The 57,250-nt window shown below is 68.8% G+C and carries 49 protein-coding genes (1 of these 49 cut by a window edge); 22 read left to right on the forward strand and 27 right to left on the reverse strand.

Annotation, left to right across the window (positions count from 1 at the left end; translation table 11 throughout):
• A partial coding sequence (locus tag FQ142_RS00005; protein ID WP_149421714.1) for a GEVED domain-containing protein occupies positions 1 to 1,681 on the reverse strand: 1,681 nt, incomplete at its 3' end.
• Positions 1,682 to 3,153: 1,472 nt separating this feature from the next.
• Here FQ142_RS00005 and FQ142_RS00010 point away from each other — a divergent pair.
• Both FQ142_RS00010 and FQ142_RS00015 read left to right on the forward strand, forming a co-directional pair.
• Positions 3,154 to 4,311 (forward strand): VanZ family protein, encoded by a 1,158-nt coding sequence (locus FQ142_RS00010; RefSeq protein WP_149421715.1) that lies wholly within the window; start codon positions 3,154 to 3,156, stop codon positions 4,309 to 4,311.
• A 619-nt stretch (positions 4,312 to 4,930) separates the two neighbouring features.
• Entirely contained in the window at positions 4,931 to 5,908 is a 978-nt protein-coding gene (locus FQ142_RS00015; RefSeq protein WP_188042247.1) for a sensor histidine kinase, read from the forward strand.
• Between the two features lie 115 nt (positions 5,909 to 6,023).
• Here FQ142_RS00015 and FQ142_RS00020 read toward each other — a convergent pair whose 3' ends face one another.
• Complete coding sequence (locus FQ142_RS00020; protein WP_149421717.1) at positions 6,024 to 6,632, reverse strand: M15 family metallopeptidase; 609 nt, start codon at positions 6,630 to 6,632, stop codon at positions 6,024 to 6,026.
• Positions 6,633 to 6,735: 103 nt separating this feature from the next.
• On the opposite strand from FQ142_RS00020, the gene FQ142_RS00025 reads away from it, so the two are divergent.
• Entirely contained in the window at positions 6,736 to 7,407 is a 672-nt protein-coding gene (locus tag FQ142_RS00025; protein ID WP_149421718.1) for a response regulator transcription factor, read from the forward strand.
• Positions 7,400 to 8,509, forward strand: a complete 1,110-nt coding sequence (locus FQ142_RS00030) for a sensor histidine kinase (protein WP_149421719.1) — start codon at positions 7,400 to 7,402, stop codon at positions 8,507 to 8,509. The genes FQ142_RS00025 and FQ142_RS00030 overlap by 8 nt, the downstream gene beginning before the upstream one ends.
• A 118-nt stretch (positions 8,510 to 8,627) precedes the next feature.
• Here FQ142_RS00030 and FQ142_RS00035 read toward each other — a convergent pair whose 3' ends face one another.
• Entirely contained in the window at positions 8,628 to 9,281 is a 654-nt protein-coding gene (locus FQ142_RS00035; RefSeq protein ID WP_149421720.1) for an FMN-dependent NADH-azoreductase, read from the reverse strand.
• Between the two features lie 77 nt (positions 9,282 to 9,358).
• Here FQ142_RS00035 and FQ142_RS00040 point away from each other — a divergent pair, with 77 nt between their 5' ends.
• Together FQ142_RS00040 and FQ142_RS00045 are read left to right on the forward strand one after the other, a co-directional pair.
• Positions 9,359 to 9,697, forward strand: coding sequence for a winged helix-turn-helix transcriptional regulator (locus FQ142_RS00040; RefSeq protein ID WP_056413753.1), 339 nt, complete (start codon positions 9,359 to 9,361; stop codon positions 9,695 to 9,697).
• Positions 9,694 to 10,191: a hypothetical protein gene (locus FQ142_RS00045; protein WP_149421721.1), complete on the forward strand. Its 498-nt coding sequence runs from the start codon at positions 9,694 to 9,696 to the stop codon at positions 10,189 to 10,191. Before FQ142_RS00040 ends, FQ142_RS00045 begins: the two co-directional genes overlap by 4 nt.
• Before the next feature lie 144 nt (positions 10,192 to 10,335).
• Here FQ142_RS00045 and FQ142_RS00050 read toward each other — a convergent pair whose 3' ends face one another.
• Positions 10,336 to 11,853 carry an SDR family NAD(P)-dependent oxidoreductase gene (locus FQ142_RS00050; protein ID WP_149421722.1) on the reverse strand — a complete coding sequence of 506 codons (1,518 nt, stop codon included), beginning with the start codon at positions 11,851 to 11,853 and terminating at the stop codon, positions 10,336 to 10,338.
• A gap of 340 nt (positions 11,854 to 12,193) precedes the next feature.
• Here FQ142_RS00050 and FQ142_RS00055 point away from each other — a divergent pair, with 340 nt between their 5' ends.
• The 4 genes from FQ142_RS00055 to FQ142_RS00070 all read left to right on the forward strand — a co-directional run bounded on the left by FQ142_RS00055 (position 12,194) and on the right by FQ142_RS00070 (position 14,261).
• Positions 12,194 to 13,258, forward strand: a complete 1,065-nt coding sequence (locus tag FQ142_RS00055; RefSeq protein ID WP_149421723.1) for a M4 family metallopeptidase — start codon at positions 12,194 to 12,196, stop codon at positions 13,256 to 13,258.
• Complete coding sequence (locus FQ142_RS00060) at positions 13,233 to 13,544, forward strand: protealysin inhibitor emfourin (protein ID WP_149421724.1); 312 nt, start codon at positions 13,233 to 13,235, stop codon at positions 13,542 to 13,544. The genes FQ142_RS00055 and FQ142_RS00060 overlap by 26 nt, the downstream gene beginning before the upstream one ends.
• 70 nt (positions 13,545 to 13,614) lie before the next feature.
• A complete protein-coding gene (locus FQ142_RS00065; protein WP_149421725.1) occupies positions 13,615 to 13,953 on the forward strand; it encodes a hypothetical protein in 339 nt (112 codons plus the stop codon).
• Positions 13,954 to 14,012: 59 nt separating this feature from the next.
• The gene (locus FQ142_RS00070; protein ID WP_149421726.1) at positions 14,013 to 14,261 is read left to right on the forward strand and encodes a hypothetical protein; all 249 of its coding nucleotides are present in this window, start codon (positions 14,013 to 14,015) and stop codon (positions 14,259 to 14,261) included.
• Positions 14,262 to 14,282: 21 nt separating this feature from the next.
• Here the strand turns inward: FQ142_RS00070 and FQ142_RS00075 are convergent, their stop codons facing one another.
• On the reverse strand, positions 14,283 to 15,338 hold the full coding sequence (locus FQ142_RS00075; RefSeq protein ID WP_149421727.1) for a mechanosensitive ion channel family protein: 1,056 nt from the start codon (positions 15,336 to 15,338) through the stop codon (positions 14,283 to 14,285).
• Positions 15,339 to 15,419: 81 nt separating this feature from the next.
• On the opposite strand from FQ142_RS00075, the gene FQ142_RS00080 reads away from it, so the two are divergent.
• Positions 15,420 to 16,157 (forward strand): ribonuclease H, encoded by a 738-nt coding sequence (locus FQ142_RS00080; RefSeq protein WP_149421728.1) that lies wholly within the window; start codon positions 15,420 to 15,422, stop codon positions 16,155 to 16,157.
• 7 nt (positions 16,158 to 16,164) lie between these two features.
• Here the strand turns inward: FQ142_RS00080 and FQ142_RS00085 are convergent, their stop codons facing one another.
• Positions 16,165 to 17,349 (reverse strand): FAD-dependent oxidoreductase, encoded by a 1,185-nt coding sequence (locus tag FQ142_RS00085; RefSeq protein WP_149421729.1) that lies wholly within the window; start codon positions 17,347 to 17,349, stop codon positions 16,165 to 16,167.
• A gap of 39 nt (positions 17,350 to 17,388) precedes the next feature.
• Here FQ142_RS00085 and FQ142_RS00090 point away from each other — a divergent pair, with 39 nt between their 5' ends.
• The 4 genes from FQ142_RS00090 (at position 17,389) to FQ142_RS17630 (ending at position 26,089) form a co-directional block, all read left to right on the forward strand.
• The gene (locus FQ142_RS00090) at positions 17,389 to 17,946 is read left to right on the forward strand and encodes a TetR family transcriptional regulator (protein WP_149421730.1); all 558 of its coding nucleotides are present in this window, start codon (positions 17,389 to 17,391) and stop codon (positions 17,944 to 17,946) included.
• Positions 17,947 to 17,969: 23 nt separating this feature from the next.
• On the forward strand, positions 17,970 to 18,389 hold the full coding sequence (locus FQ142_RS00095) for a DoxX family membrane protein (protein WP_149421731.1): 420 nt from the start codon (positions 17,970 to 17,972) through the stop codon (positions 18,387 to 18,389).
• A gap of 342 nt (positions 18,390 to 18,731) precedes the next feature.
• Positions 18,732 to 24,404 (forward strand): DUF11 domain-containing protein, encoded by a 5,673-nt coding sequence (locus FQ142_RS00100; RefSeq protein ID WP_149421732.1) that lies wholly within the window; start codon positions 18,732 to 18,734, stop codon positions 24,402 to 24,404.
• A gap of 110 nt (positions 24,405 to 24,514) precedes the next feature.
• Complete coding sequence (locus FQ142_RS17630) at positions 24,515 to 26,089, forward strand: LuxR family transcriptional regulator (RefSeq protein ID WP_149421733.1); 1,575 nt, start codon at positions 24,515 to 24,517, stop codon at positions 26,087 to 26,089.
• A 134-nt stretch (positions 26,090 to 26,223) separates the two neighbouring features.
• On the opposite strand, the gene FQ142_RS00110 is transcribed toward FQ142_RS17630, so the two are convergent.
• The 4 genes from FQ142_RS00110 to FQ142_RS00125 form a co-directional block, all read right to left on the reverse strand.
• Positions 26,224 to 27,201, reverse strand: a complete 978-nt coding sequence (locus FQ142_RS00110; RefSeq protein ID WP_149421734.1) for an SRPBCC family protein — start codon at positions 27,199 to 27,201, stop codon at positions 26,224 to 26,226.
• A gap of 1 nt (position 27,202) precedes the next feature.
• Positions 27,203 to 27,595, reverse strand: a complete 393-nt coding sequence (locus tag FQ142_RS00115) for an ArsR/SmtB family transcription factor (RefSeq protein ID WP_149421735.1) — start codon at positions 27,593 to 27,595, stop codon at positions 27,203 to 27,205.
• Between the two features lie 11 nt (positions 27,596 to 27,606).
• Complete coding sequence (locus FQ142_RS00120; protein WP_149421736.1) at positions 27,607 to 28,770, reverse strand: Cmx/CmrA family chloramphenicol efflux MFS transporter; 1,164 nt, start codon at positions 28,768 to 28,770, stop codon at positions 27,607 to 27,609.
• Positions 28,771 to 29,091: 321 nt separating this feature from the next.
• Positions 29,092 to 29,538: a hypothetical protein gene (locus FQ142_RS00125; RefSeq protein ID WP_149421737.1), complete on the reverse strand. Its 447-nt coding sequence runs from the start codon at positions 29,536 to 29,538 to the stop codon at positions 29,092 to 29,094.
• Positions 29,539 to 29,664: 126 nt separating this feature from the next.
• Between FQ142_RS00125 and FQ142_RS00130 the strand changes: the two genes are divergently transcribed.
• Positions 29,665 to 30,693: a YdcF family protein gene (locus FQ142_RS00130; protein WP_149421738.1), complete on the forward strand. Its 1,029-nt coding sequence runs from the start codon at positions 29,665 to 29,667 to the stop codon at positions 30,691 to 30,693.
• Between the two features lie 61 nt (positions 30,694 to 30,754).
• Here the strand turns inward: FQ142_RS00130 and FQ142_RS00135 are convergent, their stop codons facing one another.
• Complete coding sequence (locus tag FQ142_RS00135; RefSeq protein ID WP_188042248.1) at positions 30,755 to 33,748, reverse strand: DUF5107 domain-containing protein; 2,994 nt, start codon at positions 33,746 to 33,748, stop codon at positions 30,755 to 30,757.
• 193 nt (positions 33,749 to 33,941) lie between these two features.
• Here FQ142_RS00135 and FQ142_RS00140 point away from each other — a divergent pair, with 193 nt between their 5' ends.
• Entirely contained in the window at positions 33,942 to 34,760 is an 819-nt protein-coding gene (locus FQ142_RS00140; RefSeq protein ID WP_262491994.1) for an AraC family transcriptional regulator, read from the forward strand.
• Between the two features lie 7 nt (positions 34,761 to 34,767).
• Here the strand turns inward: FQ142_RS00140 and FQ142_RS00145 are convergent, their stop codons facing one another.
• The 6 genes from FQ142_RS00145 to FQ142_RS00170 form a co-directional block, all read right to left on the reverse strand.
• Positions 34,768 to 37,161, reverse strand: coding sequence for a beta-galactosidase (locus FQ142_RS00145; protein WP_149421741.1), 2,394 nt, complete (start codon positions 37,159 to 37,161; stop codon positions 34,768 to 34,770).
• Between the two features lie 89 nt (positions 37,162 to 37,250).
• Positions 37,251 to 38,102, reverse strand: coding sequence for a siderophore-interacting protein (locus FQ142_RS00150; RefSeq protein WP_149421742.1), 852 nt, complete (start codon positions 38,100 to 38,102; stop codon positions 37,251 to 37,253).
• Positions 38,099 to 38,935 (reverse strand): ABC transporter ATP-binding protein, encoded by an 837-nt coding sequence (locus FQ142_RS00155; protein WP_188042249.1) that lies wholly within the window; start codon positions 38,933 to 38,935, stop codon positions 38,099 to 38,101. The genes FQ142_RS00150 and FQ142_RS00155 overlap by 4 nt, the downstream gene beginning before the upstream one ends.
• Positions 38,928 to 39,923, reverse strand: a complete 996-nt coding sequence (locus FQ142_RS00160) for a FecCD family ABC transporter permease (protein WP_262491995.1) — start codon at positions 39,921 to 39,923, stop codon at positions 38,928 to 38,930. Before FQ142_RS00160 ends, FQ142_RS00155 begins: the two co-directional genes overlap by 8 nt.
• A gap of 89 nt (positions 39,924 to 40,012) precedes the next feature.
• Entirely contained in the window at positions 40,013 to 41,056 is a 1,044-nt protein-coding gene (locus tag FQ142_RS00165; protein ID WP_262491996.1) for a FecCD family ABC transporter permease, read from the reverse strand.
• Entirely contained in the window at positions 41,053 to 41,994 is a 942-nt protein-coding gene (locus FQ142_RS00170; protein WP_188042250.1) for an ABC transporter substrate-binding protein, read from the reverse strand. The genes FQ142_RS00165 and FQ142_RS00170 overlap by 4 nt, the downstream gene beginning before the upstream one ends.
• Positions 41,995 to 42,199: 205 nt before the next feature.
• On the opposite strand from FQ142_RS00170, the gene FQ142_RS00175 reads away from it, so the two are divergent.
• Complete coding sequence (locus FQ142_RS00175; protein ID WP_149421744.1) at positions 42,200 to 42,952, forward strand: SDR family NAD(P)-dependent oxidoreductase; 753 nt, start codon at positions 42,200 to 42,202, stop codon at positions 42,950 to 42,952.
• Positions 42,953 to 43,103: 151 nt separating this feature from the next.
• Here FQ142_RS00175 and FQ142_RS00180 read toward each other — a convergent pair whose 3' ends face one another.
• From FQ142_RS00180 to FQ142_RS00190, 3 genes are all read right to left on the reverse strand, one after another.
• Positions 43,104 to 44,324: an MFS transporter gene (locus FQ142_RS00180; protein ID WP_149421745.1), complete on the reverse strand. Its 1,221-nt coding sequence runs from the start codon at positions 44,322 to 44,324 to the stop codon at positions 43,104 to 43,106.
• Positions 44,325 to 44,393: 69 nt separating this feature from the next.
• Positions 44,394 to 44,723, reverse strand: a complete 330-nt coding sequence (locus tag FQ142_RS00185; protein ID WP_149421746.1) for a hypothetical protein — start codon at positions 44,721 to 44,723, stop codon at positions 44,394 to 44,396.
• Positions 44,724 to 44,795: 72 nt separating this feature from the next.
• The gene (locus FQ142_RS00190; RefSeq protein WP_262491998.1) at positions 44,796 to 45,245 is read right to left on the reverse strand and encodes a MarR family winged helix-turn-helix transcriptional regulator; all 450 of its coding nucleotides are present in this window, start codon (positions 45,243 to 45,245) and stop codon (positions 44,796 to 44,798) included.
• A gap of 147 nt (positions 45,246 to 45,392) precedes the next feature.
• Between FQ142_RS00190 and FQ142_RS00195 the strand changes: the two genes are divergently transcribed.
• Positions 45,393 to 45,959 (forward strand): MarR family winged helix-turn-helix transcriptional regulator, encoded by a 567-nt coding sequence (locus tag FQ142_RS00195; protein WP_149421747.1) that lies wholly within the window; start codon positions 45,393 to 45,395, stop codon positions 45,957 to 45,959.
• Between the two features lie 31 nt (positions 45,960 to 45,990).
• Here the strand turns inward: FQ142_RS00195 and FQ142_RS00200 are convergent, their stop codons facing one another.
• The 3 genes from FQ142_RS00200 to FQ142_RS00210 all read right to left on the reverse strand — a co-directional run bounded on the left by FQ142_RS00200 (position 45,991) and on the right by FQ142_RS00210 (position 48,109).
• Complete coding sequence (locus tag FQ142_RS00200; protein ID WP_149421748.1) at positions 45,991 to 47,547, reverse strand: MFS transporter; 1,557 nt, start codon at positions 47,545 to 47,547, stop codon at positions 45,991 to 45,993.
• A 101-nt stretch (positions 47,548 to 47,648) separates the two neighbouring features.
• Entirely contained in the window at positions 47,649 to 47,819 is a 171-nt protein-coding gene (locus tag FQ142_RS00205; protein ID WP_082539236.1) for a CsbD family protein, read from the reverse strand.
• Positions 47,820 to 47,857: 38 nt separating this feature from the next.
• Positions 47,858 to 48,109 carry a hypothetical protein gene (locus FQ142_RS00210; RefSeq protein WP_149421749.1) on the reverse strand — a complete coding sequence of 84 codons (252 nt, stop codon included), beginning with the start codon at positions 48,107 to 48,109 and terminating at the stop codon, positions 47,858 to 47,860.
• 91 nt (positions 48,110 to 48,200) lie between these two features.
• On the opposite strand from FQ142_RS00210, the gene FQ142_RS00215 reads away from it, so the two are divergent.
• Positions 48,201 to 49,781: an SDR family oxidoreductase gene (locus tag FQ142_RS00215; RefSeq protein WP_149421750.1), complete on the forward strand. Its 1,581-nt coding sequence runs from the start codon at positions 48,201 to 48,203 to the stop codon at positions 49,779 to 49,781.
• A 356-nt stretch (positions 49,782 to 50,137) separates the two neighbouring features.
• Here FQ142_RS00215 and FQ142_RS00220 read toward each other — a convergent pair whose 3' ends face one another.
• The 3 genes from FQ142_RS00220 to FQ142_RS00230 form a co-directional block, all read right to left on the reverse strand.
• Positions 50,138 to 52,069 (reverse strand): BCCT family transporter, encoded by a 1,932-nt coding sequence (locus FQ142_RS00220; RefSeq protein WP_262491999.1) that lies wholly within the window; start codon positions 52,067 to 52,069, stop codon positions 50,138 to 50,140.
• Between the two features lie 141 nt (positions 52,070 to 52,210).
• Complete coding sequence (locus FQ142_RS00225; protein WP_149421751.1) at positions 52,211 to 53,908, reverse strand: ABC1 kinase family protein; 1,698 nt, start codon at positions 53,906 to 53,908, stop codon at positions 52,211 to 52,213.
• Between the two features lie 24 nt (positions 53,909 to 53,932).
• The gene (locus tag FQ142_RS00230) at positions 53,933 to 54,520 is read right to left on the reverse strand and encodes a PadR family transcriptional regulator (protein ID WP_149422628.1); all 588 of its coding nucleotides are present in this window, start codon (positions 54,518 to 54,520) and stop codon (positions 53,933 to 53,935) included.
• A 144-nt stretch (positions 54,521 to 54,664) separates the two neighbouring features.
• On the opposite strand from FQ142_RS00230, the gene FQ142_RS00235 reads away from it, so the two are divergent.
• On the forward strand, positions 54,665 to 56,239 hold the full coding sequence (locus FQ142_RS00235) for a glycosyltransferase family 2 protein (protein ID WP_149421752.1): 1,575 nt from the start codon (positions 54,665 to 54,667) through the stop codon (positions 56,237 to 56,239).
• Positions 56,240 to 56,301: 62 nt separating this feature from the next.
• On the opposite strand, the gene map is transcribed toward FQ142_RS00235, so the two are convergent.
• Complete coding sequence (gene map / locus FQ142_RS00240; protein WP_149421753.1) at positions 56,302 to 57,072, reverse strand: type I methionyl aminopeptidase; 771 nt, start codon at positions 57,070 to 57,072, stop codon at positions 56,302 to 56,304.
• A gap of 71 nt (positions 57,073 to 57,143) precedes the next feature.
• Between map and FQ142_RS00245 the strand changes: the two genes are divergently transcribed.
• On the forward strand, positions 57,144 to 57,250 hold the 5' end (the start) of the coding sequence (locus tag FQ142_RS00245; protein WP_056419046.1) for a helix-turn-helix domain-containing protein. It continues 184 nt past the right edge of the window; only the first 107 of its 291 coding nucleotides appear in the window; its start codon is at positions 57,144 to 57,146; its stop codon lies off the right edge, out of view.

A 57,250-nucleotide genomic window follows, 5' to 3' on the forward strand; every position in this document is an offset into this window, starting at 1 on the left:
CCGCAGCCGCCTCAGCAGTCGCATCCGCAGCCGCCGACGCCGTCCCCGACGCATCAGCTCTCGCCGCAGCAACCGCCGCAGCATTCGCATTCGAATCCGCAGCCGCAGACGCCGCCGCATTCACATTAGAAACCGGGTTACGTTCGATGACGACCGGGTAGTCCTCAGTCTCGCCGAAGCCATCATGCCCTCCCGTCGGAAGCGGGGCGAGCTCTACTCGGTCATATATACGCAAACGCAGGTAAGTTTCTTCCGTGCCGCTCGCCGCCGCAGAGGGAGATAGTCCCTCCGGGAAGTTCCACGAGAAGTTCACTGACTGTTCGCCGGAAGATGCTGGCACACGCGCGGTCGCGCGCTCGGAGTCCTCGAAAACCCCGTCTCCGTCGAGATCGAGCCACGCGGCGACCGTTACTTCCTGGGCCACTCCAACGTCCACAGTCGGGGCGATCGTAAGAGATGTGGCACTCTCATTCACTACCGGCTCAGTTCCGAGCGCGTCATCAGTGTCGCCGCGCCCGTTGTACTCACCTGACTCAGACCCGCCCGGCAGCAGCGGACGACGCGCGTCTGCCTCAGCTGTGATCCCTGTTCCCAGCGCCACAGCGCTGGGATCCACGAACGAATAGGGGCCGCCATCTTCGAGTGTGGTGCCGTAGGACCTCGGTGCATCACCGAAGTCGTACGAGACCACATAGCCCGCAGCATCTGTAATCGGCGCGCTGATGACCGAGATGAGTTCACCCGACACAGTCCGCGAGCGCTGCAAGGCCTGCAGGTCGTCTCTTTCCGAGACGCCGTCAGCGCGCGGGATCATATCACCCAGGCTGTACTTGTAAACCTCTGAACGACTCGAGCGCCAGTCGCGAGACGAGACGATATAGAGGTTTCCATCGATGTCGAAGAACATGCCCTTGTTGTAGTCATCATTACGGATGACCTGGTTGGTTGACAGTTGCCACCAATCGCCATCTTCCGAAGATGTGCCCTGCAGGTACACGTACCCGTTATCGACGTAGTACGTGCGCCCATCTCGGGGGTTGACCGCCCAGTCCCACTGGCCTCCTGCTCCAACACCATTCGGCGTTTCCGAAATGGAAGTGCCGGAGATAACCCCGTAGTTGTCAGCGCCGGTGGCGGGATTGACATCGATCCGCGACATGTCGATCGAGTACGCGCCGGTCCGACTCGAGGTTGATCCCACCACGTACTGTTGCGTCTCGACATTGTAGGATCCGAGGACGAAGTAGTTGTTACCCAAATAGGTTTCGTCCCATATGTCGGCAAGATTTGCCCTTTTGAACACCTCGCCCGTATTCGGATCGATGATCAGCAACGTATACTTGCCAGCGCTGCTGGACTCGAAGGCGTAAAGCACCTTTCGCTCCGGGTCGTACGCCAGAGCATCGTATCCGTTTGCATACACGTCCCCGACGGACTCCCGCAATCCAGTCAGTGGATTGATCCGATAAAGCTGGGTGTTGGTGTACTGACTCGAGGGGTCGACCGGCCCCGATCCGAAGAAGTACTCTTTCGCATCGAGTTGCGTCGCTCGGTCACCCGGCGGCAGATCCCACACGGCGGCAGATGCAGGCGGCACAACACCGAGCCCAAGAATAGGGACCGCAATCGCCACGCCAATCGCCTGCTTGAAATACTTCCCGCGTTTCGAAAAACTCATCATCGTTACTTTCTTGTTTAGTTCCCGTGGGCACAACCGCGCCTGACGCACCAGCCCAGGGCGGTCGTCATTGAGGAAGCGGGCATGCTCCAAAACGCCGCCACGCCGGTTTCACCGAGTCTTGGACGACGCCAAACAATCTCCCCAGACTGTTCGAGAAGTAAAAACGTATCGCGCCTCCAGCGCCCATAGTGGCCCCCGTGACGGAGCGAAAGTTGCTGCCTAGGGCGGGGGACCCAGAGGTGTAGTCACATTGGCCGGCCGGCCGGCCGCTCAAGACAGCGCGCGACAGCACGGCCTATATCGCGGTCCCGACGGGCCCTCCCGTGCTGCTGAGCCGTCGCGGCCTGGCGGCCTGACCGCGACCCACCGGGACCAATCGATTTATGATCTCATCCGGCGTAGTCCGGGTCGCGCAGTAATTCAGCTTCGGCGTCATTGTCCGCACGCCACGAAGATGGACGGCGCGAGTAGTCAGTGGGGAGATCTACCCGCGCCGTCCAGACGAACCGCCGTGAGGCGACTCGCGGGCCCGCTCGAAGGGGAAACGGCGGGCTCTGGGATGAGAACTCAACTCCAAGGTTGATCTCGTTTGTGTAATTTACACTTGCTTGCAGCAATGGCGGCTATCCCACTGCCGCCCGTACGACCAGAGGAACTCGGAGTCGTAGTCAGAGCACTAGCGATGGATTTGCATAAATGCGCGTCCGCGTACCCCTGCCTCTCACCCAAAGGCTGTTTCGAGAGAGTGGCGATGATTCACTATCTCCTCCGACGTAGACCCCATCTGGAGCGACAGCCCCTTGCGCTGGACTGGCGGGTCCAGACGAAGAATGACGGGTGACTGCGCGATGACACGAGCCGTCCACCTATGCACCGCCAATCTCCCGTATATCAACGCTCGGAGAATCTCGGCGTGTTTGCCGAGCACACGAGGTGCCCCCCGATTCCAGCACTCGATCTCGCGATGACCGTCGTACCGTCCAAAATCACGGAGCACTCGAGAGGCACTGGGGCCGCTTCAACCTCGACACGTGCCTCCATGCCCGCTCCGACTACAGTGGCCATCGTCCAAATCTGGCCCGAGAGCATCGCACGATCCGACTCAGTTCGCGGTGCGTGCTGCATCACGCTTTGCCTGAAAGTGCTGTGCCAGTACTGGAAAGAGATGGAACGAACACCAATTAGATTGACCGCCGAAGTCTCGACGCGGTATTGAACCTTCCAGCGATCAGAAAAAGTCTCGCGCATCACGCCACAGCCCGCGATCGAGAAGAGTACTGCGGCGAGCCCAATAACAGATGCCGCCAACCGCAGCATCAGGCGTCGCCTCGTGACGGCCCTCAATATACCAACTCCTTACGTAATTTTCACCCTGCTTTAGGATGATTCACCAGTTACCCCGTACTAGACACTCGGATATGACCATCGTTGCTGAGCGGACTGTCCAGAAGTGATGTTCTATCATCGATTCCATGAGCGTGTGGGCATGGCAGGGATGGGTGGGAATCTTCGGTGGTGCGTTGGTCTTTATTGCCACATTAGTGCCAATCTTGCTCCTGCAGATAAGGCAGTTCGGACGCGTATCTTTGCGGCGGGTGCTCGGGGCGGCAGCCGTCAGTGTCTATGCGGTTGCCCTTGCGGCCTACACACTGCTCCCTCTTCCTGCCCAACAGAGAGTTTGCTCACCAGGCGGGACCCCAATAGAGCTCACCCCGGGCCATTCGCTCAGCGACATTGCTCGAGAGACTTCCGGGCTGACGTTTATCGAGGCGCTTACGAGCTTTGCAGTGTTGCAAGTTGTGATGAACGTCATTCTGTTTGTGCCACTTGGTGCGATCGCCAGACGTTACTGGAATAGAGGGATTGTTACATCGATCATTATCGGCGCTCTCCTGTCTGTGCTGATCGAGGCCACGCAGTACACAGCAGTCTGGGGGATCTACAACTGCGCCTATCGGCTGGCGGACGTCGACGATGTGATTGCAAACACTGCCGGAGCCGCCATCGGCGCCCTGATTGCGCCCCTGCTACTATTCTGGATGCCAAGCGCGGGAACTCTGCGGGCTCGAAGAGATGCACCCCGTCCAGTCACTTCAGTACGGCGCTGGTTGGGAATGCTACTCGACGCCGTACTCGTGCAAATCTGCCTCGGTGTCATCAGCCTAGTTATCGCCGCCCTCGGCAAGATCACCGGGGACGCCATCGCTGACGGATGGGCAGCTATGGCGAGAGGCCTCATCACTCTCGCACTTGTCGTGCTCTTGCCAGCCTCTATCGGATCGGGCGCGTCTGTCGGTCAGCGCTTCCTCTGGCTGGAGCCGAGTTGGCCGAATCATAAGGCCAGCACGCTGAGGCGATGGACTCGCGCTTCCGTGATAGGGATCCCATACGTTCTCTTTGAATCACTACGAACACTTCCCGACGGCGCTCTGCAGTCAATTTCCTTCGCCTGGGGCATCATCTCACTGATCACGTTCTTCACGGTTCTTGCTGCGGTGATATCAGTTCCCCTCACCAGCGAGCGCCGCGGCCTCTCCTACCTCATTTCTCACGCGAACATCGTGGATGCTCGCTCCACATCCGGAGCGTCGAGTACCCGACGGGCCGCCTCGCCGCCCCGTGTCGATTAGCCGCAGGGACAGATGGGCCAGCGACACTCGCATCGCGCCGGGGCCACCGATCGCAGTGCACTCGTCATCCACGAGCACGGCCTTTGGCCGTGTCTGCCTGCACCGCGTGCCTTGTCCAAAGCGACGTCGGGGTCTAGCCTGCTGTTGGCGCCCGTGAAACACAGGTATTGCAAAGTCCTGCAAGATTCATATTGTTGTACATATCGCGAGAGCACTCGCCTTGCATTCCCCACGTCGCGACTACAGCGAGGTTGCGGGGCGTTGTTGAGAACATGCTGCCGGAGGGGGCACAATGTTTCGGTCGTTGCGGCTGTTGACTGACAGGTGGTATAAAGCTGATTGGAACAGTCACCGATCTGTCTCTTACGGCAGTCTCCAGTTACGACATAGAGCGGCACTTTTTCTGCTTTTCCTGGGTGCGTGGACTCTAGGACTCACAATCTCACTGAGATGGATGGCGACGTTACCTTCACCCTTGGCTTGGGGAACCCTCGCGGGCGCGCTTTTAATCACATTTTCAATTGCCACACTCGGGTTATCAAAACCCTTCTCCAGGGTCGATGGCGCGAATCGCGCTACCCTATGCCTCTGCCTCGTCGTCATATCCATACTGACGGTGGTGGTCAGCTACTCCTTCGTCTTGGTATTTTTTCCTGTGATGCTGATAATGCTCATCGAGCTACCCCGCCGATCGGCTCTCATCGTAAGCGGTTTTCTCATTGCCCTAGGCACAATACTGTATTGGCCGTATTGGGCATGGGCGCCCCCTTTGTTGCCGGTCGTGACTGCGCTGATTGTCGTTCTCACGATTCTGTTGGCAGACGCCACTATCACAACTACTCGAAGATCGAGGGATCGCTTGATGCGCGTGCTCCAGGATCTTCGAGTAGCAAATCAACGAGTCACGGATTCGGAGGCACAGGCTGCCGTTGCCTTGGAGCGCATCAGAATCGCCGCCGACATACACGATTCAATTGCTCAGCAATCCCTTGCTTTGTTAATGCTCCACAAACGTTATCGTGAGACCGGCTCTCCGGATGAGCAGCTTCTAAGAACCCTGATCACCGAATCGGAGTTGCTGACCACACAGACATTGCAGGATGCACGTCGTCTGGTCCGCGAGCTTGGGACGGCGGGTCCACCACGAACAACTATTTCCGACATGACGTCTGAAATGCACGAAACATGCACACTGTTCGAGAGGCGTGCAGAGCTACTCGGGATACCTCTGACTTGGACTGTGTCTGTCTGCGCCGAAGCGGGCGAGCTAGACTCCGAGGAATCTTCCGTGCTGCTTCGAGGTCTGCATGTTCTCCTCTCGAATGTCATGTACCACGCCGAGGCAACGAGTGTTTCGGTGATGTTCACTCTCGTTCACGGCCAGCCGACTCTCGTTGTTCAAGACGACGGTGTCGGCATTCGAAGTGATTCGAGTCTGGCACCCACGCGTATCGAATCGACAGGGTCGGGCCTACAACTGTTGCGGGCCCGACTTCGCACGGTGGGCGCGGATCTAGCCGTCAACTCTGAAGTCGGAGCTGGCACGACAGCGACTATTCATCTTCAGTCGCGTGTCCTGGACGAGCCGGCCAGTTGATTCTGGAGAGCGAGCGTGCCAGCGATACGAACACGCGGTCCCTATCGCGAGGGATGGACGACGGCCACTCGAAACTGTGAGTATCCATGCCCGGTCGGTGGTGCCGGCGACGCGGTCAGCCCTGGGTCCTCGGGTCGGCGGTGGGGTCGTCGTACATCAGCGGGCAGCCGTTGGCGACGGCGGCGGGGCGCAGCTCGAAGTGCCAGCGCTCGTTCGCGTAGATCTGGCAGAGGCCGAACTCGGCGCCTCGCCGCGCCAGCCAGTCCTGCGCAGGGAGTGGTCCTAGATCGACGGCGTCTCCCGACACGTGCTCGGAGTTCTCGGGCGGCGCCACCCACCGAGCCGCTTCCTCCTCGGAGCCGTACTCGACCACCGCGTCCTGTCGAAGCACCTGCTGATAGGCCGCCGAGCGCCAGCCGCTGTTGACCTGCATCCGCACCCCGTCGAGCTCGGCGGCACTCGCGGCTGTGCGCACCGCGGCGAGAAGGGCCGGGTCGAGGTTCGTCACGGCAGGCACCTCGTCGAACACCGACACCGCGTCCTCCTCGCGGATGACACCGTCGGCGTCGGTGAGCGAGTCGGCCGAGAGCTGCGGCGCGGCGGATGCCGAGTCCAGCGACTGCTGACCGATGAGGAAGACCGCGCCGACGAGGGCTGCGGCGACCAGTGCGACGCCGAGCAGCGCCGTGAGACGATGACGACCGAGGGTGGAGCGTGTGTTCATGCGACTCAGTCAATGAGCGCGGCTGTTGCGACACCGTATGCCGTTTTGCATACGCTCGCGATATCTCCGGATGCGTAAGCTCTGAGCACATGGGAGTCCTGCCGTGCGCGTGCTGATCGTCGAGGACGAGCCGTACCTCGCGGAGGCCGTGCGAGACGGGCTGCGCCTCGAGGCGATCGCCGCCGACATCGCCGGCGACGGCGACACGGCCCTCGAACTGCTCAACGTCAACTCCTACGACCTCGCGGTGCTCGACCGCGACATCCCCGGTCTCTCAGGAGACGACGTCGCCCGCTCGATCGTGGCGTCGGGCAGCGGCATCCCGATCCTCATGCTCACCGCGGCCGATCGCCTCGACGACAAGGCCACCGGGTTCGAGATCGGGGCCGACGACTATCTGACCAAGCCCTTCGAGTTGCGCGAGCTCGTGCTGCGGCTGCGCGCCCTCGACCGCCGTCGCCACCGGGCGCGACCGCCCGTGCTCGAGGTCGCCGGGCTGCGGCTCGACCCCTTCCGTCGCGAGGTCTTCCGCGACGGAAGGTACGTCGCCCTCACCCGCAAGCAGTTCGCCGTGCTCGAAGTGCTCGTCGATGCGGGCGGCGGCGTGGTCAGCGCCGAGCAGCTGCTCGAGCGCGCCTGGGACGAGAATGCCGACCCCTTCACCAACGCCGTGCGCATCACCGTCTCGTCGCTGCGCAAGCGTCTCGGCGAGCCCTGGCTGATCCTCACGGTGCCGGGCGTCGGCTACCGCATCGGGGCGGATGCCGATGGCTGACCGGATCCGCACGCCCAGGCGCCGCGGCCTCAGCGCGCGCTGGAAGCTCACCCTGAGCTACGCGGCCGTCGTCGTGGTGTCCGCGGTAGGACTGCTCGCGGCGGTCGCCGCCTATCTGCTGCGCTACGTGCCGGAAGTGGTGAGGACCGAGTCGTTCGTGCCCAACCGCTCCGATCTGATCCGCGCGTTCGTCCCGGCGGCGATCATCATGCTGCTCGTGCTGCTCGCCATCGGCCTGCTCGGGGGCTGGCTAATCGCGGGGCGGATGCTGGCACCCCTCGACCGCATCGGACGCGCGGCGCAGCTCGCCGCGCAGGGATCGCTCTCGCACCGCGTCGCGCTCGAGGGACGGCGGGACGAGTTCCGCGATCTCGCCGATGTCTTCGACTCGATGCTGGAGCAGCTCGAGGCCCACGTCGCCGAGCAGCAGCGGTTCGCGGCCAACGCCTCGCACGAGCTGCGCACGCCGCTCGCGATCTCGCAGACGATGCTCGAGGTCGCGCGCAACGACCCCGAGCGCGATGTCGATGCGCTGATCGACCGCCTGCACGAGGTCAACACGAGGGCGATCGAGTTGACCGAGGCCCTGCTGATGCTCAGCCGCGCCGAGCGGCGCATGTTCACCCGCGAGCCCCTGGAGCTGTCACTGCTCGCGGAGGAGTCCGCCGAGACGCTGCTCCCCCTCGCCGAACGGCGCGGGGTGACGATCGATACGGGCGGCGACACGGCGAACGTCCTCGGGTCGCCGGCCCTCCTGCAGCAGCTGATCACCAACCTCGTGCACAACGCGATCGTGCACAATCTGACCGCCGACGGCACCGTGACCGTGCGCACGCACGTGCTGCCGGAGGCCGTCGCGCTGGTGGTCGAGAACACCGGGCAGGTGCTTCCCGCCCATCGGGTCGCGATCCTGGCGGAGCCCTTTCAGCGGGGCTCCGAGCGCACCCGCGACGACGATCACGGAGGCGTCGGGCTCGGGCTGGCCATCGTGCACCGCATCGCGCAGGCGCACGACGGATCGCTCGTGCTCACGGCCCGCAGCGGCGGCGGGTTGAACGCGACGGTGTGGCTGCCGCATCCGTTCCCCGGTTCGCTCGCCTGATCCCGGCGGCCGAGAAGACGCCCGGCGGCCCGCACCGGATGGCTGACGTCCGCACGCCTGGCTGCCCGTTGACGCCTGCGGGGTCAGCCATCCGGGCGTCGGTCCGCCATCCGGCCGGTCAGGCGACCCGGTCCCGCAGAGCGGCGAGTTCGCGACCGTAGACGCGGGCCGATTCCTCGGCGTTCTCCTTGAGCTCCCGGGCGGTGTCGGCGAAGGCGTCGAGCGCCGGGTTGACGCCGACGAGGGTGAACGGACGCTCGACGACGCGCAGGTCGAGGCCCCAGACGTCTTCGAGCACGCGGCGGAGCCACCCGGTGGAGTGGTCCCAGCCCTCCTTGGGTGTTCCGGGCGCGTAGTTGCCGCCGAGAACCGTGACGAGGGTCGCCGGCTTGCCGCGGAGAGCCGTGCCCTGCGGATCGATGCGCGGGTCGGTGTAGGCCAGGTCGAACCAGGTCTTGAAGTGCTGCGACACGCCGTAGTTGTAGAGCGGCACGGCGAACAGCAGCGCATCGGCGCCGATCAGCTCGTCGGCGAAGGTGGTGGCGAGGGCACGGGCCTCGTTCTGAGCGGGAGTGCGCTGGGCCTCGTCGACGAAGCCTCCGGTCACGGCATCCGCCCAGGCCGTCGCCGGCACCGGGTCTGCGGCCAGGTCGCGGCGCGTGACCGTGGAGTCCGGGTGCGATGCGGTCCACTCGGCTTCGACGAGGTCGGCGAGCGAACGGCTGGCGGACGACGCGGGAAGGATGCTGGCATCCAGGCGGAACAGGGACATGAGACTGCCTTTCGTTTGCGTAGTCACTCTGTTTTTCTTAGCAACTTGCGTTAACCTAGCACAGGTAGGATGGTCACATGGCCGAGATCGACGAAGAGCGTCACGTGTGCGACGCCGCCGTCACCCTGGCCTTCAGCGTGCTCGGCAAACGCTGGAACGGCATGATCGTCTCCTCGCTCGGCGGCGGCCCGTCGACCTTCGTCTCACTGCGTCGCGGAGTCGCCGGCATCAGCGACACCGTGCTCTCCGACCGCCTCGCGGAGCTCGCCGATGCCGGCCTCGTCTCCCGCGCCGTCGACCCCGGACCGCCCGTCGCGGTCTCGTACGCCCTCACCGACAGCGGGCGCGGACTGCTGCCGATCCTCGATCAGCTCGGCACCTGGGCGTCGGAGAACCTCGAGATCCGCGAGCGATGACCGCCCCTCAGGCACGACGACCGCGCCGCGCCTGGTGGATCCTGCCGGTGGCCGGCGTGCTGGTCCTCCTCGGCGCTGCCGCGCTCGCGTTCAGCCCCGGTCTGCGCCTCGCGCCGCCCGTCGCCTTCGGTGAGGAGCTCACGGTCGATCTCAGCGAGGGCGATCATGCGATCTACGTGACCCCGTCGGACCGGTGGAGCGACATCGAGTGCACCGGCACATTCCCCGGCGGCGGCGAACTGATGCTGAGGCCGGACATGCTGCAGCAGGCGATCGCGGTCCCCGAGGCCTGGGATGCGCAGGGCAGCTTCTCGCTGGGCGTCGCCTCTCCCGGCACGATCACGTGCGACGGCCCCGTGGCCGACGGGCGGTTCACCGTCGGACCGGTGGTGTCGTTCTTCACGGTCGTCGGCGCGGTGCTGCTGGCCATCCCCGGCATCCTCCTGGTGATCGCCGGCGCAGTCGTGAGAGTCGTGCAGGCTCGGCGCCCGTAGGTCGCACCCCGCGCCTTCACATGGCTGGCCGATTCCCGCCCGGCTGACCGATGCGCCCCGTTCAGTCGGCCATCCGGGGAACCGTCAGCCAGACGGCCGCGCTCAGACGGCCGCGCTCACGCCGCCACCCTCACGCCGCCGCGCTCACCAGGGGCTGGGCTCGTAGTCCTTCAGGAAGACGCCGTGGATGTCGTCGCCCGCCTCGCCGCGCACGATCGGGTCGTACACGCGAGCCGCTCCGTCGACGAGGTCGAGCGGGGCGTGGAAGCCCTCCTCGGCGAGGCGCACCTTCGTGTAGTGCGGCCGCTCATCGGTGATCCAGCCGGTGTCGACGGCGGTCATCAGGATGCCGTCGGTCTCGAGCATCTCGCCGGCGCTCGTGCGCGTGAGCATGTTCAGGGCGGCCTTGGCCATGTTCGTGTGCGGATGCCCCGGGCCCTTGTACCGGCGCGAGAACTGGCCCTCCATGGCCGAGACGTTCACCACGTATTTGCGATGCGCCGACGACGCGGCCATCGATGCCCGCAGCCGGCTGATGAGCAGGAACGGCGCCGTCGTGTTCGCGAGCTGCACCTCGAGCATCTCGAGGGGATCGACCTGATCGATCGACTGCACCCAGCTGTTCGTGCGGTTGACGTCGGGCACGAGCCCGCCGGCGTCGATCGCGGTGCCGTCGGCGTGCTTCTCGAGCGACGACGACCCCGGGGCCATCGCGAGCCGGGCGAGGTCTTCGGCGGTCAGCGCCTGGCCGCCCTGCTCGGCGACGGTTCCGCCGAGGGCTGCGACCGACAGCAGCGGATGCGAGTCGACCGAGGCCTGCAGCGCCTGCGGGTGCGGGTCGACGGTGTGACCGAAGGTCTCCATCTCGGGCAGCGGTCCGTCGGGAAGCGGCTGCAGCTCGGCATCCGCCAGCAGTGAGTACGAGCCGGGCGAGCGGCGCACGGTCTGCGCGGCGTTGTTGATCAGGATGTCGAGGGGCCCCTGCGCGGCGACGGAGTCGGCGAGCCCGATGACCTGGGCGGGGTCGCGCAGGTCGATGCCGACCACGCGCAGCCGGTGCAGCCAGTCGGCCGAGTCAGGCAGAGCCGAGAACCGCCGCACGGCGTCGCGCGGGAAGCGCGTGGTGATCGTCGTATGCGCGCCGTCGCGCAGCAGCCGCAGCGCGATGTGCATGCCGATCTTGGCGCGGCCTCCGGTGAGCAGTGCCCGCTTGCCGGTGAGGTCGGTGCGCGCGTTGCGCTTGCCGTGGCTGAAGCGCGCGCAGTCGGGGCAGAGCTGGTGGTAGAACGCGTCGACCACCGTGTACGGCTGCTTGCAGATGTAGCAGTTGCGGGGCTTGAGCAGCTCGCCCGCGATCGGGGCGTCGACGACGCTGGTCGCCAGGTCATGGCCGCGGGTCTCGTCGTCGATGCGGTCGGGTGCACCGGTGGCGGTGCGGGCGACGACGGCCTTGTCGGCCTCGGCGATCGCATCGCGGATCTCCTTGCGGCGTACGCGCTTGACGGCCTTGAACATCGCGGCGGTCGCGTGGCGCACGGCGACGAAGTCCGGATGCTCGTCGTCGATCGCGTGAAGCTCCGAGAGAACCCGCAGCGTGGTGGCGAGGTCTTCAGGGTCGATGCCGGCACCCAGGTCGGAGGTGGCATCGGGTGCGTCGGTCATTGTGCTGATTTTACGCGAGATCCCGGGGTGCGTTCCTGGGAGCCCGGGGCGGCTCGGCCGGTCGCCGTTCAGGACTCAGCATGGATGCGCAGGCTCGTCGGCCAACACTGCGGAACGGCGGGGTCGACGAGCCCGGACCTGCCCGGTCGTGCTGAGTCCTGAACGGGGCGCTGCCGGGACTGTGCGGCCGTGGCGTGCGGTGAACGGCGCCTGCGGCGGCCGGATGCCGGGAATGCGGCCGCCGCAGGCGCATTCGACCTGCCGGCGCACGCGCGAGTCGACTTCGCGGAAGGCCCGGGATGCCCGCGCGAACGTCGGTTCCCCGGCGTAGGGTCTGACCATGAGCAGCCACATCGCATGCCCCGGAGTCGTCCCGTCCTACCTGCTCGCGCGTCTGGCCGAGTCGGGCCGCTACCCGCGAGCGGCCGCCGCCGCCCGTCAGACCCTGACCGCGGGCAGACCCCCGTTCCGCGCCCGCATCGATCTGTCGATCGACGAGAACGGCGACCTGGTCGCCGAGCTCTCCGACGCCCCGAACCGCACGATCAGCGATGCGGGCAACACGCAGACGCTCCCCGGCGCGATCGTGCGCGGCGAAGACGACGAACCGGTCGCCGATGCCTCCGTCAACGAGGCGTTCGACGGGCTCGGGGCCACGTTCGAGATGCTGCTCTCGGCCTTCGGCCGCAACTCCCTGAACGACGCCGGAGCTCCGCTCGACGCCACCGTGCATTACGGCGTCGACTACGACAACGCCTTCTGGGACGGCGAGCGCATGGTCTTCGGCGACGGTGACGGCGAGGTGTTCGTGGGTTTCACGGCCTCGACCACGGTCATCGGGCACGAGCTCGCGCACGGCGTCGTGCAGTACACCGCGAACCTCGAGTACCAGGGCCAGCCCGGCGCGCTGAACGAGTCGATCGCCGACGTCTTCGGCGCTCTCACCGAGCAGTTCCTTCTCGAGCAGAGCGCGGCGGAGGCCACGTGGCTCATCGGCGCAGAGATCTTCACCGATGCGGTCGAGGGCAGCGCTCTGCGCTCGATGATCCAGCCGGGCACCGCCTACGACGACGACGAGCTCGGCAAGGATCCGCAGCCGGATCACATGAGCGGGTTCGTGCGCACGACCGAAGACAACGGAGGGGTGCACATCAACTCCGGCATCCCGAATCGCGCCTTCGCCCTGTTCGCGATCGACCTCGGCGGCAATGCCTGGGAGACGGCGGGAACCGTCTGGTACCGAGCGCTCACCGGCGGTCTCTCGAGCACCGCGAACTTCGCGGAGTTCGCCGATGCGACGGTGGCCGCGGCATCCGCCATCGACGACGCCACCGGCACAGCCGCTCGACGCGCGTGGACGACCGTGGGAGTCTATGCAGATGAGCGAGTCCCCTCCACCGACTGATGCGCAGGTCGTGGTCGCGGTCGTACGCACGGGTGGCATCGCCGGCATCCGGCGGCAGTGGCGGGTCCAACCCGATCCTCCCGACACCCACGACTGGATCGCGATGATCGAGAGCTGTCCGTGGGATGCCGACGACGATGCCGCGTCGGGAGCAGACCGCTTCGTCTGGCTGATCCGCGCGCGCACGCCCGCAGACGAGCACGAGCGCGAGCGCGAGCTGTCCGACTCGCAGCTCGACGGCCCCTGGCGAGCGCTCGTCGATGCCGTGCGCGCGGCATCCGACTGAGCCCTCGGCGCGCGTCGACAGCGGCGACCCGCCGCGACGACGCTTCATGGAACGACACGAAAGGGACCCCATGCCGACGACCGAAGAGGCCACACGTCTGCTGCAGCTCTCACGCGACGCGTTCGACCGGGGCGATGCGCTGCTGCACCTGCAGACCGAGGTCAGCCGCCTCACCGGCCAGCCGTCGTCGTGGGGCTCCGCCGAGAACGACTTCGTGAGCGACGAGCACGTCGGCTACTTCCTCGGCGAAGTGGAACGCATCGGCTGGCGTCTCGAGCACACCGCCTACACCTTCGTGGAGTCGGGCGCGACGACCTCGGCGCGCATGCTGAGCACCGGCACGGGTGTCGTCAATCACGGCCACGTCGCGGGGTACTTCACCTTCCGCCGCATCACCCCGTCCGCCTGAACCGAGCAATCCGATGTGAATCGCCGCATCGCACCGCGGCACGGGTCAGAATGGGGCACATGGGACTTTTCCAGCAACGACCCGAAGAGCAGGAGAACGAGTGGGCTCTGCCCTCGGAGCCCCTCGAACGTCCGGAATCCGAGGTGCTGGACGCCGCTCCGACCGTCGATCCCCTGTCGATCGGTCTGGGCCTGGGACCCGGCGCCTCCGTGAGCTCCGTCGCCTTCCCCGTGGCACCGCCCGCAGCGGAGGCCTCATCGATCGAGAACCGCGAGCCGGAGCCCGAACCCGACTCCGACGAGGACTGACTCCGCGGCCCGCGCGTCGAGTCAGTCGGCGTCGCCCGCAGCGCCCATGTCGACGCGCGTGCGAGGCAGCGCCTCGGGATGCTCGCGCTGCAGCCAGCCGATCATCTTCTCCCGCACCTCGCAGCGCAGTGACCACTGGTCACCCGAGTCCTTGGCCGACATCACCAGACGCACGGTGACGACACCGCCCTGCGCGTCGGTCACCACCGCGTCGAGCGAACGGCCGTCCCAGGCCGACGACGCCTCGACGATGCGCGCGAACTCGGCACGCAGTTCATCCATGGGCACCCGCCAGTCGAGATCCAGGTACACGGTGCCCAGGATCTTGTCGGATCTCCGCGTCCAGGTCTCGATCGGCGTCGTCGTGAAGTAGCTGCACGGCACGACGAGCCGCCGCTCATCCCAGATGTAGACGACGACGTACGAGAGGTTGATCTCGCCGATCCGTCCCCACTCCCCCTGGATGACCACGACGTCGCCGACCTTGATGGCATCGGTGAAGGCGACCTGCACGCCGGCGATCAGGTTGCCGAGGATCGACTGCGCGGCAAGGCCCGCGATGATGCTGACGATCCCGGCGGACGCGAGCAGGCTCGTGCCGACCGCGCGCATCTCGGGGAATGTGAACAGCACCGCGCCCAGTGCGAGAACGGCGATCGTGACGAGCACGAGGCGATGGATGACGAGCAGCTGCGTGCGCCGACGACGCGCCTCGGGTCCGACGAGCGCGCTCTCCTCGCGGTCGATGAGCCTCTCGAAGCCGAACGAGGCCGAGGCGGCGACGAGCCAGGACCCGGTGAGGATCGTGGCGATCAGGAAGAGCCTCGAGACGGCCGGCCACCAGTCCTGCGCTGCGGGCTCGGTGACGGACAGGGCGATCCAGACCGCCGACACCGCCGCCGTCACGATCATCGCGTTGCGGATCCGTCGGGCGAGATCACGCACCCACGGCACGCGACGACCGATCAGGCCGGCGACCAGCGCCAGCACCACGAGCGCGGCCGCGGCGACGACGATCGCGACGCCGAGGGCCGCCGTCGTGCCGATCCAGGATTCCCAGGTGAAGTCGGAAGGCATCCGACCACACTATGCCGCGGCCCCGCAGCCCACGAAAAGAGCGCGACGGGCGGTGTCGCCCGTCGCGGCTACGGTGGAGGGATGACGATCACCGCCGCCGCAGACGGCTCCGCCCTGGGCAATCCCGGCCCCAACGGCTGGGCCTGGTACATCGACGACGACAACTGGGCGGCGGGCGGGTCCCCGCACGGCACGAACAACCAGGGCGAGCTGCGGGCCGTGCTCGAACTGCTGCAGGCCACGGCCGGCATCTCCGAGAAGCTGATGATCGAGTGCGACAGCCGCTACGTGATCGATTCGGTGACCAAGTGGATGCCGGGGTGGAAGCGCAAGGGCTGGCGTAAGTCCGACGGCGGTCCGGTGCTCAACCGCGACCTGCTCGAGGGCATCGACGAGGCGATCCGCGGACGCGATGTCGAGTTCTCCTGGGTCAAGGGCCACGCCGGTCACCCGCTCAACGAGGCGGCCGACGAGCGGGCGAATGCCGCCGCCAAGGCCTACCAGGCGAAGCAGGAGCCGCGCCGCGGACCGGGCTTCACGATGGCGACGGATGCCGGCGCGGCCGCGGCGGCATCCGCTCCGATCGCGGCCGCCGCGACCCGCGACGCGGATGCTTCCGTGGCGTCGCCGACCGTGACCACGACGAGCGCCGAGCCGCTCTGGGCCGAGGCATCCGATCTGCTCGACAGTCTGTACGCCCCCGTCGACGATCCCATCGAGGTGCGGCTGGCACTCTCGAGCGACGAGCATGCCCGCCTGCGCGACCGCGCCGAGGCACAGGGCATCACACTCGAAGAGGCGCTCCGCCGCCTGATCTGACGGCTCGTCAGCCCAGCCGCTCGGGTCGGGCACCGAGTCCGACGAACCTGCCGGTCAGGCGGGACAGCGTGGGATGACGGCGCAGCATCCGCAGGGGCCGAGGCAGAGGCGCGCCCGCGTCGCTCGTCGACAGCAGCGGTCCCTGCAGTGCGCGCTGCACCGCCTGCGTCACGACGGTCGGCCAGGTGCGGCGGCGCTGGACGCGTCGGAGATCCGCCCGCCCTGGCCGGCCCTGCGTCAGCGCAGGCCCCAGGATGCGGGCTGCGGCGACGGCATCCTGGACGGCGAGGTTGATGCCGACCCCTCCTGCCGGCGACATCGCGTGGGCGGCGTCGCCGATGCACAGCATCCCGTCGACGTACCACCGGCGCAGTCGCTCGAGCCGCACACGCAACAGATGCACCTCGTCGCCCCGGATCCCCGACGCCGCGGCGCCGAGGCGGGGCGAGATCGATACGAGACGGCGCGTCATGCGCTCGACGTCGCCGTCCGTCCCGGCCCAGGAGCCGGCCGGGATCACGTGGGCGATCTGCAGGAAGTCGCCGCGGTCGATGGTGATGATCATCCCCGCTCCGGCCTGGATGAACGGGTAGTCCTCTCCCGGCTCCTTCGGCAATCGGAACCACAGCACGTCCATCGCGGCCGCCACCCCGCGCGGGGCGAGTCCCCCCGCACCCCGGATCGTCGAGTCCCGCCCGGAGGCGTCGACGACCACCCGCGCCCTGATTTCGACCACTCCCTCGGCGTCGGCTCCGGTGACTCCGACGATCCGCCCTGCCTCGCGCACGACGTCGTCGATCCTGGTCGACCGCAGCAGTCGGAACCCCGGATGTCGGGCCGCCGCCTCGGCGAGCAGGTCGAGGAAGTCCCATTGCGGCATGAACGACATGACTCGACGCGGGGTGGGCAGGTGCGAGAAGTCCGCGAGGGTGAGCTCGGTGCCGTGCCAGCTGAGGGTGACGCGATCCATGTCGGCGTGCGGCCGGGCGAGGAACTCGTCGAGCAGTCCGAGGTCACCGAGCAGCTGCTGGGTCGACGGATGGATGGTGTCCCCTCGGAAGTCGCGGAGGAAGTCGGCGTGCTTCTCGACCACCGTCACGGCGAGCCCCTGCCGGACGAGAAGCAGCCCGAGCATCAGACCTGCGGGGCCGCCTCCGACGATGACGCAGTCGGTGTCGATACGTGTGCTCATGCGGTTGAGCATGCATCACCCGAGTGCGACGATACGAGAATGGTCAATAATCGGCGCGGTCGGCCTTCGGGCGCGTCCACCGCTCGTCGCCGTCTCCTTGATGCGGCACACAGGCACGTCGATGCGGGTGATCTCGCGGTGGTGTCCTCGCGTGATCTCGCCGCCGAGATAGGGGTCAGCCACACTCTGGTCAATTATCACTTCGGCTCGCGAAACGGATTGATCGCGGCGGCGATCGCGCTGCGGGCGGCCCCGCACGACGTCATCGCCCTCTCTCGCGACGGTGACGGCCGCCTCGACCTCGAACGTCTCGCGCACGGCATCCTCGCGGTGTGGGAGCATCCCGCGCACGGCGCCCGGCTCGCCGACCTCGCTCGCCGTCTGGTCTCGGACTCCGGGGCATCCGACACGATCAGCGACTACCTCCAGGGTTCGGTCTTCGAGCCGCTCGCCGACGAGGTGGGCCGCGCGCACGCCCGCCGGATGGCCACCGCTCTCCTCGGCTTCCTGTTCGGTCGATACGTCATCGCTCTGCCGATCTTCACCCTCCTGTCGAAGGAGGAGGCGGGTCGACTGCTGTTCTCGATGCTGCGCTGAGACGCGCCGCGTACACTCGCACCATGTCGAAGAAGAATGTCGCACGCACGGTCGGTCGGATCTTCCTCGGTTCCTTCCTCGTCTTCGCCGGCGTCTCGCATCTGACGTTCGCGCGGGACGAGTTCCAGGCGCAGGTGCCGGACTGGGTGCCGCTGGATCCCGACGTGACCGTTCTCGCCTCCGGCGTCGTGGAGGTCGGACTCGGCGCGGCTCTGCTCGTCGCGCGCAAGCGCCGAGGGCTGGTCGGGGTCATCACGGCACTGTTCTTCCTCGCCGTCTTCCCCGGCAACATCGCCCAGTGGGCGGAGCACCGCGACGCCTTCGGGCTCGACACCGACGCCAAGCGCTTCGTGCGCCTGTTCTTCCAGCCGGTGCTGATCGCCCTGGCCCTGTGGTCGACGCGCCGCCCGCGCGCTCGGGGCGGCGATCGATCCGCTCCCTGACCGCGGAGCAGCGCCAGCGAGAGCCGCGCACCAGCGACACGGAAGACCGGTCGGTTCCCGAGGAACCGACCGGTCTTCCGTCGTTGTGGGCGAAGGACCGCGAGCATCCGCCCGCGAGGAGGGCCGTGGGCGTGTCGACCGCGATACAGGTGAAAACAAGGGTGAATCAGGGCACCCGAACTATGGATCCGCTGAGAACCGGTCGCCCCGACATGTAACTTGCAGAAAACTCGCCACCGTCGCGTGGGGGTGTTTCGTCGCAATTCTCATGCGGGCTCTTCGTCCCGCGTGAACGGGGAACCCACGTGTGAACACCTGGGTGAGAAAAGGAAACCGGTCACCATGGGTCGAGTTCGTATTGATTCGAAGCGCGGTCTTCTCCGCAGCTGGCGCGCGATCGCGATGGGCGCTTCGAGCTTGCTCGTCGGAGGGATGCTCGTCGCCGGCGGAGTCCTGACGGCACCGCCCGCCGTGGCAGCGGTGAACGATCCCATCTCCTGCGGCCAGGTGTATGCCCTCGACCAGAGCCCTGATGCCAACGGTCTGCACAACATCTACAGCATGAACACCGCGACCGGGGCCCTGACGCGCAACAACACCCTGACGTACGCCGGCACGCACAACGCTCTGGCGGTCGACGGCGAGGCCGGACTGTTCTGGCTGGCCACGCAGCAGACAGGCCAGTCGACCGCGTTCGTGACCAGTGTCACCGCGACGACCGGAGCGGTGGCGAACTACCCCGTCACCCTCACCGGCCTTCCCGCGACCAGCGGCGGCATCGTCATGGGCGCCTTCAACGCCGCCACCGACATCTACTACTACGGAGCCGTCGCCGATTCGACGCTCTACATCTACGGCTTCAACCGCGCCACCGACACCGCGATCGCCGGGATCGTCGCCAGAGTTCCCCTGGGCACGGGGAACAACGGCGACTTCGCGTTCGACAACGCCGGCCGTCTGTACATCGTCAGCGCGGGCCTGCTGCTCTCGGTGAACGAGACGATCCCCACGACCGGAACGGCGACCGGCGCACTGCTCACGACGACGAGCATCGCCTCGCCTCCTGCCGGGTCGCTCGGTTCGATGGCGTTCGGCGGCGACGGGCTGCTGTACCTCGCAGGCATCCCCGACGGCGGCACCGATCGTGTCCGCTACGCGGTCAACCCCAGCACCGGAGCGACGATCAACACGGTGACGATGACGCCGACGACGAACACCGTCGCCGACTTCGGCTCCTGCGCGTCTCCGAACGTGGTGCGGGTGGTGAAGGACCTCCCGGGTGGCCGTGTGGTCGCCGGCGACCAGTTCACCGTCTCGGTCACCGGAGGAGCCATCTCCCAGGGCAACACCGGCACGACGCAGGGCTCGGACTCGGGCGTCCAGGGCACTCCCGCCGAGGTGGCGGGTCCGGTGATCGGTACGCCCGGTCAGACCTACACGATCACCGAGGCGGGCTCCAACGGCACGATCCTCGGCAATTACACCAGCACGTGGACGTGTGTGGACTCCGTCAGCGGACGACAGCTCGCACAGGGGAGCGGGCCGTCGGGAACATTCGTCATGCCGAACAACGGTTTCGCAGGCTCTGATGTGCTCTGCACGTTCTCCAATGCGGCGACGCCACCTGATCTGGCGATCACGAAGAGTTCCGATGCGTCGGCGGATGCGCGGCCCGGCGACGTCGTCACCTACACGGTGACGGCGACGAACACCGGCACGGGCGCGTACACCGAGGCGAACCCCGCTGTGGTGTTCGACGACCTGTCGAAGGTCATCGACGACGGCGCCTACGGCAACGACGCGGCCGCCAGCCGTCCGGGCGCACTGACCTACACCAGCCCCCTGCTGTCGTGGCGCGGTGCGCTCGGCGTCGGCGAGTCGGTATCCCTGACCTACAGCGTGACGCTGGGCTCCTCCGGCGACGGCACCGTGCGCAACGTCGCCTGGCAGCCGAACGATCCGAACACCCCCGTCACCCCGGCGTGCGATCCCGCAGACGCTGCCGGCAACGACCCGGTCACCGGTGAGGCGTGTGCCGCGGTGACGGTGCTGCTTCCGCGCCTGACCATCGAGAAGTCGGCGGACCGCACCGAGCTGCCCGCGGTCGGCGAGACCGTGCAGTACACGATCACGGTCCGGAACCCGGGCCCGGGTGCGTACACGGCCTCCGCCCCGGCGAGCGTCACCGACGACCTCTCCAACGTGCTCGATGCCGCGGACTACAACGGCGACGCCGCAGCGTCGACGGGCGCGGTCACGGTGACGGGCAGCACGCTGTCGTGGTCGGGAGCGCTGGCTGCGGGCGCCGAAGCGACCATCACGTATTCCGTGACGTACACCGGCGCGGGAGACATGAACCTCCGCAACCTGGCGTGCGTCCCCGACGAGGACGTCGCTCCCGGCTCACCCGCGTGCGACTTCGTGCAGATCCCCGGATCGGGCCTCACCCAGTGGAAGCAGGTGCGGGCGTCGGCGACGCCGACCGTCGCCGGCACGGTCCTCACCTACACCCTCTTCTTCAAGAACGATGGAGCGGCTGCGGCGACGGTCGACGCCACCGATCACCTGATCCACGTGCTCGACGACGCGGACATCGCGAGCGAGCCGACCTCGGCGAACCTGACGGCTGTGCGCACCGGCGACGAGATCGCCATCACCGGGAGCGTGGCGCCCGGTGCGACGTACACCGTCACCTATCAGGTCGTCGTTCGCGCCGATGGGCAGCGCGGTGACAGCGTGGCCGCGAACTTCCTGCTGACGACCGGGGAGGACCCGCCCACCGACCCGGAGTGCGACCCGGACGACACCCAGCTCCCGAACTGCACCAGCACGCCGATCACCGGCATCAGCTACACGAAGAGCGTCGTCGCGTCGGCGAGTCCTGTGCAGTCGGGGACGGAGCTCACGTACACCATCACGATCACCAACACCGGTGCGACGACGGCAGCGGTGAACCGAGACGACGATCTCAGCGGCGTGCTCGATGATGCGACCCTCGTGGGGAGCCCCGAGTCCGACACCGACTCGGTGACGCTCGACGGGCCGACCGAGGGCATCCTCGAGCTGCGCGGCACGCTGCCGGCAGGCGAGACCGCCGAAGTCACCTATACGGTCGAGGTCAAGCCGTCGGGTGAGCGTGGCGACAACCGCTCGGACAACTTCCTGGTCCCCCCGGGAACGACCCCGCCGGCGGAGTGCGACCCCGCGACCGAGCAGTGCACGACGACACCGATCGGCGGGTACACCGTGTCGAAGGCGGCGAGCGTCGCGACGGTCCTGCCCGGCGGCGTGGTGACGTATTCCGTCACGGTCACCAACACCGGCTCGGTGGCGTACACGGACGATGCCCCTGCGACCTTCTCCGATGATCTCTCCGCGGTTCTCGACGATGCCTCGTACAACGGCGACGTCTCCGCCGGAGGGACGGTCGCCGGCGAGACGCTGTCCTGGTCCGGTGCGCTCGACGTCGGCGCCACGGTCACGGTGACCTATTCGGTCACGGTGAACGACCCGGCGACGGGCGACGACGCTCTGAAGAACCGGGTGACGCCGACCGGCCCCGGAGGCGAGTGCGATCCGGACGCGACATGCGTCACGGAGACGCCGGTGTCCTCGTTCACGGTCGCGAAGGCCGCATCGGCCGACACGGCGATGCCCGGTGCCGTCGTCACGTACACGATCACCGTCACCAACACCGGAGCGGTGGCCTACACCGACGCGGCGCCGGCATCCTTCACCGACGACCTCTCGGCGGTGCTCGATGACGCGACGTACAACGACGACGCCTCTGCAGGGGCGGCACTCACCGAGACGACCCTGTCGTGGTCGGGCCCCCTCGGTGTCGGAGAGACGGTCGAGGTGACCTACTCGGTCACCGTGAACGACCCGATCACGGGCGACCAGAACCTCACCAACACCGTCGTCCCCAATGCGCCCGGCGGATCCTGCGGCGAGGGCGATTGCGGAACCACCACGCCGGTCGCCTCGTTCACCGTCGACAAGACCTCCAGCGCCGCGACGGCGATGCCCGGTGACACCGTCACCTACACCGTCACCGTGACCAACACCAGTGCCGTGCCCTACACGGATGCCGATCCGGCGTCCTTCCGTGACGATCTCTCGGCGGTGCTCGACGATGCCTCGTACAACGACGATGCGACGAACGGCGCCACGCTGTCGGGCACGACCCTCACGTGGTCCGGCCCGCTCGCTGCGGGGGCGAGCATCGACATCACCTACTCGGTGACGGTCGACAAGCCGGTGACGGGCGACTTCGTGCTCCGCAACGTCGTCACCCCGACCGGACCCGGAGGGTCGTGCGCGACCGCCTGCGAGACGACGACGCCGATCGGCTCCCTCCGTGTGGAGAAGTCGACGGATGCCACCGCCGTCCTGCCCGGAGACGTCGTCGAGTACTCCATCACCGTCACCAACACCGGACAGGTGGACTACACCGACACGCAGCCGGCATCGTTCACCGACGACCTGTCGCAGGTGCTCGACGACGCCGCTTACGACGGCAACGCGGTGAGCACCAGCGGGGCCGGGGTCTCGTACGACGAGCCGACCCTCACCTGGGCTGGTCCGCTCGCGGTCGGAGACACGGTCACCGTGACCTACTCGGTCACCGTGAACGACCCGGCGACAGGCGACCAGACGCTCGAGAACGCCGTCGTCACCCCGCCCGGCATCGGTGGGAACTGCGAACCGGGCTCGACGGATCCCGCGTGCATCGCGAACGTCCCCTCCGGATCGTTCACGGTCTCGAAGTCCGCTCAGCCCGGATCGGCACTGCCGGGCGACGTGGTGACCTACACCGTCACCGTCACGAACACCGGCGAGATCCCGTACACGACGGAGGAGCCGGCGTCGTTCACCGACGACCTCTCCCGCGTGCTCGACGACGCCGCCTACAACGACGACGTCTCGCCGGGCGGCGCGGTCAGCGGAACGACGCTCACGTGGTCGGGACCGCTCGCGGTCGGCGAGGTGCGAGAAGTGACCTACTCCGTCACGGTCGATGACCCGGTGACCGGGGACTTCACCCTCCGCAACGTGGTCGCCCCCTCCTCCCCCGGAGGTGAGTGCGTCGACGGACAGTGCATCACCGACACTCCCATCGCCTCCTACACGGTCGTCAAGCAGGCGGACGTGGACGACGTGACGCTCGGCGGGGCGGTCGACTACTCGATCACGGTGACCAACACCGGCCAGGTCGCCTACACCGACGACACGGCCGCGTCCTTCACCGACGACCTGAGCGAGTTGCTCGACGATGCGACCTACAACGGAGACGCCACCGGCGGCGCGACCGTCGATGGCGACACCCTGAGCTGGAGCGGTCCCCTGGCGATCGGCGAATCGGTGACGATCACGTACTCGGTCACCGTGAACGCACCCGCGACCGGTGACGGCAACCTCCGGAACGTGGTCGTCCCCGACGGTCCCGGCGGCGGATGCGCGACCAGCGACGGATGCATCACCGACACTCCGGTGGCGGCGTACCACGTGCGCAAGACGGCATCGACAGCCGTCGCCGTCGTCGGAGACACCGTCACGTTCACGATCGCCGTAACCAACACCGGACAGGTGGCGTACACGACGGAGCGTCCGGCGACGTTCACGGACGATCTCAGCTCGACGCTGGAGATCGCGACGTTCAACGACGACGCGACCGGTTCGGCCGTCTACACGCGGCCGGTTCTCTCCTGGGCAGGCGCGCTGGCACCGGGCGAGACGGCGACGGTCACCTACTCGGTCACAATCCGGCAGGTGGGCGAGATCCTCAACGTGGTCGTCACTCCCGACGGATCCGGTGCCAACTGCGTCCCCGGCTCGAGCGACCCCGACTGCCGGACGCAGACGACCATCGTGCCTCCGGGCCTGGCCACCACCGGCATGGCGCTCTGGATGACCGCGCCCGTCGCGGGACTGGTGCTGCTCCTCATCGGATACGGCCTGATCCGACGGCGCAACGGCCGGCGCGATGGCGCCGAGGCGATGGAACCGGCCTGACAGCGAGCGGGTCCGATGGCAGCCGCATGTCATCGGGCCCGTTTTTCGGGGGAGATAGGCCTGTCCGGCACGGATAGGCTGCGAAGTGGGATAAGGAACGGGGCGAGAACGTGGCGCTGAGATCCGAATCGTTGCGCATCACGATGGATGCGCTGATCACCGCTGAGGCGTGGGAGGACCTCGTCTCCTTCATCCAGGGCAACTGGACGGAGCTCCTCGCACAGGATCCGATGTCGGCCAGGGAGGCGCTCGAGGCCCTGCCCGATGAGGTTCTGGTCGCTCACCCCCGCGCCTCTCTGGCGAAGGGCTACCTCGACCGCATCGCCCCGGGAGATCACGCGCACACGATGCGGTTCCGCAAGGCGACTCCCGCGGGTCCACCGCGCGGCGTCTTCGATGAGCTCGTGCAGTTGAGCATCCGGGCGACGGCGCGACGCGCCAGTGGCGAGTACGACGCCGCCGAGAAGATGGCCCGCGAGGCGCGAGAGCTCCTCGACGCGGCGGAGTCCTCGGACCGCGAGCAGATGCAGCAGGCGCTGCCCGAGATGACCTACGCCTGGGGCTATGTCCGTGAGCTCGCCGGCGATCTCGACGGCGCCAGACGGGAGTTCATCGACAGCTACGACATCGCCCTGATGATCGATGACCAGATGGGCCGCGCACGGGCGGCCGGGGCACTGGCGTGGATCGATGCCCTCTCCGGCAGGAACACCGAGGCCCGCAGATGGCTCGACCGCCTGCCCGAGGTCGGCGATGCATGGTGGGCCGGGCGCAGCGTCGTGCCGGCCCAGCTCGCGGAGGCCATGCTCCTGATCGGCACGTTCGAGCTCGACGACGCCCGACGGCTCCTCGCCCGGATCGACCTGCGTCCCGCCCGGGAACGCTGGCCGGCCCACAAGCTCCTCAGCGCGTTGCTTGTCGATTCCCACGTGGATGCGGTCACCATCCTCGCCGAGATCGATGCCGCCTCCGCGGCCATGCCCGAAGAGCGCGCCGAGCGAGGAGAGAGCGCGGCCTTCCTCGCCATCGCCCGACACAGACTGCTCGCGAAGCTGGGTTCGCAGTCCGCCGCACGTCTCGAGCTGAACGGCGTCGTCGTTCCGCCGTCGTCTCTCGGCGCGAAGATGATCGAGCTCTGGAAGATCGCCGATGACGCCAGATCCGGTCGCGTCGAGCGCGTCGAGCGCTCCGCCACCGCGCTGACGCTGTCCCCGGCCGCGTCGCCCTGGGTCATGGTCGCGGCGCTCGCGCTCAAAGCCGGCGCGGAGTCCGCGCTCGGAGTACCGACGGCGTCGAGGACGTGGGAATCGGCCGTCGCACTCGCCAACCGGGAACGGCTCTACAGTGCGCTGTCGATAGGAGACGGGCGCGAGATCCCCACGCTGATGGGCAGCAGCTCCGAGTCCCTCCCTCCGGAGATCGCCGTGCACATCCTCCGCACCGCCGGATCCCGGGTGCACGACCCGTTCCTCGCGCTCACTCCGCGAGAGCACGTCGTGCTGGCCGCGCGACTGCGCGGGCTGACGGTCGGGGAGACCGCGGAGGCCGTCTTCGTGTCCGTGAACACCGTGAAGACGCAGCTCAGAACCGTGTATCGCAAGATCGGCGTCACCACCTTCTCGCAGTTGAAGCGCGCCGCCAGCATGCACGGCTACATCCCCCTCCCGCAGGACGACGGGGGCTGAATCGTCCTGGCGCGCGCGGGGCGGCCATCGAGCTGCTCCATGACCCCGACTCCGACTCCGGAGAAGCGCACCAGGAACGCGGAAGACCGGCCGATCCCTTCGGGGAACCGACCGGTCTTTCGGCGTCTCACCCGTCAGACTGCGAGCAGCTCCCGCTCGAGGCGTGCGTACGACGTCTCCATGCCCTCGGCCATGCCGGTGGCGAGGATCATGTCGCGCGTCTCCTTGTCGGGGTACTCGATGTAGAGGGTGATGAGAGTCGCCCCGTCCTCTTCGTACAGGTTCAGGTCGTTCAACGTCTCGACCGGCATCCCGATCATCCGCTCCGTCTGCACCGACCGCCGCGGGGCGTCGATCAGCAGCGCCTCCCCCTCGAATCCGAACGGCTCCCCCTCGGTGTCGCCGACCGGCGCCCAGGAGGTGCGATAGCTCTGCCCCACCTCGGTGGCGACGGCGACCTCGGTCATCTCCCACCCGTCGGGCCCGAGCAGCCACTGCTTCATGAGATCGGGCTCGTTGTGAGCGCGCCAGACCAGCTCGCGCGGTCCCTCGACGAGGCGGGTGATGCGCACGTGCACGTCGTCGAGGAGCGTGACCTGCGTGCCCTTGCCCTGCGCGTAGTCGCGGAGGTCCTGCAGCACGGCGTCCATCTGGCTCATCGCCATGGTGGTCCCCTCGATCGCGCCCATCGCGATGAGCTGCTCGAGCGCCTCGGCCGACGCGAAGTGGCTGATGTTGACCATGCGCGTCCCTTCGGCGGTCTGCTCGAAGGTGAACGTCATGCGCATGGAGGGCAGGTCGGGGTTCGGATGCCCGTCGTCGTCGGCGAACGCGTCGATGACCGCGAAACCGTGCGGTCGGTCGATCTCGAGGAACTCCCAGGTGCCTGCCGCCTTCTCGCCGCGGGGCCCATGCATCGTGTAGTCGGCGTGGCCGCCGACCGTCTGATCCCACGAGGTGAAGGTCGCGGGCCACCCGGGAGGACCCCAGAAGCGCTCGAGCTGACGGGGGTCGCTGTACACGTCCCACACCCGCTCGACGGGCGCCGCGAGGTCGGCGATGACCGTCATGGTGAGGTTCTCGGTATCGGTGATGACGTCGGTGACAGGCATATCAGTCTCCTTCTCCAGTGGTCGTGCGGGTGCTGTCTTCGGTGGTCGGTCGATCTGCCGGCGCCTCGGCCAGCAGGTCGTCGAGCCGGGCGATGCGCGACCGCCACAGCTCTTCGTAACGGGCGAGGAGCGCCCTGGCGCGGGCGATCATCTCGGGATTCGCGCGGACGAGCCGCTCGCGCCCTTCGGCGCGCTTGACGATGAGATCGGCGGCCTCGAGCACGGACACGTGCTTCTGCACCGCCGCGAACGACATGTCGTATTCGGAGGCGAGGGTCGAGACGGACTGCTCCCGCTCGATCGTCCGGCGCAGGATGTCGCGTCGGGTCGACGTCGCCAGTGCGTGGAACACACGGTCGACCTCCGCTTCGCTCAGTTCTCTTTGTGCAACCATTTGGTTGTACGTTATGCCTGAGCGGGGTGGATGTCAAGGCACTTCTGCGAGACCACGAATGCGAGTGCGGCGGCACAGAGCAGCGCAGTGCTGACCAAAAGCGGCCCGGTCGCTCCGGCCGCGGTCGCGTAGGCCAGCCCGCCGAGTATCGGACCTGCGGCAGCGCCGATGTTGAGGGACGCCGTCGCGAATGACCCGGACATGGTGGGAGCGGTCACCGCGGCACGGATCGACGAGGCGATGAGCGTGCTGCCGACAGCGAAGGACAACGCCCCCTGGAGCAGTGCGAACGCGACCACCGCGAACGGGATCGTGGACAGGGCCGCGAACGCTCCCCATCCGAGGAGCAGTGCTGCTCCGCCGATCGTCAGGATGGGGCCCGAGTGGCGATCGCCGAGCCGTCCGGCCACCCACACCCCCGCGAACGAGCCGACCCCGAAGACGGCCAGCACGGCCGGCACCGCCCCTTCCGGCAGGCCTGCGGACTCCGTCACGACGGGCGCGAGGTAGGTGAACGCGCAGAAGGTCGCGCCGTTGACCAGCGCACCGAGGCCGAGCGGCATGAGCAACGCCGGATGGCGCAAGGCTGCGAGCTCCTTCGCGAGCGCGACGGGTCGTCGCCCGCCGGCGGAGCGCGTCGGTGTCGCCAGCATCACGGCGACGAGGGCAGGCACGGAGATGACGGCCACACCCCACAGGGCTGCGCGCCAGTCGAGCAGCGCCCCGATGACCGCGCCGCCGGGAACTCCCGCTATCAGCGCCAAGGTCGTGCCTCCGAGGATGACGGCGACCGTTCGTGCGATGCGGTCGGCGGGGACGAGGGCCGAGACCGTGGAGAGGGTGACCGCCAGAAAGCCGGCGTTGGTGAGCGCGGACACGACGCGGGTGATCAGGAGGACGGTGAAATCGTCGGTCACCGCACCCAGCACGTGCATGGCGATGAACACGAGCAGGAAGCTCGACAGCGCGATCCGGGGCGACCACCGGCGACTGACCGCGGCCATGAGCGGAGCACCCACGATCATCCCGACGGCGAAGGCGGAGGTCAGCAGTCCCGCCTGCGGGATGCTGATCGCGAGATCATCGGCGATCGCCGGGAGGAGACCGGCGAGCATGAATTCGGAGGTCCCCTGGGCGAAGACCGCGACGGCGAGGAGGACGATGAGAAGTGGCATGGTGAGTCCTTCGAAGTGAGGTGTCGGTCGGGGCGGACCGGCATCCAGTACTCACACACGCGAGAGAGAACGCGAAGCAGCGCCCGCTCAGATGGGGCGACGTCGAGGGTGTGAGCTACCGGCGTGCCGGCAGCTCGACCGTGGATGCTTCGGGTGAACTCACCCGACCACGGTAGCCAGGGTCGCCGGCAGGACGCAACCCATCACCGCTGGAGCGACTGCGGCTCGAGAAGGCGTGTTCCGGAATTCGAAGCGGAGCTGAATCAGCAGCGCTCCTCGGGCAGCGCCCCCGCAGAAGGAGCGCCACCCCGCAGAGTAGGGTCAGCCGAAGGCCGGGGTGACCACCTTGCAGGTGACGGGCTCCCCGGGTGCCGCCGAAGTCGCCGTCGCGATCTCACGTGTCCCGTCGACCAGCACGCGACATGTGGCGATCGATCCGGACGGCGGAGTCGCGCTCACCAGCGCTTCCTCCCCGGCGAGCACGATCACCTCCCGGTCCCAGAGAGCCCCCTCCCCGCCGGGGGACGCAAGAGCTGTCTGAGACCCCAGATCGGTCACCTCCGGGGACGCACCTCGTTTCTCGGCACCTTCGACGGTCACCTCGGTGAGCTCGACGTCCTGGGGCCCGTCCACGACCACCTGATACGTGACCGACCAGGCGTCGCCGAAAGTCTGGTTCACGATGCTGCACGCGGTGAGCGGGAGCAGCGCGATCGCGGCAGCGGCGGCGAGGAACGGGCGGAGGCGGTTACGCAGAGATGTGCTCATACATCAACCCTCACCCGCCGCCGGCATCCCGCGCGTCAGCCTGCCGGGGCATCCGGGTCCTACCCGCGGATGATTTCACCCCCTCGCCTGCGGGGCCACCAGACGCTGCCGGGTACCGTCTAGACCATGTCCACGTTCCTCACCGTCGTTCTCGCAGTGACGGGAATGGTGCTCGCGACTCGCGATCCGCGGCGGCTGCTGCCGGGTGTCCTGCTCACCATCGCCGGCACCTCGCTGCTTCTCTCGATCGTGGATCTCCTGGTCGGCACAGGCGCGATGCTGATTCCGATTCCCGACCGGATCCGCGACATCACGTGGGCACTGCTGCTTCTGCTCGTCCCGGTGCTCGCCGGCGTCGGCCTCGGCTGCGCGTTGGTCGCGAACGGGATCGTCATGATGAGACGAGAAGGACGTTCGCTCGCCAACCGGCTGTCCCTGCTCGCAGGCGTCGGGGTGCTCGGCGTACTGGCGGCGGGCATCATCGTGGCGCTGAGCGGCTGGATCGAAGCGGCGATCGGTCTCTTTCTCCTCATCGGTCCGGTCGGCTACGTCGGGATGGGATTCGTCGCCTATCTCTGCTGGTCCGCTGTCTACGCACGCCTCGCGCGACGGGCTCCAGCCCCGTCGGCAGTCATCGCTCTGGGTTCAGGTCTGCGGCCGGATGGAAGCGTCCCGCCCCTGCTCGCACAGCGAGTGCGGTCAGGGGTCACCACACTGCAGCGCTTCCCCGACGCCGTCCTGGTGCTGTCCGGGGGACAGGGCGACGATGAGCCGCGCAGCGAGGCTGCCGCGATGCGCGAGTTCGCCGCATCGATCGGCGCCCCATCCGAGCGACTACTCGTCGAGAGCGCATCCCGCACCACAGAACAGAACCTCACGCTCACGCGAGACCTCCTCGCGGACCGTGGCATCACCGGCCCCGTGCTGGCCGTCACGAGCGACTATCACGCCTTCCGTGCAGCCACACTGCTACGCACACTCGGCATCACAGGGCATGCGATCGGCGCCCGTACCGCCCGGTACTACCTGCCCAGCGCGTTGCTCCGGGAGTACCTCGCCCTACTGCGCGACCACCGACTGCTGAACACGATCGCACTCGCGACACTCATGGCGCCACTTCTGACGTTCATGTTCGTTTCGATCACTCCCTTCTGAACCAGGCTCACCGCTGACGGTGATGCCGGGGCTGTCGCTGCGGCTCGTCTCGCCCTCGCCGTCACCGCCCGTCGTCGCCGGTCTCCCTGGCGAAGAGCAGCAGCTCGGGAAGACTCGTCGCGAAGTAGTCCGTCGAGCCGTCGTCGCGGCGGGCGGCCGGCGGCGTGTACTGCACCCTGGCCTCGCCGAGCGACGCCGGCGGATCGGCGCGCGCGAGCCCGAGCGCGTCGTGCGCGGCATCCCACGCGGCGAGCGCCTGCCCCTCTCCCCCCTCCCAGGGGCGGAAGCGACGATCGATGAGGATGCGGTGGGCGCGTGCCGCCTCGCCCTCGGCCACCAGCAGCCTGATGTACTCGATCGTGAAGTCGTCGCGGGTCAGCACCAGGTCCTCCGCGGAGCGCAGGCGGTCGAGCCGCTGCGCCACGGAACGCCCCACGCGGGCCGCGAGCTGGTCCTGCTCGTAGCGGAGTCGGGCGTCGCGCGGCGCGGCGGCGATCGCGCGCTCGTACAGCTCCTCCGCGCGGTCGTCGTCATGGCTGATGTTGTAGGCGGCGAGCGCGGCGTTGCGCAGGAGCACGGCATCCGCGCGCCCGAGGGCGATCGCCCGCTCCAAGTTCGCGGTCGCCGCGTGACGACGGCCGTGGGCGTACAGCAGCATGCCGAGCAGCGAGTGGGCGACCGCATCGTCCGGGTCGACCGCCAGCGCCGCTTCCAGCGCATCGAGCGCGTCGAGCCCGAACGGGAACGCCCAGGTCAGGTCGGCCTCGCGAGCGCGGCGACGCTCGTCGGCGGCCCGGGTCTCGTCACCCCGCTCGCGGTGGATCTGCGCCGCGACGTAGTGGGCGACCGGCCGCACGTTGCCGCTCGCGGTCACGGGCAGTGCCGCCGCATCCCCGAGAACACGCAGGGCGTCGTCGAGGGCGCCCGCATCGCGCAGGTCCAGCGCGACGTCGAGCATCAGGCCCGCATCGGGTGCGATCTCGCGTCCGGCGAGCACCCGCAGGGTCGCATCCAGCGGATCGGCGACGAGGGCGTCGGCGATCAGCGCGTCGGCCGCGTCGTGCTCTCCCGCCCGTCGCTGCAGGATGGCCCGCACCGCGATCCGCCGGGTGTCGTGGCCGACGATGCCGTCGAGGGTGTCGAGCACGCGCACCGCCGCGCGGTTCTGCTGACGCGACGCGAGCGATCGGGCGAGAGCGAGCCCTGACGCCGCCGCCCAGGTTCCGTCCCACCCGGCCTTGCCGAACGCCTGCTCGGCCTCGATGTGGCGGCCGAGCCGGCGCAGGATCAGGCCCCGCAGGTAGAAGGCCTCGGCATCGGCCGGATTCGCGTTGCGCCGGGTGAGCCGCGCCAGTGCCCGCTCGACCCGCTCGAGGGCGCGCGCGTAGTCGCCGGCCCGGTAGTCGCGGTCGGCGAGGGCGAGGTTGGTGCGCACGTCGCCGGGATCCCGCTGCAGCGCGGCGTTCCAGTAGCCCGACGGCGATCGCGTGGGGTGGCGGTACTGGCTCAGGTGCAGCCCGGTCAGATACAGCTCCTCGACGGAATCGATGTCATCGGGCAGCGGAGGCTCCTCGGCCACCCACGGCTCCTCGGCCGCGGCGACCGACGGGGTCCAGCGCACGAGCACCTGTCCGGAGGCGCTGAGCAGTTCCGCTCGCACGTCGTCGCCTGCATCGACCCCGCCCGCGCCGAATTCGCCCGGGCCGGATCCGCCCGCGCCCTCCGCCGTGACCGTGAGCGGCACTCCGGGCACGAGATCCTGCGTGCGCGCGGCGACCACCTCACCGCCGCGGAGGATGCGCGCGGTGGCCCCCGCCTGCGGTGCGGTCACCGCGAACGAGGCCGAGATCTCTCCCGCGCGGTCGACGTGCACCGCGGCATCCGGTGTCGCCTGGTGGGCGACGCCGATGCCCGGGATCGGGTACCAGTACTGCGTGAACACCTTCGTCTCGCCGGGGAGAATCCAGGTGAAGTCGGGCTGGTTGTCGGTGTAGACGCCCGCCATGAGCTCGACGTACGGCCCGTCGCCGTCGGTCAGCTGCGCGTCCCAGGCGTGCCCGAAGGGCGCATCACCCCAGGTCCACTGCTTCTTGCCCGGCGACACCCGCCGCTCGGCCCAGTGCACGAACCCGGCCCCCGCGGCATGGTCGTACCCGCCGAAGAAGTCCTGGGCACTGTCGACGATCATGTACGACGTCGGCACCGGGATGTTGCGGTACCAGTCGATGCGATCGGCATCCGGATGCTCGGCGGCACGCCCCGGGTAGTCCACCCCGTAGTACTCGCGATCGGCGGCGGGGAACCGCGTCAGCGCGCGACGTGCGTGGTCCGCGACGTAGCCCACGTCTTCCGGGAAAAACGACTGGTAGCCGTCGTGCACGCGCGCCGCGACGTTCGCCCACCACAGGAACGACTGCCGCTCGTCCGTGCGGTTGTGCAGGCGCACGGCGAGCTCGACCACGGAGCTGTGCGCGCGCAGCCGCACACCGTGCTGCGCCGACATGCGGGCGAACGGATCGTGATCGTGACACCACACCGTCACCGTGCCGTCGTCGTCGACCTCGATCGAGGTCTGCACCGGCAGGTAGGTGGCGGGGCGGTGGTGCTGCGGCCAGTTGAACTCGACGCCGCCCGAGATCCAGGGCCCGGCGAGACCGACCAGGGCCGGCTTGATGACGTTGTTGCGGTAGAAGAAGTCGTAGTCGCTCGTCTTGTCGTAGCCGACGTGGATGCGACCGCCGAGCTCCGGCAGCACGACCAGCCGCACGTACTCGTTCTCCAGGTGCACGGCGTCCCACTCGCGGACGACCGCCTGCTCGGCGATGCCCTCGGTGAAGGGCAGCGGATAGACCCGCCCGCTCGACCCCTGGTAGACGCGCTGATCGAGGTACATCGGGTACACGCTGGGCGCGTCCGCCTCGTATGTGCGGATCGCGAGCGGCTGCCGCCAGGCCACCGCCTCGCCGCGTTCGAGCGCGTCCTGCAGCTCGGCGGGCGCCGCGGGCAGCACGAGGGTGTCGTGATCCGCGTGCGCGGAGGTCTGTTCCTCGATCATCGTCGGCCTCCTCGTCATGACCTGCGGCGGCTCCCGGCGGCGATGCGCCTCCGATGCGGCGGGTCACCTCCGAGGCTACGAAGGCGGCGCGAGCGGAGCTATGGTGAGATCGAGGAACATCATGGACGAAACAGCGATACCACTCGAGCGGAGCGGACGGCCGGACGGCTTCCGTCATCAGCGACTGTGCGTCGTGCCGCGACCCCAGATCGAGGCGGCGCTCTCGCGAGCCGTCACCCGCAGGCTCCTGGTGACCGACGCGGGGTATTTCCCCGCCGCGTCCGGGCATCGCCGGATCCGCGAGCGTGGAGCCGCCGAGACCATCGTGATCCTCTGCGTCGCGGGCTCGGGGACCGTGCGCCTCCGCGAGGAGGAGCATCCGATGACGCCCGGCGCCTGCGTGACCATCCCCGCGGGGGTGCCGCACGACTACCGGGCATCGCTCGACGATCCATGGACGATCTGGTGGATGCACGTGCGCGGCACCGACGTGGCCGAGCTCACCGGCCCCCTCCTCGGCATCCCCCGCCCGCTCACCCGGCTGCGCGCCGTCGACGGTGCCGTCGCACTCTTCGACGAGCTCGTCGGACACCTCGAACGACGCGTGTCCCCCGCGCAGCTGCTCGCGGCCTCGGGGGTGGCATGGCACCTGCTCACGCGCCTCGCCGCCGACAGCATCCTCCCCGCCGAGGGCTCACCGCTGGAGCGCGCCATGCGGTTCCTCGAGACCCGCGTCGACAGCAACATCCCGGTGGCAGAGCTCGCCGGCATGGTCGGGCTGTCGTCGTCGCACCTGAGCGCGATGTTCCGGCGCGCGACCGGAGGGGGTCCCGGCGCGTTCCACACCGCCGTCAAGATGGCGCGAGCGCGCACCCTGCTCGACACGACGTCGTCGACCGTGACCGAGGTCGCCGCAGCGGTCGGCTACAGCGATCCGCTCTACTTCTCCCGGCACTTCCGCCGGGTGCACGGCATGAATCCCACGACCTACCGCGCCCAGCACAAGGGGTGACGCGCGCTCAGCGGAAGGATGCCGTCGCGGTGCGACCCACCACCGCCGAGCGGATCTCCAGCACGTCCTCGCCGCCGCCTGGCCGCACCCGCGGGGCGACGTAGACGGGGGAGCGCGCCGCCCAGGCGAACGCGCGCAGGGTCAGCGGCTGCGTGGCGAGCGCCTCACGGTGCGGGGTGAGGTCGATCTCGAACGGTCGTCCGTACCAGAACTGGTCGGCGATCAGGCTGTCGCCGATCAGGACCCGCATCACATCTCCCGTCCAGTCGAGCGTCAGCACCGACCGCTCGCCGTCGCCGGCCTCGAGGGCGCCTCGCGGGAGGTGCACCTCGACCGTCGCGGCATCCGCGAAGTCGTCGTCGGTGGGCGCCGAGAATCTGCCGGACGGACCCCCGGTGCGCACCGGCGCGGTCGGGCGCGCGTCGAAGTCCGGCACGTCGAGCGACAAGGGCGCAGCTCCGGCCGCTACCGCATACCGGGAAAAGACCGATCCTTCCGCGGGGAGCGGTGCGAGATCGGGGTCCCGTAGCGCGGGGAACGCCCCGATGACGCCTGCCCCGTCATCGAGCACGGCGCGGAATCCGTCGTCGTCGAACCATCCGCCACCGGGCCACAGGATCACGGTGTCACGGCCGTCGACGTCGCCTCGCCACACGCTCTCGGCGGTCTTCCGGTCGAGGAACACCAGGGTCGTGTCGCCGATACGAACCTCGCAGTCGAGCCCCGGGGCCAGGGACGGGACGGCGCGGACCGCTTCGTCCTCCACGCGGACCTCGGCACCGGAGATCTCGACGGCATCCACGCCCTCGAGCTGCAGCTCGACGTCGATCCCCTCGCTCGCCGCGAACAGCACGACGGTGCGGTCGCCGTCGGTGATCTGCGTGATCGGCTGCGCGGTGACCGTGAGCGCGGGAACGCCCGGGAACGCCTGACGCAGCGGCCAGACGGCGTAGGCACCGCCGGGCACCGCGATCGGCGCGGTCGGGACGGTGATCGCGTGGTCGCCGAGGCGCACGTCGAAGTGCACCCCGTCGAGGTCGGGCAGTGCGGCGATCGCGGGCTGATGGTTGTTCAGGAACAGGAATCCGCTCGCGCCGTCGCTGCGCACCGCCCAGCGGGGACCCCCGTCGATCCGCGCGGGAATCGTCGTCGCGGCGGGAGCGAGCGCTGCGCCGAAGGCGTCGAGGAGCAGATGCTGCTGCCGCAGCGCGTGGAAGTGCGGGCGCTGCGCACCCACGGTGCCCAGCGGTGCGAAGAAGTCGTAGTCGCGCACCGGCACGTCGTTCGGGTACCCGGTCGCCTGCGACTCCTGCGTCGACGACAGCTCGCCGCGCACCTGCAGGCCGCCGTGATACATGTAGTAGCCCTGCCACGCGGATCCGCTGCCCACCTTCGTCAGCGCGAGGGCGGCCACGTCGTCGGGGTCGACGAGCGGACGCCGGTGGTAGGCCACCGCCATGCCGCCGCCGAGCTCGCACGTCACGAACGGCCAGGGATCGTCGGCGCCGAGACCGGCCTCCGAATCCGCATCGGCCGCCGCACCCCGCAGATCCGCCGCCCGCACATCCGCCCCGACGCTGAGGTCGTCGCGGACCGTGCTGTAGGTGAAGTGCATCTCTCCGAAGTCCGGCCACCCCGTGTCCGACTCCTCCCAGAAGCCGTCGGAGTATCCGGCGTAGACCGGCAGGACGCGGCCTCGCGGCAGCTGCGCTCCGCCCCACCCGGTCGCGGTCCACAGACTCGCCCGCATCCCGACCTCCTCGGCGAGGGCGCGCAGGGTCGCCAGGTGCGGCCCGTCGTCGTAGAGCTCGTTGTCGACCTGGATGCCGATGATCGGCCCCTCGGGATTCTCCGACGTGTGGAAGAGGCCGCGCACCTGCTCCTCGATGCCGCCGTACCACCGCCGCGTGACAGCGAGGTAGGCCGGGTCGTCGGAGCGGTGCCCGATCGGCAGCGCCTGCAGCCAGTCCGGGAAGCCGCCGTTGCGGGTCTCGCCGTGCGCCCACGGACCGATCCGCAGCATCACCCTGAGCCCCACCCTGTCGGCCGTCTCGATGAACCGACGCAGGTCTCGCCGCCCGTCCCACCGCAGCTCGCCGCGGATCTCCTCGTGCACGATCCACAGCACGTAGGTGGCGAGCACGGAGATGCCGCCGGCCTTCATCTTGCGCAGCTCCCGCTCCCAGTTCTCGGGCAGGTCGCGGCTGAAGTGGTACTCCCCCATCACCGGGATCCACGGCTCACCGTTCCGCGTCACGAAGCGCGAGGTCAGCTGGAGGCGCTCCACGGTCGTGTCGTCGTCACCCATCTCGAGCGGTGCGGGCACCACGGCCGGGGGCGCCGAGACGGCGACGGTGAACGGTGCGGGCGGCGTCTGCGGGGCGTCGTCGAACGTGGTCATCCCCTCGACGATAGGACGTCGGCCCCGTGCGATCCATGACGATCCGATGCCGTGCCTGGACGAAGCGCCGGGAGTGCGGTTCGGCCGCGTCACCCGACGAGCGGACCGCCGACCTTCCAGTATCCGAGGAACGACACCCGTTCCTTCGGGATGCCGACCTCGGCGGTGAGGAATCGGCGCACTCGGGCGGTGGCCCCCGACTCCCCCGCGATCCAGGCGTAGAAGGCCGGATCGGCGCGCACGCCCTCACCGTGCTCGTCGCTCCAGAGCGCCACCGCACGCTCCAGCTCCGCACTGTCGCCCGGTGCGTGGCGGACGAGTCGGATGTCGGCGCGATCACCGGCATCCGCCGACACGATGTCGTCGGCCGGGTCCGCGCACTCGAGGATCACGTCGACGCGGTGCGCCTCGCCGAGCGTCTGCAGGATCCCGCGCACCGCGGGGAAGGCGGTCTCGTCGGCGACGAGCAGCACCCTGGTCGCCTCACCGGGATGCCAGTGCAGTCCGTACCCCGTCCAGCCCATCCGTCGATCCGGACCCGTGATCACCACGCGGTCGCCGGGCACCGCCTGTGCCGCCCACTGCGATGCGGGGCCCGCAGGCTCGTGCAGGAAGAAGTCCACATCGAGCTCGCGCGCCTCCGCCCGGATCCCGGCGGGGGTGTAGGTGCGCAGCACGTTGCGCTCGCCTTCGGGCAGGCTCTTCCAGCGGGTGTACCAGTCGGAGGGATGCGGGGTCGGATCGTCGAGCAGACCGAAGTCCGCGAGCGAGCCGTCCGCCATCGGCAGCACCAGCTTGATGCGCTGGTCGGTGCCCCAGCTCGCGAAGTGCTCCAGAGCGTCGCCGGTGAAGGTGATCCGGATGAACCCCGGGCTCAGTCGACGCGTCGCACGCACCTCCACGGGGAAGGCGCTGTACGCCCACGGTCGTTCGGCGTTCATCCGGCATCCTTCCTCGCGGGCACGCGGAGCGGGACCACCATCGGCCCTCCGGTGACCGGATCGTCGATGACGATGTTCTCGAGCCCGAACACCTCGCGCACCCGCTCGCTCGTGATGACCTCGGCGGGAGTGCCCTCGGCGACGATGCGACCGGCCCGCATCGCGATGATGTGCGAGGCGTACCGCGCCGCATGATTCAGGTCGTGCAGCACCGCGACGATCGTGCGGCCTCGGTCGTTGAGCTCGGCGAACAGCTCCATGAGCTCGACCTGGTGCGCCACGTCGAGGAAGGTCGTCGGCTCGTCGAGCAGCAGCAGGTCGGTCTCCTGCGCGAGGACCATCGCCACCCACACCCGCTGCCGCTGCCCGCCGGAGAGCTCGTCGACGGACCTCGCCGCGAGGTCGGTCGTACCGGTGGCCGCGAGCGCGCGGCGCACCGCATCCTCGTCCGCGTCGGACCACTGACGGAACAGGCTCTGGTGCGGATACCGCCCCCGAGCGACGAGATCGGTCACGGTGATGCCGTCGGGAGCGCTCGCGCTCTGCGGCAGCAGCCCCAGCCGACGTGCCACCTCCTTCGCCGGGTACGACGCGATGGCCCTCCCGTCGAGCACGACCTCGCCCTCCGCGGGCTGCAGCAGCCGCGAGAGGCCGCGCAGCAGCGTCGACTTGCCGCAGGCGTTCGCACCGATGATCACGGTGAACGAGCCGTCGGGGATCGCCACGCTGACCTCGTGCACGATGGGGGATCCGTCGTACGCGAGCGTGATCCCGTCGGCGTGCAGGCGGGAGTCGGGGCGAGGGTGGGCGCGAGGGCTGTCGAGGTCAGGCACGGCGGCGGATCTCCAGGATGATCATGAGGACGAGATAGGCGCCGCCCACCGACACGGTGACGACGCCGACGGGGAGCGCGACGGGCAGCACATGCTGCGCGACGAGGTCGGAGGCGAGCACGAGCACACTCCCGACGAGCGCGGCGAGGCCCAGCGACAGGTGCGGCGTGCGTGCGACGAGGCGGGCGATCTGCGGAGCGGCGAGAGCCACGAACGCGATGGGGCCGCCGACGGTGGTGGCCGCCGCGACGAGGACGACGCCGATCAGCAGCGCCAGGGTGCGCACCAGCGCGGGGCGGGATCCGGTCGCCGAAGCGACATCGTCGCCGAGGTCGAGCTGGCGCAGGCGCGGCGGGAGGAGCGCGGCCGCGACCACGAACGGCACGGCGCAGAGCACCGCCGCGCCCAGGCCCGCGGCGGTCACCCCGTTGAGAGATCCCGCGCCCCACGCCGAGGCGAACATCGCCGTGTCGAGTTCGATCTGCAGCAGCATCCAGGTGTTCAGCGAGGCGAGCATCGCCGAGACGCCGATGCCCACGATGATGAGCCGGAACCCCTGCACGCCGCCTCGCACGGCGAGCAGCCAGATCACCGCGGCGGCGGCGAGACCGCCGCAGAGCGCCCCGATCGTGCGGGCCGGCAGGCTGGCGGAGACGAAGACCAGAGCGAGCAGCATTCCGGTGAAGGCCCCGTTCGACAACCCGAGGATGTCGGGGCTCGCGAGCGGATTGCGGGTGACGGTCTGGAAGAGCGCACCGGCGATCGCGAGCAGGGCGCCCACCGCGATGGCCGCCAGGGCCCGCGGCATCCGCCAGTCCCAGACGACCGTGCGGTCGATCGGCTCGCCGCCTCCGAGCAGGATGCGCACCACCTCGTCGGGCGCGAGCGGGAACGACCCCAGGCCCAGGGACAGGACGAACAGCACGGCGAGGGCGAGCAGCGAGATCGCGGCGACCAGCAGGCTGCGCACGCGGACGGGCAGCACCACCGGGCCGATCCGCACGAGAACGCGGCGGGAGGCTCTGAGGGGGGACGGATGGGGTGACGGCGTGCGGAGGGATGGCCGGCGGAGGACGGTCACAGTGCACGCGCCTTCCCGCGTCGGGCGAGGGCGATCAGCACCGGCGCGCCCACCAGCGCGGTGACGATGCCGACGGGCACCTCCGCCGGCGCGATGATCACTCGCCCCAGAACATCGGAGAGCAGCACCACCACGGGAGCAAGTACCGCGGACAGCGCGATGATGAGTCGCTGATCCACCCCGAACGTCCACCGGATCACGTGCGGCACCATCAGCCCGACGAACGAGATCGGCCCGGCGATCGCGGTCGCGGCACCGGCCAGCACGGTGACCGCCACGATCACGCCGATGCGGATGCCGATGACGTTGGCGCCCTGTGCGCGCGCGACGTCGTCGCCGAGGCTCACCGCGTTCAGGCCCGCCGCCAGCACGAGAGCGATCAGCAGCGCGACGACCACGAAGGGGAGCACCGCAACGAGGTCGCCGAGCCCGCTGCCGAGCAGCGAACCCGCGTTCCAGCTGCGCATCGCCTCGAACGCGTCCGGGTCGCTCAGCGTGAGGCCGGTGGTGATGCCCGACAGCACGGCCCCGAGCGCCACCCCCGCCAGGGTGAGCCGGAGGGGATCGGCGGTGCCGCGGCCGGCCGACCCGACGAGGTAGACGGCGACCGTCACCACGAGCGCTCCGAGGAACGCCAGCCAGATGAACTCGGAGGCATCGCGGAGCCCGAGGAATGCCACCCCGAGCGCGACCGCCACCGCTGCTCCCGCATTGACGCCCAGGATGCCGGGATCGGCGAGCGGGTTGCGGGTGAAGGCCTGCACGAGCGCGCCGGCGACGCCCAGAGCGGCTCCCGCGACGAGGCCGACCGCGGTGCGGGGGATGCGCAGCTCGAACAGCACGAAGTTCGTCTCAGTGGTGCCGCGACCGGCCATCGCGTCGAACACCGCGGCGGGCGAGAGCGGATTCGCCCCCACGGTGAGCGAGAGCAGCACAGCCAGCACGAGAGCGCCGCACAGGACGATCGTGCCTGTCGCTGCCCGTGCCGCACGTCGCGGCAGCGGGGCCGCGGTCGGTCCCGCCGCGGAGACCGCGGTCACCGGTTCGCTTCGAGATACTTCTCGATGTCGTCGAGCACGGCCTGCGCGCCCTTCGGTCCGACGCCCGAGACCCAGTAGGCGGTGTCGACGAGGGTCACCCGGCCGAAGGCATCCGCGTTCTGGGTGAGCGCGGCGGGGATCGCCGACTCGTCGTCGACGTCGGCCGCGGTCACGAAGACGTTGTCGGCCGCCGCGTCGACGATGTTCTCGGGCGAGATGTCGGCCTGCAGACCGTCGGCCCAGTCCTGGTCGGGGATCGTGTAGCCGACGCACTCGAGCAGGCTGCCCGCGAACGACACCGGACCGTACAGGCTGAGGGTCGTCTCGTCGCGCGGACGGATGAGCTGCGCCGTCTCTCCGTCGACCGCGTACTCGTCGCTGAGGCCCTCGCACCGCTCGTCGACGGCGGCCAGCAGGTCGGACACCTCGTCCTCGCGGTTCAGCGCCTCGCCGATGAGCTGCGCGTTGTCGCGCCACGGGTCGGCCTGGGTCTCGATGAAGACCGTGGGGGCGATGGCCGAGAGCTGCTCGTAGAGCGCCGAGTGACGGGCCTCCGTGCCGAGGATCAGGTCGGGCTTCAGTGCGGCGATGGCCTCGAGGTCGGGCTCGGGCACCGTGCCGACGCCCTCGACGCCGTCGACTCCGAGGTAGGCCGGGGTGCTCGCGACGTTCGAGGCGACCGCCGCACCCACCGGTGTGATGCCGACGGCCACGGCGGTGTCGAGCTCCAGCGGCTCCAGGGTCACGACGCGCTCGACGTCGTCGGGGACCTCGGTGGTCCCGCGCGCGTGCTCGACGGCGTGCGTGCCGGCGGACTCGCCGGAGGCCGCGGCATCGGCGGGCGCGGGGTCGGGGGCGGAGCATCCGGTGAGCACGAGGACGGCTGTCGCCGAGACGGCGAGGGCGGACACCAGGGGGCGGCGGAGGCGTGCGGGCACGGCGAAGACCTTTCAGGGATCTGCGGGAGAGGCGGCGGGGCCGGTTAGGTAAGGCTAACAAACCTGCATCCGGGAAGAGAAGTCGGCATCCGGAGAATTCCATTCACGCGCATCCATCCACGTGCGACGGGCGTACTCTGGAGAGGAGGACGGACCGTCCGAGAAGATCTCCCGGCACCGCGACCGTCCAGGAGAGGAGCCACCCGTGGCTCAGTACGACGTCTCGAACCGCTCGGCGATCGTGACGGGAGCGGGAAGCGGAATCGGTCGTTCGACCGCTCTGCTGCTCGCCCGGAACGGCGCATCCGTCGTCGTGAACGACCTGAACGCGGAACACGCGAACGCGGTCGTCGAGGAGATCCGCGCCGCCGGCGGCATCGCCGAGGCCTCCGTCGGCGACGCCACCGACGTCGAGTGGATCGCATCGTCGGTCGAGCTCGCGAACTCGCTCGCCCCGCTGCGCATCGGCGTCAACAACGCCGGCATCGGCGGAGCATCCGCCCCCACCGCCGAGTACGACGACGCCGCGTGGGACAAGGTCATCTCGATCAACCTCAATGCCGTGTTCCGCAACATGAAGGCGCAGATCCCGTCGATCCTCGCCCACGGCGGCGGGTCGGTCGTGAACATCGCGTCGATCCTCGGCAGCGTCGGCTTCGCCGGCTCCCCCGCCTACGTCGCGGCCAAGCACGCGGTGGTCGGCATGACCAAGTCGGCCGCCCTCGAGTACTCCGCCCAGGGCGTGCGCGTGAACTCGGTCGGTCCCGGATTCATCGACACCCCGCTGCTCGCGACCATGGGCGACGAGGCGAAGGAGTTCCTCGTCAGCAAGCACCCGATCGGGCGCCTCGGCCAGGCCGACGAGGTCGCGAACCTCATCGCGTTCCTCGCCAGCGACGCCGCGAGCTTCATCACCGGCAGCTACCACCTCGTCGACGGCGGCTACACCGCCCTCTGAGTCGCGGATGCCGGTGGCCCGGCGGCCGGTGCCGGTAGCCCGTTCGCAGGATGCCGGACCACCGGGGCCGACCGGCCCTGCATCCGTGCCCCGCTCCTGCATCCGGACCCAGGGTCGACACGTCAGCAGCCCGGATCCCGGACGTCCGGGACTACCTCGGCGTGCGCGCCGCCAGCGCCCCGGCGAGCAGCACCGCGACCAGGGCCGCCGCCGGCGCGACGATCAGCCCGGCCCGCAGGCTATGGGTGTCGGCGATGAATCCGACGACCGGCGGGGAGAGCAGGAAGCCCAGCCGCAGCAACCACGACACGACCGTCAGACCGACCCCCGGGCGCAGCCCCGGCAGCTCGTCGGCGGCGTGCATGGCGGCGGGGATGAGGGTCGCGATCCCGAAGCCGATGGCCGCGAAGCCCGCGATCGTGCCGGGGACGCTGGGGAAGATCAGCGCGAGGGTCATGCCGACCGCCGCGATCAGGCCGCCGACGACGGCCACGGCTCGCTGTCCGAAGCGGTCGGTCATCCCGTCGCCCAGCATCCGCCCGATGAACTGGGCGCCCACGAGGGCGATGAAGCCGAGGGGCGCGATCGCGGCAGCGGCGCCGAGCGACTCCGAGAGGTAGAGGGTCGCCCACGAGTTCCCCGCATCCTCGGCGATCGCTCCGGCCATGGCGATCAGTGTCAGCGCGATCACCATCAGCACGATCCGCGGGCTGACACCGCGGCGCACCGACGATGCGACCTCTGCGGGTTCGGCCACGGCCTGAGCGTCGGCCTCCTCGTCGTGCCCCGGGAGGCAGAACCTCAGCGCCGTGAGCGCCACCGCCGCGAACACCGCGGTCGAGACTCCCAGGTGCACGCCGAGGGGCAGCTGCAGCGCGATGGCCGCGGCGGCCATTCCGCCACCGACGACCGCACCGATCGACCAGATCGCGTGGAACGAGTTGATGATCGAACGACCGTACCGACGCTGCACGCGCAGGCCGTGGGCGTTCTGCGCCACGTCGGTGATCGCATCGAAGGCGCCGCCGCACAGCAGGGCGACCGCGAAGAGGATGCCGGTGGGCGACAGCGCCGCGGCGAGAAGTCCGAGGGCGGTCGCGATCGTGCCGAACACGGCGATGCGCGCCGATCCGAACCGGCGGATCAGCACCGCCGAGAGAAGGGCCGCGGCTATCGCTCCCGCGGGGAAGGCGGCGATCGCGAGGCCGTAGCCGACGTTGTCGAGCTCGAGGGCCGTCTTGATCTCGGGGTACCGCGGGAGGATGTTGGCGAACAGCGCCCCGTTGGTGAAGAACAACGCCGAGACGGCGATGCGCGCTCGGGTCGTTGCGCGATCCGGAGCGGCAGATCGAATCGATTCGACAGTCGTCATGTCGACGACGTTACACGCTCTCGAGCACGCCCGTCGTCATCGAGAATCGGCTCGAGGAGGGCGCCTGCCTCAGGCGCTCATGGCGTGCAGCGGTGTTCGGACCGACACCGCGGGAGCGAACTCGTCACGGGTCAGGTCGAGCCCACCGCCGGACCCCGCGGCGTTCATCATCGCGGTGACCAGAGCACGGTCGATCGCCGACGGACGATCCATGGCGATCCGGAGCGGGATGGAGGCGTGCACCCACAGCGTCTCGACCGCACCGTCGTCCATCGCCAGAGTGAGCGGGAACGACTCGTTCCGTCGCAGCTTGGTCATGGCCACCATGCGCAGATGTGTCAGCGTGCGGTCATCGATCTCGATGCGCTCGGCGGTGTTTCCGTAGGTCAGGTGGCCCATGATCTCTCCTTCAGGCGAAGACTTCGCTTGATAGATAGATTACTAGGTTACCTAGCTAAATAAAAGCCCACGTTAGGGAATCTTGCCGATCTCCTCGATCAGGCGGCGCAGGAAGCGCCCTATGACCTCGGCCTGCTCGGGGGTGAACTCGCTCTCGATCTCCTCGACCCGCTGCGTGAGCTCGTCGGCCGGTGAGTGCAGGTCTCGCAGCGTCGGGCGGAGCACCTTCGAGCGCGCGTCGTCGGGGTGGGCGGCGACCACGATCTGCCCGCGCTCCCGAAGGCGACGCAGAAGGCTCGTGACGGCCGCCGTGCTCACGTTCAGGTGGGCCGCGAGTCCACCGGGCGTCGCCGGCGCATCGGCCGGGGCATCGACGATGTACCGCATGGCCTCGCGGTCGGTGTCATTGGGTGCGCGGACCGCCGCGAGTCGTCGCGCGAGCTGCGCTTCGGCACGGCGGAGTTCATCGACACGGGCGACCAGGTCGGTCTTCGCCGTGCGGACGTGGATATTCATCTTCATGCGACACCCCCTGAAACTTCCACTGTACTACTCGGGAGCCAGGTAACCAGGTGAGCTAGCTATATATCTGTACGAAGTATCTCCCGCGGGTGCCAAGATAGAGGCCTGCGCCCATGAGGCGCTGAGCACCGACGAGGAGATGGAGAGATGGAGAACTCCGAAGAGTTCACCCGTTCCGGCTACTGGTATCCGGACGCCGAATCGGCCAGCACCGTCGACGTGCTGAACCTGCTGCGTCGCTACCGATCAGCCGAGACCGCCATGCGGGCTCGCACGCGCGTCTCGATGAAGATGAACGAGACCGATCTCGTCGCCCTGCGGTTCCTGCTGCGCGAGCAGCGCGCCGGGCGCATCGTGCGTCCGATCGACATCGCGCGCATGCTCGACATCTCGACGGCATCGACCACGACGCTGATCGACCGGCTCGAGAAGGGTGGGCACGCCCGCCGCGAGCGGCACCCCACCGACCGCCGGGCCGGCGTCGTCGTCCCCACGGTCAGCAGCGACGACGAGGTGCGCGAGACCCTCGGCGCCATGCATCGTCGGATGCTCGCGCTCGTCGACGAGATGAGCGACAGGGAGCGTGCCGTCGTGACGCGGTTCCTCGCCGGCATGACCTCCGCGATCGAGGAGGCGAGCGATCTCGATCAGGAGCTGCGCGACGTCATCCGCTCGCACGAGGAGTCGGAATCGGAGTCGGAGTCGGGCGAGTAGCCCGACTCCCCGTCCCCGACTCCCCCTCGACTCAGGCCTTCTCGGCAGCCTCTTCGCCCTCGGCCTCCGCATCGGCGAGACGCTCGGGGAACAGCTCGTCCAGATCGAGATCAGGGTTGTCCTCCTGCGTCTCGACGAGTTCGACGGCTTCTTCGTGCGTCTGCACGCTCGGCATGGCACCCGGCAGCGGACGCCGCGCCGACTCCTTGAGCACGACGACCGCGATGAAGCCGGCGATCGACGTCCCGATGACGTAGAAGGCCGGTGCGAGCGACGACCCCGTCATCTGCACCAGTACCTCCATGACCACCGGTGCGGTACCGGCGAACAGGGCGACGGCCAGATTGTAGGAGATGCCCATGCCGCCGTACCGCGACGACGTCGGGAAGAGCGCGGGCAGCGACGAGGCGAGGTTCGCCACGTAGAAGGTGACCGGGAACGCCAGCAGCGCGAGGCCGAGCAGTGTCGACCAGATCTCGCCGTGCATCATGAACAGGAAGGCGGGGACGGCGAGGACGATCGCCGAGATCGAGCCGACGAACAGCACCTTCTTGCGACCGATGCGGTCGGACAGCTTGCCGGTGAGCGGGATGCACAGGGCCATCGCGACCAGTACCGGCAGCGTCAGCAGCGTGCCGTGCACCTCGTCGTAGCCGAGGGTTCCGGTCAGATAGGTCGGCATGTACGAGGTCAGCGCGTAGCCGACGGTGTTCGCGGCGGCGACGAGCACGAACGCCGTGAGGAGCTCACGCCAGTACGCACGGATCAGTGCGAGCACGCCCTTCGGCGCATCCGCTGCGGCCTGCGCTTCGTCGGATGCGCGCGCGGCGGCATCCTGCGCCTCTTGGAAGGCGGGGGTGTCCTCGATCTTGAGACGGAAGTAGATCGCGATGAGCCCCAGCGGCAGTGCGACGAGGAACGGGATGCGCCAGGCGAAGCCCTGCATGGTCTCCGCCGAGAGAGTGAGCTGGAGGATCGAGACGAAGGCGGCGCCGATCGCGAAGCCCATGTACGAGCCGAGGTCGAGCAGCGACGCGTAGAAGCCGCGACGCTTGTCGGGTGCGTACTCGGTGATGAACGTGGTGGCGCCGGCGTACTCGCCGCCGGTCGAGAAGCCCTGCGCGAGCTTGAGCACGATCAGCAGGATCGGCGCCCAGACGCCGATGACCGAGAAGTCGGGCAGCACGCCGATGAGGAAGGTCGCCGCCGCCATCATGATGAGCGTGAACGCGAGCACGCGCTGTCGGCCCAGACGGTCGCCGAGCTGGCCGAGGACGATGCCGCCGAGCGGGCGCGCGACGAAGGTCACCGCGAAGACGCCGAGAGAGAAGAGCGACTGAGCCCCGGCGGAGGCATCCGGCAGGAACGCCCGCCCGATGATGACGGCGAGATAGCCGTACACGCCGATGTCGTACCACTCCATGAGGTTCCCGACCACGGTGCCGGCGACGGCGCGGCGCAGCATCGGGCGGTCGACCACGGTGACGTCCTCGACCGTGAGGCGTCGCGGTTCGTCCTTCACCGGTCGCAGACGACGCAGGAGTCGCTGCCACAGGGTCGGGGCCTGGTTCTTCAAGGGATCGGACATGCCGTCAATCATCTCTCTCGTGGTGGCCGGTCCCGGTATTCGGGCCGGACATGGAGCGGGGAGGCGACTCTCGTCGCCTCCCCGCTCGGTGCAGACCGTTCTCAGTTGAGAGCGTCCTTGACGTTCTCGCCGGCCTTCTTGACGTTGGCCTTGGCTTGGTCCGCGCGGCCCTCGGCCTCGAGCTTCTCGTTGTCGGTCACCTTGCCGACGGTCTCCTTCGCCTTGCCGGCGAGGTCCTGAGCGGCGTTCTTGATCTTGTCATCGAGTCCCATGGGGGATCCTTTCTCTTCTCTGCGGTGGTCTGGGGGAGTCAGAGGGGGAGGCCGAACGTGGCCGCCATCATGAGCGGCATCGTCGCCGCGGCGATCAGTGCGACCAGTGCCGCGGCACGCCAAGCCCCATGGCGTGCCGCGGCGGTCAGGGGCGCGCGTCCGACACCGGTCGCGCGCCCCACAGCCTCGCTGGCGGGTAACGGTGCGAGGCTGACCGCCGTCGAGAGCGCAGACGATGCGTCGAAAGAATCTGGGGAGACGCGGGTGGGGGAATTCGTTGCCCTGGACATGTGATCACCTTCCTCGCGGTAAAGATTACTAGGTGAGCTAGTGATTTGTCACCCTAGCGATAATTCGGCCGGACCGGCCTACTCTCGAAACATGACGGAGCTCACCCAGCCCACCGGGCACGAAGAGGCGCTGCGCGCCCTCCCCCACGACGACGGAGCCGCCCCTCGCGTCCTCGTCCTCGGCGCCACCGGCTACATCGGCGGACGCCTCACCCCACGCCTGCTCAATGCCGGCTACCGCGTGCGGGTTCTGGCCCGCGATGCCGCACGCGCGGCATCGTTCCCCTGGGGCCCGGAATCCGAGATCGTCGAAGGCTCGGCCGACGATGCGGATGCCGTGGCCGCGGCCATGGCGGACATCGACGTGGTCTACTACCTGATCCACTCCATGAGCGCCGGCAAGGGTTTCGAAGAGAGCGACGAGCAGGCGGCGACGACCGTGGCGGATGCCGCGGCGAAGGCCGGCGTGCGGCGGATCGTGTATCTGGGCGGCCTGCACCCCGAGGATGCGAAGCTGTCACCGCACCTGCGCTCACGCGTGCGGGTCGGCGAGATCTTCCTCGAGTCCGGTGTGCCGACGCTGGTGCTGCAGGCCGGCGTCGTGATCGGCTCGGGGTCGGCGTCGTTCGAGATGATCCGGCACCTCACCGACGTGCTGCCGTACATGCCGGCACCGAAGTGGGTGCGCAACCGCATCCAGCCCATCGCCGTGCGCGACGTGCTGCACTATCTGCTCGGCGCTGCCCGCGTCGATGACGACGTGAATACCGCGGTCGACATCGGCGGCCCCGACGTGCTGCGCTACGGCCAGATGATGAACGGCTACGCGCTCGAGGCGGGGCTGCGGCAGCGGGCGATCGCGGCGCTGCCGGTGCTGACGCCCGGTCTGGCATCGCACTGGGTGAACCTGGTCACGCCGGTGCCCCGGTCGATCGCCCGCCCCCTCGTCGCCTCGCTGCAGAACGAGTGCATCGTGAAGGACCACGCGATCGACGACCTCATCCCCCGTCCCGACGGCGGGCTGACCCCGTATCGCACGGCCGTGTCGCTCGCGCTGGGTCGCGTCGACGCCGACACGATCGAGACGAGCTGGCAGGATGCCGAGGTCTCGGGGGCGCCGAGCGACCCCCTGCCCAGCGACCCCGAATGGGCGGGTCGCACGGTGTTCACCGACACCCGCGAGCTCAAGACTGCGGCGCCCGTCGATGGTCTGTGGCGCGTGATCATCGGCATCGGCGGGTCGAACGGGTGGTACTCCTCGAAGTTCCTCTGGGCCGTGCGCGGCTGGATGGACCGGCTCGTCGGCGGTGTGGGTCTGCGCCGTGGACGTCGCAGCAAGGTCGAGGCGCGGGTCGGTGACGCGATCGACTTCTGGCGCGTCGAAGCCGTCGAGGAACCGGGGCGGGTGACCGAGTCCTCGGCCGCGAGCGGAGGCCTGCTGCGGCTGCGGGCCGAGATGAAGGTTCCAGGCGAGGCGTGGCTCGAACTGCGGGCGCTGCCCGACGGCGACGGGTCGCGCTACGAGCAGCGTGCCGTCTTCTTCCCTCGCGGACTCCTCGGCCGGATGTACTGGCTCGGGGTGCTGCCCTTCCACGGATTCATCTTCGCGGGCATGGCGGCCCGGATCACCGACGCCGCCGCGGTGCCGGTCGAAACCGTCGCCGCGGACTGACTCGCTCCCCGCTCCGGCGGCGTAGAGCGCGCCCGCGATCCGGCGGGGTCGATTTCGCATCCCGCCGGGTAGGCGGGGCCAGTTCCGCACCGGACGGTAGGCGGGGTCACTTTCGCACCGGAAACAGCTGAATCGGATGCGTTTCTGACCCCGCACCGAGCCGAAGCCGTGCGCGGGGGCAAACGTCGCATCCAGAAGGCGTGCGGGGCCAGTTCCGCACCCCCGATCCAGGCGGGGCCAGTTCCGCACCCCCGACCCAGGCGGGGCCACTTTCGCACCGGAAACAGCTGAATCGGATGCGTTTCTGACCCCGCACCGAGCCGAAGCAGCGTGCGGGGCCAGTTTCGCACCCGGCGTCAGGAGGGGCGTTCGGCGAGGCCGTCCGGGTCGGCGCCGGAATCCGCAGCGCCATCGGAACCGGCATCCGCACCGGCGAGCGTGCCGGCATCCGGGATGATGTCGATCGCCTCGGTCGCCGTCGCGTAGACCTCGGCGAGGCTGTCGTCGACCTCGGCCTCGTCGATCCAGGCGAGGTCGTCTTCGGAGTGGTCGTACTCGACGGGCACGAGGGCGAAGTCGTCGCCGTACTCCTCGAGGCCCGCCATGACGCTGTGGCGCACGGCCATGCGGGCATAGCGGTCGCGCAGGATGAGGGGATCGCGCCGCAGATCCTTCATGAACGCGACCATCATGAACGCCATGATCACCGCGAACGGCAGCGCGGCGATGATCGTCACATTCTGCAGCGATCTCAGGCCCGCGCCCTCCTCACCGGTGACGAGGAGCACCGCGGCGATGACGCCGACCAGCACGCCCCACACGACCGCGACCCACCGAGACGGTTCCGGCCGGCCCTGCTGCGACAGCGTGCCCATCACGAGTGAGGCCGAGTCGGCCCCGGTGATGAAGAAGATCGCGATCAGCAGGATGAGCACGATGCTGGTGATCAACGGGAACGGCAGGTTCTCGAGGACACCGAAGAGCACCTCCTCCGGCGGATCGACCGTGAGGTTCGCGCCGTCCATCTGCTGCTGGATCGCCGTCGTCCCGAAGATCGCGAACCACACCAGCGAGATGACCGCGGGCACGACGATGACGACCGAGACGAACTGGCGCAGCGTGCGACCGCGCGAGATCTTGGCGATGAACATCCCCACGAACGGGGACCACGAGATCCACCACGCCCAGTAGAAGATCGTCCAGCTCGACAGGAACGCCTGCGCCTCGTCGCCCTGCGAAGCCGAGCGGCCGATCATCTCGGGCAGGTCGCCGAGGAACTGCACGGCGACCGAGGGGATGACGTTGAGGATGAGCAGCGTCGGTCCCACGAAGAAGACGAAGAACGCGAGCAGCAGCGCGACGACCGCGTTGATGTTCGACAGTGCGCGGATGCCCTTGGAGACCCCCGACACCGCCGAGGCGATGAAGCAGGCGGTGAGCACGGCGATCGCGGCGATGAGCACGCCGTTGCCGAGCTCGCCGATGCCGCTGACGATCTCGACGCCGTGGCCGATCTGCAGGGCGCCGAGTCCGAGCGAGGCGGCGGTGCCGAAGAGGGTGACGATGATCGAGAAGATGTCGATCGTGCGTCCGAGCGGTCCCGCGGTGCGGCCCTCGCCGAGGAGCGGGGCGAAGATCGACGAGATCAGCGGGGTGCGTCCGCGGCGGAAGGCGCCGTAGGCGATCGCGCCTCCGACGAGCGCGTAGAACGCCCACGCCTGCGGGCCCCAGTGGTACAGCACCTGCGCCTGTGCGGTGTGCATCGCGTCGAGGGTGCTCGCCTCGACGGTGCCGGGCGGCGGGCTCTCGAAGAACGTCAGCGGCTCGGCCGCGCCCCAGAAGACCAGACCGATGCCCATGCCCGCGGCGAACAGCATCGAGATCCACGAGAACATCGAGAACTCGGGCTCTTCGTCGTCACGGCCGAGGGGGATCCGCCCGTACCGGCTGAAGCCGACGAACAGCATGAACACGAGGATGACGGTGGCGATCGTCGTGAAGAAGAAGCCGAAGTACTCGACCACCCACGCGAGGACCGTCGAGGTGGTGCCCGCGAGATTGTCGCCGGCGAAGACGCCCCAGGCGATGAAGGCGACGGTGAAGGCGGCCGCGGATCCGAAGACGAGCGGATCGGTGCGGTAGGTGCGTCCCGTCTCCTCCACCGACACCCCGGGGATGAGAGCGGGGTGCACGCTGGGCGGTGGAGGTACGGCGGCGATGTCGCGCACGATCTTGCGTGCGGTCTCGGCTGCTCTCACGGTGCCCGTCGTCGGCGTGCTCGCCGTCACGTGGGCTGCGGAACTCTCAGATGACTCATCGTTCGGTGTGCCCATGAGAATCGATTCTCCCATGCCCGGGCGGAGCGCACCGGCCCGCCCGGCGGCATCAGCGCGGCATCAGCGCGGCATCATCGCGGCATCAGCGCGGCATCAGCGCGGCGTACGACGCCCCACGCCCGCGAAGACCGCGTGCAGCAGGGGCAGCGCCGAGACGCAGATGAGCGTGATCCCGAGCGGCGGGATCGAGGGCACGAGCAGCGCTCCCCCGACCAGCATCGCCGCGAACAGCACGCCCGAGCCGATGCGGCGCGCGATGCCCTCGAGCCGGTCGAGCCGCCTCTCCAGACGCGAGGTGTCGAAGGTGACGTTGCCGTCGTCGACCCGGGTGATGATCGCGTCGATCTTCTTCGGCAGGCCGTAGGTGACCGCCATGGTCTCCATCGCCTGCTGCGCCATGTCCTGCATCAGATTGCCCGACTCGTCGCGCAGCAGACGGCCGGCGTACGGCTCGGCGGCATCCCACACGTTGAACGTGGGATCCAGGCTCGAGCACATGCCCGAGGTGAGCGAGACCGCGCGGATCAGCAGCAGCATGTTCTCGGGGAGCTGCAGGGGGAGCGAGCGCACCATGTCGCCGAACTCGTCGGCGAAGTCCGCGAACTCGCGCGGATCGACGGTGCTCAACTCCGCGAAGCCCATGCCCCCGAACCGGGCGAACAGCGCCCGGAGCGCGCGCTCGAGCTCGGCGGTGTCGGCCGACGGCAGCAGCACGCCGATCTCCTGCGCGGCGGCCACGAGCCCCTTGCTGTCACGACCGGCGACCGCGATGAGCAGGGTGCGCAGGCCCGCGCGCAGGTTGTCGGGAACCTCGGCCATCATCCCGAAGTCGATGAACGTGAGGCGGAAGTTCCGGCCCGTGGTCGACGACGGGACGGGAGTCACGAAGATGTTGCCGGGGTGCGGGTCGGCATGGACGAAGCTGTGCGTGAACACCTGGTCGAACATGACCTCGGCGAACACGTCGGCGACCTCGGACGGATCGATGCCGGCCGCCCGCAGCGCCTCGACGTCGTTGATCTTGATCGCCGTCACGTCGGAGAGGGTGAGCACGCGACGGGTCGAACGCTCCCACACGATCTCGGGCGCACCGATGCGCGCGTCGCCGGCGAAGTTCTCGCGGAACCGTTCGGCGCTGGCCGCCTCGTGCAGGTAGTCGATCTCCTCAAGGCTCGTGACCGCGAACTCCTCGATGAGCCCCGGGGCGTCGACGCGGTCGGCGACGAGCCGCACCCGGGTGAGCCAGCGCGCGACACGGCGCAGGACCGCCAGATCGACGGCGACGATCTCGTCGATGCCGGGGCGCTGCACCTTGACGACCACGTGCCCGAGACCGGTGTCGGCGGCATCCTGCGCGGTCAGGCGCGCACGATGCGCCTGACCGAGGGATGCCGCAGCAACGGGCGTCTCGTCGAACCACGCGAACGCCTGGGAGAGCGGGCGCCCGAGCTCGGCCTCCGCCGCGCGTCGGATGTCGGCGAAGGGCACGGGCGGCACTTCATCCTGCAGGCCCTCGAGTTCTTTCGTGATCTCCGGCGGCAGCACGTCGAGACGCGACGACATGAACTGGCCGACCTTGATCATCAGGCCGCCCAGCTCCACCGCGAGAACGTGGAACCGCCTCGCGAAGCGCTGCATGCGCGAAGAGCGGGTGCGCTCGGCGACCGAGCGCAATCCCACGCGGGGCAGGATGAGCTCGAACCACCAGATCTTGATGAGCTCGCGCGCCGCGAACGACAGGATGCGGCGGTACCGGGCACGATGGGCGCCCTGCGCCGCAGCATCCGTCATATGTCGTCCCTGGTTCGTGTGCGATCAGTCCTGAGCGAGGATCGAGTACAGCCTACGGCGGGCCTCGTCGAGGATGTCGACCGCCTGCTGCACCTGCTCGGTGCTGCCGCTGCGTCCGACGGCCGCCGCGGCCGCGGCCAGGTCGACGCCCGACTTCGGCAGTGCGGAGTACCGGGGGTTGTCGTGCGCGCCCTCGCCCTTGTGCTGCGGCTCCCACGGAGCCCGGGTCTCGGTGTGCTCGGACGCGACCGCGCGGCCGGCTTCGGTGAGCGAGTAGGTCTTGCGACCGTTCTGCTCGTCGGCCTCGATCAGGCCCTCGTCGGCGAGCAGCTGCAGGGTGGGGTACACGGAGCCGGCGCTGGGCTTCCAGGTTCCGCCGCTGCGATCGGCGATCTCGGTGATGATCTGGTAGCCGTGCATGGGCCGCTCGGCGAGGAGCGAGAGCACCGCGGTGCGGACGTCGCCCTTGGCCATGCGGGAGCCGCCGCTGGGGCGCTGTTCGAACGACTTGCGGAGCTGGTCCATCGCGTCGAAGATCGCGGATGCGGGTCCGCCGGGGCCCGCGCCGAAGCCGGATCCACCGAACGGGTTCGAGGGGAATGCGTTGTTCATGATGACCTCCCGGGTGTAGTGAGCGATAGTCAACGATATATCGTTAACCCTGTGCGCGGGGTGGGAATTCCCCGCCACCTGCACGGCGTCTTCCTGTGCGCAAGGGTCGTGCGTCGTGCAGGTGGGGGTGCTTTACTACCTTCGATGTCGAATTCTGCCGCCGCCGCGCCCGCACCCGCCTCTCTCCGCGTGAGCGTGGTCGTTCCCGTCTTCAAGCCGGGCGCATCGTTCGACGACCTGATCGCCTCGCTCGACCGGCAGACTCTCGACCATTCCCGGTTCGAGGTGCTGCTGTGCGATGACGGTTCGGGCGAAGAGACCGCCGCGCGGCTGGTCGAGATCGCGCGTGACCGCCCGTACATCCGCGTGGCCTACCTCGCCCCCTCCGGGTGGCCGGGAACTCCGCGCAACCACGGCATCGACGATGCGCGCGGCACCTACATCCAGTTCGTCGATCAGGACGACTGGCTGTACGACGGCGCGCTCGAGGCGCTGTGCGACTACGCCGATCTGCACGGGTCCGACGTGATCCTCGGCAAGGAGATGGGCATCGGCCGCCGACTGCCCGCACGCATCTTCCGCAAGGACATCCCGAACGCTCGCCTCGGCGACGACCCGCTGCTCGAGATGCTCACCCCGCACAAGATGTTCCGCACGGCGTTCCTGCGTGAGAAGGGCATCCGCTTCCCCGACGGCAAGGTGCGGCTCGAAGACCACCTGTTCGTCATGCGCGCGTACTTCGAGGCGTCGAAGATCTCGATCCTCGCGAGCCGGCCCTGCTACGCCTGGGTGAAGCAACCGGGCAGCGCGAGCGCAGCGCGGATCGAGCCCGAGTCGTACTACCCGCACCTCGAGGCCGTGCTCGATCTGGTCGAGCGGTACACCGAGCCCGGCCGCCTTCGCGATCGCCTGTTGCGGCACTGGTTCCGCGGCAAGGTCCTGAAGCGGCTCACCGGCAGGCAGATGGTCCGCTACCCCGACGACTATCGCGAACGCCTGCTCGACGTGGTCGCTCCCCTCGCCGAGCGGCGATTCGGGCCGGGCGTCGACGGAGGCCTGTCGTTCCCGAACCGGATCCGCGCCGCTCTGCTGCGGGCCGACCGCCGGGCGGATCTGCTGACTTACGCCCGCTTCGAGGACGACCTGGAGTGTCGCGCCGTCGTCACCTCGGCGCGGTGGTCTCGCGGGGGCGGACTCCACCTGACGCTCGCGGTGTCGATCACACACGAGGGACGGGATGCGCTGGTGTTCGAGCCGGGCACCGGGGTGCTGACGTCGCTGCCCGTGGCGGTGGACGGGCTGCCGGCCGCTCTGCTCGAGGCGAAGAAGGAGCTGCAGAACGATCGGGTCGGACTGGTGCTGCGCGATCCCGCGGCAGGTGTCGAACGACACATCTCGGGCACGCATCCGCGCAAGCTCGACGCCGTGAAGGTCGCGCTCGACCCGCTCAAGGTGTTCGACCGGGACGACCGATCGACCGGTGCGCCGTTGTTCGTGGCGGTGCGTCGAGCCGGCTGGACCTTCGACGTGCCCCTGACTGCGGATGCCGCGACGCTCGCCGCGGCGGGACGCTCGCCGCTGCTCGCCGGGCGCACCTGCACCCCGGTGGTCGGCCGTGACGGCGGCGTGGAGTTGCGCCGCCAGTGGCCGGGCGGTCGCCTCAAGGATCTCGCCGGCCGCACAGCCCGTCGCCTGCGGAGCGGATCGCCGAAGAAGTAGCGCGCGCTGCGTGCGGATCGGGATCGCGCTGCCTGCGGATCGGGATCGGCATCGGCGGGCGCTCACGGGGCGAGCGTGAGCACCTCGGCGCCGGCATCCGTGATCGCGATCGTGTGCTCGGTGTGGGCGGTGCGGCAGCCCGTCGCGCTGCGCAGGGTCCATCCGTCGGCGTCGGTCACCAGCAGATCGGTATCGGCCATGACCCACGGCTCGATCGCGAGCAGCAGGCCGGGGCGCAGTCGGTATCCGCGACCGGCACGGCCGTCGTTGGCGATGTGCGGATCCTGATGCATGGTCGATCCGATACCGTGGCCGCCGAACTCGAGGTTGATCGGATACCCGGCCGCGCTGAGCACCGCGCCGATCGCCTCCGAGAGGTCGCCGATGCGGGCGCCGGGGCGGGCCACGGCGATGGCGGCGGCGAGCGCGCGTTCGGTCGCGTCGATCATCGCCAGGTCCGCGGATGCCGCCGTGGTTCCCACCACGAAGCTGATCGCGGCATCGGCCGAGATTCCGCGCAGGGTCACGGCGAGATCGAGGGTGAGAAGGTCTCCGTCTCGTAGGGCGTAGTCGTGCGGCATCCCGTGCAGCACCGCGTCGTTCACGGCGGTGCAGAGGTGATGACCGAAGGGCCCACGGCCGAACGAGGGGGCGTAGTCGACGTAGCATGACGTCGCCCCGGCATCCTCGATCATGCGCTTCGTCCACCGGTCGAGCTCGAGCAGGTTCACCCCCACGCGCGCCCGCACCTTCAGCGTCTGCAGGATGCGGCCGACCAGCGCGCCGGCATCCCGCGCGCGGCCCAGCTGGTCGCTGTCGAGGATCTCGATCATGGTGCTCTCCGATTCATGCGAATCCAATAACTATCCCGGTAATACTATCTCGGTATTAGAATCGGCACATGATGGTTCGGATGCCCCTCACTCCCGCCGAGGTCGAGCGCGGCGAGCGCCTGGGAGCCCTGCTGCGTCGCGCGCGCGGCGAGCGCTCGATGCTGAGCGTCGCCCTCGA

The sequence above is a fragment of the Microbacterium sp. ANT_H45B genome (genome assembly GCF_008369345.1).
Taxonomy (GTDB): Bacteria; Actinomycetota; Actinomycetes; order Actinomycetales; family Microbacteriaceae; genus Microbacterium.

What these genes read in the sequence shown, in the direction of transcription:
- FQ142_RS00010 (WP_149421715.1), top strand. Translation starts at nt 3,154, where the DNA reads ATGAGCGTGTGGGCATGGCAGGGATGGGTGGGAATCTTCGGTGGTGCG.
- FQ142_RS00020 (WP_149421717.1), bottom strand. Translation starts at nt 6,632, where the DNA reads ATGAACACACGCTCCACCCTCGGTCGTCATCGTCTCACGGCGCTGCTC.
- FQ142_RS00030 (WP_149421719.1), top strand. Translation starts at nt 7,400, where the DNA reads ATGGCTGACCGGATCCGCACGCCCAGGCGCCGCGGCCTCAGCGCGCGC.
- FQ142_RS00035 (WP_149421720.1), bottom strand. Translation starts at nt 9,281, where the DNA reads ATGTCCCTGTTCCGCCTGGATGCCAGCATCCTTCCCGCGTCGTCCGCC.
- FQ142_RS00040 (WP_056413753.1), top strand. Translation starts at nt 9,359, where the DNA reads ATGGCCGAGATCGACGAAGAGCGTCACGTGTGCGACGCCGCCGTCACC.
- FQ142_RS00045 (WP_149421721.1), top strand. Translation starts at nt 9,694, where the DNA reads ATGACCGCCCCTCAGGCACGACGACCGCGCCGCGCCTGGTGGATCCTG.
- FQ142_RS00050 (WP_149421722.1), bottom strand. Translation starts at nt 11,853, where the DNA reads ATGACCGACGCACCCGATGCCACCTCCGACCTGGGTGCCGGCATCGAC.
- FQ142_RS00055 (WP_149421723.1), top strand. Translation starts at nt 12,194, where the DNA reads ATGAGCAGCCACATCGCATGCCCCGGAGTCGTCCCGTCCTACCTGCTC.
- FQ142_RS00060 (WP_149421724.1), top strand. Translation starts at nt 13,233, where the DNA reads ATGAGCGAGTCCCCTCCACCGACTGATGCGCAGGTCGTGGTCGCGGTC.
- FQ142_RS00065 (WP_149421725.1), top strand. Translation starts at nt 13,615, where the DNA reads ATGCCGACGACCGAAGAGGCCACACGTCTGCTGCAGCTCTCACGCGAC.
- FQ142_RS00070 (WP_149421726.1), top strand. Translation starts at nt 14,013, where the DNA reads ATGGGACTTTTCCAGCAACGACCCGAAGAGCAGGAGAACGAGTGGGCT.
- FQ142_RS00075 (WP_149421727.1), bottom strand. Translation starts at nt 15,338, where the DNA reads ATGCCTTCCGACTTCACCTGGGAATCCTGGATCGGCACGACGGCGGCC.
- FQ142_RS00080 (WP_149421728.1), top strand. Translation starts at nt 15,420, where the DNA reads ATGACGATCACCGCCGCCGCAGACGGCTCCGCCCTGGGCAATCCCGGC.
- FQ142_RS00085 (WP_149421729.1), bottom strand. Translation starts at nt 17,349, where the DNA reads ATGAGCACACGTATCGACACCGACTGCGTCATCGTCGGAGGCGGCCCC.
- FQ142_RS00090 (WP_149421730.1), top strand. Translation starts at nt 17,389, where the DNA reads ATGGTCAATAATCGGCGCGGTCGGCCTTCGGGCGCGTCCACCGCTCGT.
- FQ142_RS00095 (WP_149421731.1), top strand. Translation starts at nt 17,970, where the DNA reads ATGTCGAAGAAGAATGTCGCACGCACGGTCGGTCGGATCTTCCTCGGT.
- FQ142_RS00100 (WP_149421732.1), top strand. Translation starts at nt 18,732, where the DNA reads ATGGGTCGAGTTCGTATTGATTCGAAGCGCGGTCTTCTCCGCAGCTGG.
- FQ142_RS00110 (WP_149421734.1), bottom strand. Translation starts at nt 27,201, where the DNA reads ATGCCTGTCACCGACGTCATCACCGATACCGAGAACCTCACCATGACG.
- FQ142_RS00115 (WP_149421735.1), bottom strand. Translation starts at nt 27,595, where the DNA reads ATGGTTGCACAAAGAGAACTGAGCGAAGCGGAGGTCGACCGTGTGTTC.
- FQ142_RS00120 (WP_149421736.1), bottom strand. Translation starts at nt 28,770, where the DNA reads ATGCCACTTCTCATCGTCCTCCTCGCCGTCGCGGTCTTCGCCCAGGGG.
- FQ142_RS00125 (WP_149421737.1), bottom strand. Translation starts at nt 29,538, where the DNA reads ATGAGCACATCTCTGCGTAACCGCCTCCGCCCGTTCCTCGCCGCCGCT.
- FQ142_RS00130 (WP_149421738.1), top strand. Translation starts at nt 29,665, where the DNA reads ATGTCCACGTTCCTCACCGTCGTTCTCGCAGTGACGGGAATGGTGCTC.
- FQ142_RS00135 (WP_188042248.1), bottom strand. Translation starts at nt 33,748, where the DNA reads ATGATCGAGGAACAGACCTCCGCGCACGCGGATCACGACACCCTCGTG.
- FQ142_RS00145 (WP_149421741.1), bottom strand. Translation starts at nt 37,161, where the DNA reads ATGACCACGTTCGACGACGCCCCGCAGACGCCGCCCGCACCGTTCACC.
- FQ142_RS00150 (WP_149421742.1), bottom strand. Translation starts at nt 38,102, where the DNA reads ATGAACGCCGAACGACCGTGGGCGTACAGCGCCTTCCCCGTGGAGGTG.
- FQ142_RS00180 (WP_149421745.1), bottom strand. Translation starts at nt 44,324, where the DNA reads ATGACGACTGTCGAATCGATTCGATCTGCCGCTCCGGATCGCGCAACG.
- FQ142_RS00185 (WP_149421746.1), bottom strand. Translation starts at nt 44,723, where the DNA reads ATGGGCCACCTGACCTACGGAAACACCGCCGAGCGCATCGAGATCGAT.
- FQ142_RS00190 (WP_262491998.1), bottom strand. Translation starts at nt 45,245, where the DNA reads ATGAAGATGAATATCCACGTCCGCACGGCGAAGACCGACCTGGTCGCC.
- FQ142_RS00195 (WP_149421747.1), top strand. Translation starts at nt 45,393, where the DNA reads ATGGAGAACTCCGAAGAGTTCACCCGTTCCGGCTACTGGTATCCGGAC.
- FQ142_RS00200 (WP_149421748.1), bottom strand. Translation starts at nt 47,547, where the DNA reads ATGTCCGATCCCTTGAAGAACCAGGCCCCGACCCTGTGGCAGCGACTC.
- FQ142_RS00205 (WP_082539236.1), bottom strand. Translation starts at nt 47,819, where the DNA reads ATGGGACTCGATGACAAGATCAAGAACGCCGCTCAGGACCTCGCCGGC.
- FQ142_RS00210 (WP_149421749.1), bottom strand. Translation starts at nt 48,109, where the DNA reads ATGTCCAGGGCAACGAATTCCCCCACCCGCGTCTCCCCAGATTCTTTC.
- FQ142_RS00215 (WP_149421750.1), top strand. Translation starts at nt 48,201, where the DNA reads ATGACGGAGCTCACCCAGCCCACCGGGCACGAAGAGGCGCTGCGCGCC.
- FQ142_RS00225 (WP_149421751.1), bottom strand. Translation starts at nt 53,908, where the DNA reads ATGACGGATGCTGCGGCGCAGGGCGCCCATCGTGCCCGGTACCGCCGC.
- FQ142_RS00230 (WP_149422628.1), bottom strand. Translation starts at nt 54,520, where the DNA reads ATGAACAACGCATTCCCCTCGAACCCGTTCGGTGGATCCGGCTTCGGC.
- FQ142_RS00235 (WP_149421752.1), top strand. Translation starts at nt 54,665, where the DNA reads ATGTCGAATTCTGCCGCCGCCGCGCCCGCACCCGCCTCTCTCCGCGTG.
- map (WP_149421753.1), bottom strand. Translation starts at nt 57,072, where the DNA reads ATGATCGAGATCCTCGACAGCGACCAGCTGGGCCGCGCGCGGGATGCC.